Source organism: Kitasatospora sp. NPDC051853, from assembly GCF_044452665.1.
Lineage (GTDB): Bacteria > Actinomycetota > Actinomycetes > Streptomycetales > Streptomycetaceae > Kitasatospora.
Map to the genome: position 1 here is coordinate 1 of NZ_JBITBY010000015.1, position 49,054 is coordinate 49,054.

32 protein-coding genes are annotated in these 49,054 nt (G+C 75.4%); 22 read left to right on the forward strand and 10 right to left on the reverse strand.

Features of this window, described 5'->3' with window-relative positions; all coding sequences use genetic code 11:
• Positions 1-85: 85 nt before the first annotated feature.
• Positions 86-490 carry an AAA family ATPase gene (locus tag ACIA8O_RS34005; RefSeq protein WP_396297879.1) on the reverse strand — a complete coding sequence of 135 codons (405 nt, stop codon included), beginning with the start codon at positions 488-490 and terminating at the stop codon, positions 86-88.
• Positions 491-900: 410 nt separating this feature from the next.
• Between ACIA8O_RS34005 and ACIA8O_RS34010 the strand changes: the two genes are divergently transcribed.
• Positions 901-1,761: a hypothetical protein gene (locus tag ACIA8O_RS34010; protein ID WP_396297880.1), complete on the forward strand. Its 861-nt coding sequence runs from the start codon at positions 901-903 to the stop codon at positions 1,759-1,761.
• A 68-nt stretch (positions 1,762-1,829) separates the two neighbouring features.
• On the opposite strand, the gene ACIA8O_RS34015 is transcribed toward ACIA8O_RS34010, so the two are convergent.
• Together ACIA8O_RS34015 and ACIA8O_RS34020 are read right to left on the reverse strand one after the other, a co-directional pair.
• The gene (locus tag ACIA8O_RS34015; protein ID WP_396297881.1) at positions 1,830-2,690 is read right to left on the reverse strand and encodes an ABC transporter permease; all 861 of its coding nucleotides are present in this window, start codon (positions 2,688-2,690) and stop codon (positions 1,830-1,832) included.
• Positions 2,687-3,628: an ABC transporter ATP-binding protein gene (locus ACIA8O_RS34020; protein WP_396297882.1), complete on the reverse strand. Its 942-nt coding sequence runs from the start codon at positions 3,626-3,628 to the stop codon at positions 2,687-2,689. The genes ACIA8O_RS34015 and ACIA8O_RS34020 overlap by 4 nt, the downstream gene beginning before the upstream one ends.
• Positions 3,629-3,893: 265 nt before the next feature.
• Here ACIA8O_RS34020 and ACIA8O_RS34025 point away from each other — a divergent pair, with 265 nt between their 5' ends.
• The 8 genes from ACIA8O_RS34025 to ACIA8O_RS34060 all read left to right on the forward strand — a co-directional run bounded on the left by ACIA8O_RS34025 (position 3,894) and on the right by ACIA8O_RS34060 (position 18,134).
• Positions 3,894-4,058, forward strand: coding sequence for a hypothetical protein (locus tag ACIA8O_RS34025; RefSeq protein WP_396297883.1), 165 nt, complete (start codon positions 3,894-3,896; stop codon positions 4,056-4,058).
• 125 nt (positions 4,059-4,183) lie between these two features.
• Positions 4,184-5,452 (forward strand): cytochrome P450, encoded by a 1,269-nt coding sequence (locus ACIA8O_RS34030; RefSeq protein ID WP_396297884.1) that lies wholly within the window; start codon positions 4,184-4,186, stop codon positions 5,450-5,452.
• On the forward strand, positions 5,449-6,300 hold the full coding sequence (locus ACIA8O_RS34035; protein WP_396297885.1) for a hypothetical protein: 852 nt from the start codon (positions 5,449-5,451) through the stop codon (positions 6,298-6,300). Before ACIA8O_RS34030 ends, ACIA8O_RS34035 begins: the two co-directional genes overlap by 4 nt.
• Positions 6,297-8,756 (forward strand): ATP-binding cassette domain-containing protein, encoded by a 2,460-nt coding sequence (locus tag ACIA8O_RS34040; RefSeq protein WP_396297886.1) that lies wholly within the window; start codon positions 6,297-6,299, stop codon positions 8,754-8,756. Before ACIA8O_RS34035 ends, ACIA8O_RS34040 begins: the two co-directional genes overlap by 4 nt.
• Positions 8,753-10,915, forward strand: coding sequence for an ATP-binding cassette domain-containing protein (locus ACIA8O_RS34045; RefSeq protein WP_396297887.1), 2,163 nt, complete (start codon positions 8,753-8,755; stop codon positions 10,913-10,915). The genes ACIA8O_RS34040 and ACIA8O_RS34045 overlap by 4 nt, the downstream gene beginning before the upstream one ends.
• Before the next feature lies 1 nt (position 10,916).
• A complete protein-coding gene (locus ACIA8O_RS34050; RefSeq protein ID WP_396297888.1) occupies positions 10,917-14,252 on the forward strand; it encodes a DUF4135 domain-containing protein in 3,336 nt (1,111 codons plus the stop codon).
• Between the two features lie 34 nt (positions 14,253-14,286).
• Positions 14,287-16,572: a TOMM precursor leader peptide-binding protein gene (locus tag ACIA8O_RS34055; protein ID WP_396297889.1), complete on the forward strand. Its 2,286-nt coding sequence runs from the start codon at positions 14,287-14,289 to the stop codon at positions 16,570-16,572.
• A gap of 71 nt (positions 16,573-16,643) precedes the next feature.
• Entirely contained in the window at positions 16,644-18,134 is a 1,491-nt protein-coding gene (locus ACIA8O_RS34060; protein WP_396297890.1) for a SagB family peptide dehydrogenase, read from the forward strand.
• Positions 18,135-18,277: 143 nt separating this feature from the next.
• Here the strand turns inward: ACIA8O_RS34060 and ACIA8O_RS34065 are convergent, their stop codons facing one another.
• The 3 genes from ACIA8O_RS34065 to ACIA8O_RS34075 form a co-directional block, all read right to left on the reverse strand.
• Positions 18,278-18,949 carry a response regulator gene (locus ACIA8O_RS34065; protein WP_396297891.1) on the reverse strand — a complete coding sequence of 224 codons (672 nt, stop codon included), beginning with the start codon at positions 18,947-18,949 and terminating at the stop codon, positions 18,278-18,280.
• A gap of 109 nt (positions 18,950-19,058) precedes the next feature.
• Positions 19,059-19,292: a hypothetical protein gene (locus ACIA8O_RS34070; protein ID WP_396297892.1), complete on the reverse strand. Its 234-nt coding sequence runs from the start codon at positions 19,290-19,292 to the stop codon at positions 19,059-19,061.
• A 274-nt stretch (positions 19,293-19,566) separates the two neighbouring features.
• Positions 19,567-19,887 (reverse strand): hypothetical protein, encoded by a 321-nt coding sequence (locus tag ACIA8O_RS34075; protein WP_396297893.1) that lies wholly within the window; start codon positions 19,885-19,887, stop codon positions 19,567-19,569.
• A gap of 265 nt (positions 19,888-20,152) precedes the next feature.
• On the opposite strand from ACIA8O_RS34075, the gene ACIA8O_RS34080 reads away from it, so the two are divergent.
• Positions 20,153-21,157, forward strand: a complete 1,005-nt coding sequence (locus tag ACIA8O_RS34080) for a LuxR C-terminal-related transcriptional regulator (protein WP_396297894.1) — start codon at positions 20,153-20,155, stop codon at positions 21,155-21,157.
• A gap of 41 nt (positions 21,158-21,198) precedes the next feature.
• Here the strand turns inward: ACIA8O_RS34080 and ACIA8O_RS34085 are convergent, their stop codons facing one another.
• Both ACIA8O_RS34085 and ACIA8O_RS34090 read right to left on the reverse strand, forming a co-directional pair.
• On the reverse strand, positions 21,199-21,744 hold the full coding sequence (locus ACIA8O_RS34085) for a dihydrofolate reductase family protein (protein ID WP_396297895.1): 546 nt from the start codon (positions 21,742-21,744) through the stop codon (positions 21,199-21,201).
• Positions 21,745-21,854: 110 nt separating this feature from the next.
• Complete coding sequence (locus tag ACIA8O_RS34090; RefSeq protein ID WP_396297896.1) at positions 21,855-22,841, reverse strand: DUF5937 family protein; 987 nt, start codon at positions 22,839-22,841, stop codon at positions 21,855-21,857.
• Positions 22,842-22,965: 124 nt separating this feature from the next.
• Here ACIA8O_RS34090 and ACIA8O_RS34095 point away from each other — a divergent pair, with 124 nt between their 5' ends.
• Positions 22,966-24,207, forward strand: a complete 1,242-nt coding sequence (locus tag ACIA8O_RS34095; protein WP_396297897.1) for an MFS transporter — start codon at positions 22,966-22,968, stop codon at positions 24,205-24,207.
• A 99-nt stretch (positions 24,208-24,306) separates the two neighbouring features.
• Here ACIA8O_RS34095 and ACIA8O_RS34100 read toward each other — a convergent pair whose 3' ends face one another.
• Positions 24,307-25,815 carry an MFS transporter gene (locus ACIA8O_RS34100; RefSeq protein ID WP_396297898.1) on the reverse strand — a complete coding sequence of 503 codons (1,509 nt, stop codon included), beginning with the start codon at positions 25,813-25,815 and terminating at the stop codon, positions 24,307-24,309.
• Positions 25,816-25,921: 106 nt separating this feature from the next.
• Between ACIA8O_RS34100 and ACIA8O_RS34105 the strand changes: the two genes are divergently transcribed.
• The 9 genes from ACIA8O_RS34105 to ACIA8O_RS34145 all read left to right on the forward strand — a co-directional run bounded on the left by ACIA8O_RS34105 (position 25,922) and on the right by ACIA8O_RS34145 (position 47,319).
• Positions 25,922-26,890, forward strand: coding sequence for a helix-turn-helix transcriptional regulator (locus ACIA8O_RS34105; protein ID WP_396297899.1), 969 nt, complete (start codon positions 25,922-25,924; stop codon positions 26,888-26,890).
• 170 nt (positions 26,891-27,060) lie between these two features.
• Positions 27,061-28,431: an MFS transporter gene (locus ACIA8O_RS34110; protein WP_396297900.1), complete on the forward strand. Its 1,371-nt coding sequence runs from the start codon at positions 27,061-27,063 to the stop codon at positions 28,429-28,431.
• Between the two features lie 159 nt (positions 28,432-28,590).
• The gene (locus ACIA8O_RS34115) at positions 28,591-28,788 is read left to right on the forward strand and encodes an MbtH family protein (RefSeq protein WP_396297901.1); all 198 of its coding nucleotides are present in this window, start codon (positions 28,591-28,593) and stop codon (positions 28,786-28,788) included.
• 19 nt (positions 28,789-28,807) lie between these two features.
• On the forward strand, positions 28,808-32,362 hold the full coding sequence (locus ACIA8O_RS34120; protein WP_396297902.1) for an amino acid adenylation domain-containing protein: 3,555 nt from the start codon (positions 28,808-28,810) through the stop codon (positions 32,360-32,362).
• Positions 32,363-32,372: 10 nt separating this feature from the next.
• A complete protein-coding gene (locus ACIA8O_RS34125) occupies positions 32,373-33,422 on the forward strand; it encodes a MupA/Atu3671 family FMN-dependent luciferase-like monooxygenase (protein ID WP_396297903.1) in 1,050 nt (349 codons plus the stop codon).
• A 3-nt stretch (positions 33,423-33,425) separates the two neighbouring features.
• Positions 33,426-38,060: an amino acid adenylation domain-containing protein gene (locus ACIA8O_RS34130; protein WP_396297904.1), complete on the forward strand. Its 4,635-nt coding sequence runs from the start codon at positions 33,426-33,428 to the stop codon at positions 38,058-38,060.
• Entirely contained in the window at positions 38,057-42,025 is a 3,969-nt protein-coding gene (locus ACIA8O_RS34135; RefSeq protein WP_396297905.1) for an amino acid adenylation domain-containing protein, read from the forward strand. Before ACIA8O_RS34130 ends, ACIA8O_RS34135 begins: the two co-directional genes overlap by 4 nt.
• A gap of 3 nt (positions 42,026-42,028) precedes the next feature.
• The gene (locus tag ACIA8O_RS34140; RefSeq protein WP_396297906.1) at positions 42,029-45,301 is read left to right on the forward strand and encodes an amino acid adenylation domain-containing protein; all 3,273 of its coding nucleotides are present in this window, start codon (positions 42,029-42,031) and stop codon (positions 45,299-45,301) included.
• A complete protein-coding gene (locus ACIA8O_RS34145; protein WP_396297907.1) occupies positions 45,298-47,319 on the forward strand; it encodes a beta-ketoacyl synthase N-terminal-like domain-containing protein in 2,022 nt (673 codons plus the stop codon). Before ACIA8O_RS34140 ends, ACIA8O_RS34145 begins: the two co-directional genes overlap by 4 nt.
• 109 nt (positions 47,320-47,428) lie before the next feature.
• On the opposite strand, the gene ACIA8O_RS34150 is transcribed toward ACIA8O_RS34145, so the two are convergent.
• Entirely contained in the window at positions 47,429-47,995 is a 567-nt protein-coding gene (locus ACIA8O_RS34150) for a heme-binding protein (RefSeq protein WP_396297908.1), read from the reverse strand.
• Positions 47,996-48,254: 259 nt separating this feature from the next.
• Here ACIA8O_RS34150 and ACIA8O_RS34155 point away from each other — a divergent pair, with 259 nt between their 5' ends.
• Positions 48,255-48,488, forward strand: coding sequence for a hypothetical protein (locus ACIA8O_RS34155; protein WP_396297909.1), 234 nt, complete (start codon positions 48,255-48,257; stop codon positions 48,486-48,488).
• Positions 48,489-48,617: 129 nt separating this feature from the next.
• Positions 48,618-48,896: a hypothetical protein gene (locus tag ACIA8O_RS34160; RefSeq protein WP_396297910.1), complete on the forward strand. Its 279-nt coding sequence runs from the start codon at positions 48,618-48,620 to the stop codon at positions 48,894-48,896.
• The last annotated feature ends 158 nt before the right edge of the window (positions 48,897-49,054 follow it).

Here is a 49,054-nt window from a genome sequence, read left to right on the forward strand (position 1 = left end):
GGCTGGACAGCGTCCACGGCCTCGGCCGAGACGGTCACGTCTGTCATCAGGTGCTTCTCCTTGATCGGGAGTTACACCGTTCTTTTTACAGACCCCGGCTCTCAGCGCTTCGCCCTCCTGGCAGCGAAAGAGCGCGCCAGGTCGTCGCCCAGGCGGCGCGCTCCTCCGCGGAGGCGCTGCCCGCCCAGGCGGGGAACAGGTGCAGGGCGAGCTCCCCGAGCGAGCGCTCGATGTGGGCGGACGACGCGGCGGTGATCCACCACACCACGGTGTGGTCGCGAAGGTGGCGGTGGGCGTGGGCGAGTGCCAGGGTGCTCTTTCCCACGCCACCCAGACCGTGGATGACGGTGGCGCCCGAAGCCCGCTGCTCCGGGCCTTCCCCGGAGGTGCCGTGCAGGTGGTCCAACGCGTCCGCGCGCCCGAGGAACAGCGGGAGCGGCGGCAGGTTGGTGAGGCCGGGCGGGGCCTGGACGTCGCGGGCCGAGTTCATCAGCTCGGCCGAAAGGACGGTGACGGATCCGTGGATCGATCCGGTGAGCGCGGTCCCGATGGTGTGGGCAGCGACGGATCTGGCTCCACTCGCCTCAAACGAGTTGTGGATCACCGTATGCCCCCGCAGGTGCGGGTCCGGTCCGCCGGCCAAGTCCTGTGCGTGCTCAACTCCACCCCCTGCGCCGGGCCGAGTGGGCCCGGCTTGCAGCGTACGCGCTCCGGCCGAATGGCTGGAGTCGAATGGGCAGGACCCGACCGGACTGAGCGCCGCAGACTGCGGACTGACGGGCGGTCAGGGCGAGGTTCACCCGTGCGGGCGGCGACGGGAGTGGGCGGGGGTGGATAGCTTCGTGGGCGAAGCGTGGGTGGCGAGCAGGGCTGCCCACGATCCTGTCGAGGGAGAGGCCCGTGCGGGTTCCCGTGGTGGTGGCTGCTGCTGTGGTGGTGGCGGCTGCGCTCGTTCCGGTGCGTGCGGCGGCGGCGGAGGGGCCGCCGTTCGTGCGTGATCTGGCGGTGTCGGTGCAGGCGCCGGAGCCGTCGGCGCCGGGGGAGGTGGCGCCGTTCACGGTGGTGGTGTGCAACCAGGGGAGTGAGGCGCCGCAGGAGGATGCGGTGCTGGTGGTGAACGGGCCGCCGGGGGAGGGGATGGAGCTGACGTCGGAGAGCTTCGGGGTGGTGGACGGGGGGTGGAACTGGATCAAGTTCGAGCTGGGGAAGGGGCTCTACCCGCACGACTGCGCGCACGTGAAGCTGCGGGCCAGGACGCTGGCCGGGATGGACGGGTCGAGGACCTTCGACGGCGGTACGGCGGAGGTGGGTTGGGCGGCGGACCAGGACCAGGCGGACAACCTGGCGACCTGGAGTTCGGTGATCACCGCTCCGGTGACGGGGGCGTTCCTGGCGCTGTCGAAGCAGCCGTTGCCGACCGTGCCGGGCGGGACGGCGGAGTTCCAGGTGGAGGAGAGCAACCTCGGCCCGTCGGTGGACTACCCGTGGCGGGGCCGGGTGGTGGCCCAACTGCCGCCGGGGTCGGCCTTCGTGTCGACGGGTGACGGGAGCCAGTGCGGGATCTCGGTGGACGGGACGACCGCGGTCTGTCCGAACGACGTCGTCGGCAACACCTGGCGGTCGGCCAAGCGTGACTTCACGGTGAAGGTCGGGGAGGGCTGCGAGCCGGGGAGCACGGTGCGGGCGGTGGTCACCTACGAGGCGCCGGCCAACCCGCCGCCGCACCGGTTCGTGCTGAACGTGGACATTCCGGTGAAGTAGGGGGGGCGCTGAAGGCGGGCCCGGTCGAGGCGGGCTCGCCCAGCAGCGGCAGCGGGGTTGACGGCGGGTCAGCCGTGGCGGGGTTCCCAGCGGAAGAGGCGGCGGGCGAGGACGGTGGCGCCGGCGGTCCAGGCGGCGGCGATCAGCAGGGACGTGGCGGCGTGCTGCCAGCCGTGCACCAGGTCGAGTTCGGGGAGGGCGGCGCCGGTCCAGGACTCGTGGCCGAAGCCGCGGCCGAACCAGGCGGTGCGCAGGGTCTCGACCACGGGGGCCAGCGGGAGGTTGTGGGCGGGGTCCTGGAGCCAGCTGGGCATGGAGCTGAGCGGGGCGACCACGCCGCTGGCGAACATGCAGATCAGCAGGACGGGGGTGGCGACCATCGGGGCGGACTCGGCGCTGGGGGTGAGGCCGGAGAGGGCCACCGCCAGGATCGCGAAGAGCAGGAACCCGAGGGTCAGGGTGAGCAGGAAGAGCAGCGGGTCGGCCGGCAGCGGGGCGCCGAACCAGAGGACCGCGGTGCCGCCGAGCACCAGGACCTGGAGCAGGACCACGGCGGCGGCCGCGCCGAACTGCCCGGCGAAGATGGCGGTCGGCGGGACCTCGGTGCCGCGCAGGCGCTTGAGCACCAGGTCGTCGCGGCGGGCCACGATGCCGTTCAGCAGGTTGATGAAGGTGGTGACCAGGGCGAAGCCGATGAAGCCGATGGTGCTGTAGGCGGCCGCGTTCACCCCGCCGATCTCGCGCTCGCGGAGCGGGGCGGCGATCACCAGGTTGAGCAGCACCGGCAGCAGGAAGCCGATGAAGGTGGAGCGCCGGTTGCGCCAGAACACCCGCCAGGAGAGCAGGAACTGGCCGCGGGCGTAGGCGGGCCAGGTGAGCTCGCGGACGGCGGGGGCGGAGCGGGTCAGGGGAGTGGTCAGGGCGCTCATCGGGTCTCCGCCTTGTCGTGGGCCAGCTGCAGGAAGACGTCCTCCAGGGAGGCGTTGCGCGCCTCGATGCCGTCGAGTTCGATGCCGAGGTCGGCGGCCCAGGCGTGCAGGGCGGCCAGGGCGGGGGCGGTCCTGGCGACGGTGTAGAGCACGGCGCCCTCGTCGAGGGTCGGCGATTCGCCCAGGACGGTGGGGAGTTGGGAGGGCAGCAGGCCGGCCGGGAGCGGGAAGGTGACCCGGGTGCCCTGGCCGGAGAGCACCTCGTCGACGGTGCCGACGGAGGCGATGCGGCCGCGGTCCATGATGGCCACCCGGTCGGCCAACTGCTGGGCCTCCTCCAGGTAGTGGGTGGTGAGCAGGACGGTGGTGCCGGCCGCGCGGAGCTCCTTGACCAGGCGCCAGGTGGTGCGGCGGGCCTCCGGGTCCATGCCGGTGGTGGGCTCGTCCAGGAAGAGCAGCTCCGGGGTGTTCAGTACGGCGAGTGCGAGGTCGAGCCTGCGCCGTTCGCCGCCGGAGAGTTGGGAGACCCGGATGCCGGCCCGTTCGGTGAGGGCGACCCGGCCGAGCACCTCGGCGGTGGGCCGGGCGCCGGAGATGAAGGTGCGCCAGGAGTCCACGGTCTCCTTGACGGTCAACTCCTTGAAGAAGCCGCCCTCCTGCAGCATCACGCCGGTGCGCCTGCGCACCTGCGCGCCCTGCGCGTAGGGGTCGAGGCCGAGGACCCGGACGGTGCCGGCGTTGGGAGCGCGGTACCCCTCCAGGACCTCCATGGTGGTGGTCTTGCCGGCGCCGTTGGTCCCCAGCAGGGCGAACAGCTCGCCCCGCGCGACGGTGAAGGAGACGCCCCGTACGGCCTCGTAGTCCCCGTAGCTGCTGCGCAGGCCGTGTACTTCCACGGCCGCCTCCCCGGTAATTCCCGGGCCTGTGGTGAGTGTCATGGGTCATAGGGTGAACCGGGTCGCCCCTATAAGGCAAGTGCACGACATAACCGCAGGTCAGAGGGTATGCAAAATGTCATGGGTACAGGTGTGGCATTTTCGACCGGTGGGTTTCTTACATCCCCTACTGATGGTCGGGCGGCGGCCGGGTGCATAGTTTCCTCATCGCCGAGAACGAGCCGGAGAAAAAGACCGGAAAGCGAATCGGCGGAAAGGGTGACCGGCCCCGACGGGGCAGGCCCCGCGACCCGAGAAGGAGCTTCACATGGCTGAGAACACCACCCCCGCGAACGACCAGTTCGACATCGAGATCGAGGAGCTGGACAGCGTCAACGCCGGCGTCTCCGTCTCCTCCCTGGCCTGCGCGGCCTGCCCGGTCTCGAGCTTCAGCTCGATCTCCAACGCCGCCGCCGAGGTTGCGGGCGAGTAATTCGGGACCTGTGCCGCGGTGAGTCCGCCCTCGGGCGGAGTCACCGCGGCACCCTCGTCTCTCCCCACCACCCCATCCGCAGACACGAATTGACCGACGAACAGCAGTGAAGGAGACGCCGGGTCATGGAGAACCTCCGGCAAGAGCTGACGCGGTTCATCCAGGACCCCGCCGCTCAGCAGGACCCGTCCGCGCTCTACCGTCGACTGCTGGCCGAGGCGCCGGTGCTGGACCTCGGACGGGTGCACGTGGTCTCGGGGTACCAGGAGATCGTCAGCGTACTGATGCACCCCGGAACGGCGGTCGACCCGACCACCGTCGGTCTGCCGAGCGCCGGTTCGACCGCGCTGGCGCGGATCGTGAACCGGATGCTCCCGATGCGCGACGGCGCCGACCACACCCGGTTGAAGCGCCTCGCCACCACCGCCTTCTCCGCCCGCCGTCTGGAGCAGATGCGCGAGCGGATCGAGAGCACGGCCGCCCGGATGCTCGAACCCCTGCTCGCGGCAGGTGAGTTCGACGTGGTCGCGGACCTCGCCGTCCCGCTGCCGGTGGCCGTCTCCTGCGCCATCCTGGACATCCCCGACTCCGAGCAGGAGCGGGTGGTCGGCTGGGCCGGCCTGGTCGCCCGCTCGCTGCTGGACGACTTCGGCGGCAAGGACGTCCAGGCGGACGCCGCGAGGATCGCCGAACTGGACGCGGAGTTCGAGGAGTTCCGCACCTACGTCGAGGAGCTGTGCGCCGCGCGGGCCGCCGCTCCCGGCGACGACCTGATCAGCCGTCTCACCGTCGCCCGCGCCGAGGGCAAGCTCGACGACGAGGACCTGCTCGCCTTCGTGGTGATGCTGCTCGCCAACGGGCTGGAGACGCTCACCTCCGGACTGGCCCTGGCCGTCTGGCAGGTGCTGAAGTCCCCCGAACTCGCCGAACTGATCCGGAACCGGCCCGAGCGGGCCGAAGCGGTGTTCGACGAGGCCCAGCGGCTCGGCAGCCCCGTGCGCGCCAGCGCGCGCGCCCTCACCCACGACGTCACCCTCGGCGACACGGTGATCCCGGCCGGCCGGGTCGCCCTGCTGCTCTACGCGGCCGCCAACCGGGACCCGCGCCGCTTCGCCGCCCCGGACGCCTTCGACCCGGACCGGGCCGAGACCCGCCACCTGGCCTTCGGCCACGGTCCGCACCACTGCCTGGGCGCGCCGCTCTCCCTGATGGCCGGTGCCGCCGTGCTGCGCGGCCTGGCCGAGGCGGGGCGCACCCGGGAGCTGAGCACCCCGCTGACGGAGGAGACCGTGCGCTGGAGCACCCAGTTCGTCTTCGGCGGCATGCGTGAACTGCCGCTGGTCTGCTCGCCGGTGGCGCGCACGGCCGAGCTGACGGGGGCGGTGCGGTCATGAGCCTCACCACCACGGCGACCGCGGCCGAACGCACGGCGGAGAGCGGGAAGAACGAGAAGGGCGGGAAGGACGCAGGGGCCGTCACCGAGGAGAGCACCGCCGTCGCGGCCGCCCGGGCGGCCGCCGTCCTGGAACCCGGGCTGGACCGCCCGGTGGGACTGGTCGGTGCCCGGCTCCGGGCCGCCGCCGCGGCGCTGCTGCTGGTGGTCGGTGCCGGCGGTGGCTGGCTGGCCTTCGGCACCCTGCCGCACACCCTCGCGCTCCCCGCCCTGCTGGCGCACGGCGCGGCCCCGGAGACCGTCCGGGCCGAGCAGGCCGGTGCGCTGCTCGCCTACCAGGTGGGCCCCGGCGCCACCGTGACGCAGGGGCAGACGCTGGCGCTGCTGCGGACCGCGGCGGGTGAGGAGCTCGCCGTTCGGGCCCCGCAGGCCGGTACCGTCACCGCGCTGCTCTCCGCCCCCGGCTCCACGCTCGCCCCCGGGGCGGCCGTCGCCGCCCTGGACGCGGCGCAACTGCCGGACACCGTACGACTTTTCGCCACCTCGCTGCGGGACGCCGGGGAGCTCGTGCCCGGCCGGACGGTGCTGGTGCCGGTGCCCGGAGGGGGCACCGTGCAGGCCGTCATCACCGAGGTGGACCCGCTGCCGGTCCGTGCCGAGACGCTGGACGGGGCCTTCCCCGTCCCGCTGCCCGGGGTGCCGGCCGGCGCGGCCCCGGTCTGGACGGCCCGCGCCCAACTTCCGCCCGACACCACCCGGCTGCGCGGCCCGGTGCCGCTGACGGTCTCGGTCGACCTGGGTGCCCGGCACCCGTACGAGGCCGTGTTCGGGACGGGGGCCGGCCGGTGAGCCTCGACGTCCGGGAGACCGCGGCGCAGAACCCGGTCCCGACCCCGGCATCGGCCACGGCCGCGGAGAGCCCCCGGGGGACCGGGCCCGAGCCCGCCCGGGCGAAGCCCCGGGCGAGGAAGCCCCGCCGTTACCTGCGCACCCCCGTGGTGCCGCAGATGGAGGAGCAGGACTGCGGCGCGGCCTGCCTGGCCGTGGTGCTGGGCGCGCTCGGCCGCCGGGTGACGCTCCAGGAGGCCTCCCGCTCCTGCGGGGTGAGCCGGGACGGCGTCAGCGCGGCCGCGGTCGCCCGGGCGGCCGGCCGGTACGGCGTGCTCGCCAAGGGGCGCCGGATCGTCCGCACCGAAGAGAAGCTCCAGGGCCTGGAGGCCCTCCAGGTGCCGTCCATGGTCCTGGTCACCGGCCCGCACTTCGCGATCTACGAGGGCGTCAAGCGCGGCCGGGTGTACGTCAACGACCCGTCGATGGGCTCCTACTCGGCCACCCCGGCCGAGTTCTGGGACTCCTTCTCGGGGATCGCGGTCGGCTTCGAACCCGGCCCGGACTTCGAGCCGGGCGGTCAGCGCTTCCCGCTGCTGCGGGCCCTGGGCGGCCGGATGCGGGCCTTCGCGGCCCCGTTGGTGCTGGCGGTGCTGCTCTCCGTCGCGCTGGCGGTGCCCGGGGTGGTCGCGGCCTTCCTGCTGCGGGCCTACCTGCGCTCGGTGGTGCTGGGGGGCACGGAGTCCTGGGCGGTGCCGCTGGCGCTGGCCTCGGCCGCCGTGGCCGGCACCGTGGTGCTCGGCACCTGGCTCCAGCAGACGCTGGTCAACCGGGTGTTGGAGGCGATGGCGGCCCGGGCCTCGTCCGGCTTCCTGTGGCGGCTGATCCGGCTGCCCGGTTCCTTCTTCCACCGGCGCCAGCTGGGCGGCCTGGTGACCCGGGTCCAGATGAACGACGGCCTGGCGATGCTGCTCTCGCACCGGGTGGCCTCGGCCTCGGCCCACCTGGCCGCCGCCGCCGTCCACCTGGGGGCGCTGGCCTGGCTGGAGCCGCGGCTGGCGGTGGTGCCAGTGGTGGTCGCGGGGCTGGACCTGCTGGCCCTGCGGGTCGCCGACCGGCGGCGCGGCGGGCTGGTGCACCGGCTGCACGCCGAGCAGCACAAGCGCGACGGGGTGGCCTTCGCCGGGGTGTCGGCGATCGAGACGCTCAAGGCCGAGGGCGCGGAGGACTCCTTCTTCCGCTCCTGGGCGGGCTGGCAGGCCCGGGCCATGGAGACCGGACAGCGGGTCACCTCGGCGGTGATCGTGCCGCTCTCGCTGCCCGGCGCGCTGAACGCGGCGGCCACCGCCACCGTGGTGGTGGCCGGCACCTCGATGCTGATCGGCGGCTCGCTCTCGATCGGCACCCTGCTGGCCTTCCTGCTGCTGCTCAACGGATTCCTCGGCCCGGTCGGCCAGTTGGTCGGCACGGCCTCGGAGCTCACCATGGCCCGGGCGCAGAACGCGCTGCTGGAGGACGTGGAGAGCAGCGAGCCCGACCCGTACCTGACCCCGGTGCTGGACGCCCCCGCCGAGCCGGGCCCCCGCCTCACCGGCGAACTGGAGCTGCGCGACGTCGAGTTCGGCTACGACCCGAACCGGCCGCCGACCCTGGCGGGCATCTCGCTGCACATCCGCCCGGGGGAGTGGGTCGCGGTGGTCGGCGGCAGCGGCAGCGGCAAGTCCACGATGGCCCGGCTGGCGGCCGGGGTGCTGCGCCCCTGGTCCGGCCAGGTGCTGCTGGACGGCCGGCCCCGGGACGACTGGCACCGCTCCGTGGTGACAAGTCAGGTCGCCTACGTGGAGCAGCAGTTGAGGCTCTTCGAGGGGACCGTCCGGGAGAACCTGACGCTCTGGAACCCGGCCGCCGACGAGGACGCCCTGCGCCGCGCGCTGGCGGACGCCGAGGTCGCCGACCTGGTGGCCAGGCGCGGCGGCTTGGACGCCGGACGGATCGACGAGGACGCCCGCAACCTCTCCGGCGGCGAGCGCCAGCGGCTCGAACTGGCCCGCGCGCTCGCCCTCGAACCGGCCCTGCTGGTGCTGGACGAGGCCACCTCCGCGCTGGACGCGCACACCGAGGCGGCCGTCAACGAGCACCTGCGGCGGCGCGGCACCACCTGCCTGGTGCTGGCCCACCGGCTGAGCACCATCCAGGCCGCCGACCGGGTGGTCGTGCTGGCCGGCGGACGGATCGTCCAGCAGGGCACCCCCGCCGAACTCGCGGCCGTCCCCGGCCCCTACCGGACCCTGCTCACCGAGAAGGCCCGGCGTACCGGGGCCCATGAGCAGTCCGAAGCCACCGCGCTCACCGAGAAGGCCCGGCACACCGGGACCCATGAGCGACCCGAAGGCACCACGCCCACCGAGAAGGCCCGGCAGACCGGGACCCATGGGCGACCCACCGGATCCGAGATCCCGAAGGAGGAGAAGTCATGACCGCCACGGCCACCGCCGAAGCCAACCGGGCCGCGCTCGCCGCCACCGTCGGTGTGCTGCACCCCGGCCGTGGCGGACGACAGACCCGTCCGCAGAACCTCATCCACCCGGCCGAGCAGGCGCACGCCGTGCTCGTCGCGCTCGGGGCGCTCCCCGCAGACGCCGAACTCCCTTCCACCGTCCGCACCTCCCGCGACCCGCTGACCGCGCTGCTGCGGTCGGCCGGGCTGCGGTACCGGCCGGTGACCCTGCCGGCCGGTGCGGACGGCCACGGCGACCCGGCCGGTACGGCCGGGCCGATGGTCGGCTTCGCGGCCGAGGACGGCCGTCCGGTCGCCCTGGTGCCGCGGCCGGCCGGCGGTCACCGCCACCACGACCCGGCCGGGGCGCCCGCCCCGGTCGCGCTGCAGGAACGAGCGCTGCTGCTCTACCTGCCGCTTCCCGCAGGCGAGTTGGGACCGGCGGACCTGGCCCGGTTCGTCCTGCGGGTGCCCGGTGCGCGCCGTGACCTGGGACGGCTGACCGCAGCCGGCCTGGGGGCGGCGCTGCTGGGGCTGATCGTGCCGCTGAGCGCCGGTGTGCTGATGCCGGAGCTCATGGCGGCCGACCGGCATCCCGTCCGCTGGCTGGCCCTGCTGCTGGGGTCGGCCGTCCTGGCGGCCTGGCTGCTGGTGATCGTCCGGAACACCGCCGCCGTGCGGTTGACCGGGCGGGTGCAGAGCGCGTTGGAACCGGCCGTCTGGGACCGTCTGCTCGGTCACGACGCCCGGTTCTTCCGCGACTTCAGCACCGGAGACCTGGTCCACCGCGCCAATGCGGTGGCCCAGGCCCGGGCGGCGCTGTCCGAGGTCCTGGTCAGTGCCGTCCTGGGGGCGGTGTTCGCCACGTCGGGGCTCACGGTCCTGATGCTGGTGGACGCCTGGCTCGGCGGGCTGCTGCTGCTCGCCGTGCTGGCGGTGACCGGGCTGCTGCTGGTGCTCGGTCGCCGCCGCCAACGCCACGAGAGCGCCGTCTTCGAACTGCACGGCAAGCTGAACGGCGTCCTGTACGGGCTGCTGCTCGGCATCGACAAGATCCAGACGGCCGGCCGGGAGATCCAGGCCTTCGCCCGCTGGGCGGTGCCGTTCGCCGCCCAGAAGCGGGCCGACGCGGCCGCGCAACGGGCCGACGCGGCGGCCGCCGCACTCACCGCGGGGCTCCAACCGCTGCTGCTGGCGGTCCTGTTGGCGGGTGCGGTGCTCGACGGGAACACCCTGCCGGGCCACCTGATGGCCGCCGGCGTGGCGGCCGGCCAGGTCGCCGCGGCGCTCGGCCAGGTCACCCACGCGGCGGCCAGTGCGTACGGGATCGCCCCGGTGCTGGACCGGATCCGGCCGATCCTGGCCGAGGTCCAGGCCTCGGACGGGAAGCGGGAGTTGACCGACCCCGGCGAGCTGCGTGGGGCAGTCTCGCTGGACCGGGTCACCTTCCGCTACCCGGGCACGGCCGCGCCGGTGCTGCACGAGGTCTCGCTGCACGCCGGGCCCGGCGAGATGGTCGCGGTGGTCGGCCCGTCCGGGGCCGGCAAGTCCACTCTGGTGCGGCTGCTGCTCGGCTTCGAGACGCCCGAGTCCGGCACCGTCCGCTACGACGGGCAGGACCTGGCCGGGCTGGACGCCCGGCTGGTCCGCCGACAGCTCGGCGCGGTGCTCCAGCACGGCCGGATGCTGCGCGGCTCGCTGCTGGAGAACCTGGCCGGCAGCGACCCGGACGTGACCGAGGACCGGATCTGGGAGGCCGCCGAACTGGCCGGGATCGCGGAGGAGTTGAGGGCCCTTCCGCTCGGCCTCGGCACCCGGGTGGGGGAGGACGCCGCAGGCTTCTCCGGGGGCCAGGTGCAGCGCCTGCTGCTGGCGCGCGCCCTGGTCCGGCGGCCCGCCGTCCTGCTGCTGGACGAGGCCACCTCCGCGCTGGACAACGCGACCCAGCTGCGGGTCGCCGAGGCCGTCGCGGGCCTGGACCGCACCCGGCTGGTGATCGCCCACCGGCTCAGCACCATCCGCACCGCCGACCGGATCCACGTCCTCTCCGGGGGCCGGGTCACGGCCTCCGGCACCTACGACGAACTACTAGGCCACGACCCGCTGTTCACCCGACTCGCCCGACTCCAGGAGATGTGAGATGCCGCTCGACCTGCAGACCTGGCTCCCCGTCGACGGTGCCTCCGCCCCGACCACCGACGCCGCCGCCCCCACCGATACCCACGAGGACACGCAGGGGGGCGGCCTGCTCCCCGGCCCCGCCCGCGGCGACGAACGGCTGCGCGCCGTGGTGGCCGCCGCCGCCTCCTTCCCCGAGCGGGCCGAGGCCCGTGCCGACGGCTCCACGCTCTTCGCCCCCGACCCGGACGAGGACCGTAGGGGCCGCACCGCCGCGGTGGACACCTGGCTGCGCCGGGCGGCCGGCGAGCGCGGCGGCGCCGGGGCACTGCTGGAGCACCTGGCCGAGACCGGCCGCCCGCTCGGCGACGGCTTGCGCCCGGTGGTGCTGGCCGACCCGGACCGGCTGCCCGACTGGGCGCTGGCGCTGGCCGTCTTCCTGCGCACCCTGCCGGTCTCCCCGGCCCCCGAGACCTCCGCCCCCGGCGCGCTGACCGCCGCCTTCGCCGCGGCCGCCGACGCCCTGCTGCCGCACGTGGGCGGCGCCGTGCTGGGCGTCCCGGTCACCGAGGCGGCCCGGGCCGACCTGGCCGGCACCCTGACGGCCCGTCTGGTCGAGGCCTGCAAGCTGGCCTTCTGCCACGAGCAGCAGACCGCCACCGGCCGCCCGCGGGCCACCGACTGGGACGAGGTCGGCGGCCTGGACACCTCCCAGGAGGGCTGGCTGGCCCGGCTGGAGCGGCTGCCCGGACTGGCCTTCCTGGTCGGCACCGTCTGCCGCCAGTGGCAGCACGTCCAGACCGAGATGTTCGCCCGGCTCGCCGCCGACCGCGCGCTGCTGGTCGAGCGGATGTGGGACGGCGAGGACCCCGGCGCGCTGGCCAAGGTGCGCGGCGAGGCCGGCGACCGGCACGCCGGCGGCCGCTCGGTCGCGCTGCTGCACTTCGAGACCGGCGCGGCCGTGGTCTACAAGCCCAAGGACATGCGGCACGTCGAGGCCTACCTGGAGCTCTCCCGCCGGCTGAACCGCGAGCTCTCGCTCGATCTGCCGCTGCGCACCGTGCTGATCCGCAGCGACCGGGGCGACGACGGCCACGCCGCATCGCTGACCGCCGACTGCGAGAGCGACTACGGCTGGGAGCAGCTCGTCCCGCACCGCCCGGTGGCGGACGAGGGCGGCTTCGGCCGGTTCTACCGGCGCCTCGGCATGACGATCCGTCTGGTCCAGCTACTGGAGGGCCGCGACCTGTGGGCCGACAACCTGCAGGCCGACGGCGAGTACCCGACGATGATCGACCTGGAGTGCCTGCTCTACCCGCGGGTGCAGACCCCGCCGAGCATCTCCACCGACCAGCACGGCCTGCTGGACGCACTGGAGTCCACCGTGGTGCGCACCGCCATGGCCTTCCAGCCGTGGACCCCGGCCAAGCACTCCGCCACCCTGGACATCGGCTGCCTGTCCCGGATCGGCAGCCTGGAGGTCACCCCCGGGGTGGCCGCGCTGCCGCTGCCGCCGTACCGCCCGGTCCGGGTGGACGAGGACGGCGCCACCGTCACCGCCGACCCGTGGCAGTACACCGAGGAGGTGACCGCGGGCTACCGCGAGATGCACCGGGCGCTGTACGCGCTGCGCGGTGAACTCGCGGACGCGGAGGGTCCGTTGGCCGGATTCCGGGGCATCTGGGTGCGCTACATCTGGCGGCACACCTGGGACGGCTACAAGATCATCCGGGCCTCCACCAGCCCGCTCGCCCTGGACAGCGGCGCGACCCGCGAGACGGTGATCGCCGGTGCCCTCCAGGGCGCCATCACCGCGCTGGCCGGCGACCCGGGCCGCGGTGACCTGCTGGAGGTGGTGCTCGCCGAGCTGGACTCCTTCCGTCAGCTGGACATCCCGTTCTTCCGCTCGCTGACCTCCTCCTCGTCCGCCTTCACCGCCGACGGCCGGGAGATCCCGGGCCACTTCCGCTCCACCGGCTGGCAGCGCCTCCAGGACCGGGTCGCCGAGCTGGACGACTTCGACCTGGAGGCCCACCTCGCGGTGCTCACCGGCTGCGTGGACTCGGCCCGCTCGGGCACCCTGCTGCCCGTCCCGGTGGTGCCCCGCTCGGTGCGGGCTCGCATCCCCGGCAACGCCGAACTGCTGGACCGCGCCGTGGAGATCGGCGACCAGCTGCTGGCCGACCAGGTCCGCGCGGACCGGCAGGGCGCCGGCTGGCTCGGCCAGAGCTGGTACCCCGGCAGCGGCCTGCGCCAGGTCGAGGTGCTCGGCCCGGACCTGGTCAGCGGCACCGCCGGTCTCGGCGTCCTGTTCGCCGAGCTCTGGGCCGCCACCGGCGAGCCGCGGTTCCACCGCGCCGCGTACACCACGATGGCCACCGCCGCCCGGCTGATCGACCCCGAGGCCCCGCGGGCCTTCGCCTTCGCCTCCGACAACCGGCTGGCCGGCGGCGCGCCCGTCCCCGGCGGCTTCTCCGGCCCCGGCGCGCTGATCCACGCGCTGGCCCGGGTCGGCACCCTGCTCGGCGAGCCCGAACTGGTCGCCTCCGCCCAGGCGTTGGTGCCCGGAGCGGTCGGCGTGGCCACCCCGGTCGCGGCCCGCCCGGGCCGCCCCGTCCGGCTGCCCAACCCGGACGCGCCGCTCGGCAGCGCCGGGCTGCTGCTCAACCTGCTCCGGCTGCGCCGGGTCACCGGCCCCGGCCACGCGCCCACCGACGACGGCATCCGCACGCTGGCCGCCGCGGCCCTGGAGCAGCTCGGCGCCGAACCGGCCGAGGGCGAAGGGGACCTCGACAACGGCTTCCTGGACCTGGTGCCCTCCGGCCCCGACTCGGTCGCCGCCGCGCTGGCCCGCACGGTGGCCGAGGCGCCCGGCCTGCTGGCCAACGCCGAGGCGGTCCGCGAGCGGCTGCGCGGCCACCGCTTCGCCACCGCCACCCGGGCCGGCCGGCTGGCCTGCCTGGACGCCGCCGTGGCACTCGGCTCCGGCATCGTCGACCCGGCCGAACTCTCCGCCCTCACCCCGCCGGTGAGCGCCCGCCAGATCGCCGGACGCTCCACCCGCGACCTGGTCGCCACCGCCGGCGAGGCGCTCAGCGCCGCCGAGGCCGGGCTGTTGCACACCGTCCCGGACCCGCTGGACTCGCTGCTGCCGGGCCCGTTCTACGACGGCCGGGAGGCCGCCGCCCTGCTGGTCGGCGAGCTGATCGCCCGTCGTGAGGCCACCGGCAGCTGGTACCCGGACCGGGCCTCCTCGGACCGGATCAACGTCAGCGCGCTGGACGGCTCGGCCGCCGTGGCCCTGCTGCTGCTCCGGCTGCTCGACCCGGCCACCGCCCCGCTCGCCACCCTCCGCTGACCAGCCGACCGCGTACGAGATCCGAGGGACCGTCATGTCCGACATTGCGTCCGACACCGTCGCGGCCGACGCCGCGATCGGCTTCAAGCACCACTACACCCCGTACGTCGTGGACGGCGAGGCCGTCTACCTGGTCTCCGAGCGCGGCGTCTCGGTGGTGGACGGCGGCCTGGCCCAGGCCCTCGCCCCCCTGCTGGACGGCACCCGCACCGCGGGGCAGATCGGCGAGGCGCTGCGCGGCACCGTCCCCGCCGACAAGGTCCGCACCGCCGTGGAGCGGCTGCGCGAGCGCGGCTACCTGGCCGACACCGGGCGGGTCCAGGACCCGGCCGGGGCCGCCTACTTCGAGATGGCCGGCCTGGACGGCGCGGCCGCCGACGCCGCGCTGCGCTCGGCCCGGGCCCGGGTCGAGGTCTACGGCGAGCTGGACCCGGAGCCCTTCCTGGCCGCCCTGGCCGAGGCCGGGGTGACGGTGGACCAGGACGCCGAGTTCACCGTCGCCCTGACCGAGGACTACCTGCACCCCGGCCTGGCCGAGCGGGACCGCGAGGCGCGGGAGACCGGCCGCCCGTGGCTGCTGGCCCGCCCGGTCGGCTCGATCCTCTGGGTCGGCCCGGTCTTCGTCCCCGGCCCGGCGGAGCAGGAGGGCACCACCGGCTGCTGGGAGTGCCTCTCGCACCGGCTCTCCGCCAACCGCCAGTCGCTCAGCTACCTCCAGCACCGCCTGGGCCAGGACACCCCGATCTCCACGGCCGGGGCCCACCTCCCCGCCACCCTCGGCACCGGCGTCCAACTGGCCGCCCTGGAGGCCGCCAAGTGGCTGGCCGGGGTCCGCCCGGCCGAGCCGGTGGTGCTCACCCTGGACACCGTGCTGCTGGAGACCGAGCGGCACCGGCTGATCCGCCGCCCGCAGTGCGCGGCCTGCGGTGACGAGGGGCTGGTCGCCAAGCGGCAGTCCGAGCCGGTCCGGTTCGAGAGCCGGCCGAAGGCCTTCACCGCCGACGGCGGCCACCGGTCCGCCTCGCCGGAGGACATGCTCGAGAAGTACCGGCCCCAACTCTCGCCGGTCAGCGGCGTGGTGACCTCGCTGGTGCCGGCCGGGCGGACGCCCACCGGGCTGCGGGTCTACATCTCCGGCCAGAACCTCTCCCGCCGCAGCGGCGACCTCAAGCAGCTGCGCACCGGCCTGCGGTCGGTGAGCTGCGGCAAGGGCCGCACCGACGTGCAGGCCCGGGCCAGCGCGCTCGGCGAGGCGATGGAGCGCTACTCCGGCGTCTTCCAGGGCGACGAGGCCCGCCGCCGGGCCAGCTACGCCGAGCTCGGCGACGCGGCGATCCACCCGGCGAGCTCGCTGCTCTACAGCGAGCGGCAGTACGCCGAGCGGGAGAGCTGGAACGACCAACCCTCGATGTTCAACACCATCCCCGAACGGTTCCGCGAGGACGACCAGTTGGAGTGGTCGCCGGCCTGGTCGCTGACCGAGCGGCGGACCCGCTGGCTGCCCACCATGTCGCTGTACTACGGCTACCGGCACCGCGACGGCTTCTTCGCGGCCGGCGACTCCAACGGCTGCGCGGCCGGCACCTCCTTCGAGGACGCCACCCTGCAGGGCTTCCTGGAGCTGGTGGAGCGGGACGCGGTGGCGCTCTGGTGGTACAACCGGGTGCAGCGCCCGGCCGTCGACCTGGACGCCTTCGGTGACCCGTACATCGGCCAACTCAAGGAGATCTACCGGGGGTTGAACCGGGAGATCTGGGCGCTCGACCTGACCTCCGACTTCGGCATCCCGGTGGTCGGGGCGTTCTCCCGGCGGACCGACAAGCCGGCCGAGGACATCCTGATCGCCTTCGGGGCCCACCTGGACCCGCACATCGCGCTCACCCGGGCGCTCACCGAGATGAACCAGTTCCTCGGCCCGGTGGCCGGGGACGAGAACGGCCACGTCAGCTACGCGGGCGCCGACCGCGAGCAGAAGCAGTGGTGGCTCACCGCCACCGTGGCCAACCAGCCCTACCTGCTGCCCGACCCGGCCGCCGAGGCGGCCGGCCCGGACCGCTGGGAGCCGCTGGCCGGCGCCGACCTGGCCGAGGACCTGGCCCTGGTCCAACGCCTGGTCGAGGAACGGGGGATGGAGTTCCTGGTGCTCGACCAGACCCGCCCGGACATCGGCCTCCCGGTGGCCAAGGTGATCGTCCCCGGCATGCGGCACTTCTGGGCGAGGTTCGCGCCCGGCCGGCTGTACGACGTGCCGGTGGCGCTGGGCTGGCTCGACGCGCCCACCCCGGAGGAGGACCTCAACCCGATCCCGATCTTCATCTGACCCACCCGCCCGGCCGCCGCCCGCACCCGTGGCGAGGCGGCGGCGGGCCCAGCCCGGAAAGAGGTTCAACCATGACCGTGACCGAACAGCTCCCACCCGACCTCGCCGCCGAGGGCGGGGCGCCGCGGACCCTGCTGCGGCTGCGCCCCGAGGTGGAGGTCACCGCCCAGGGCGACGACCTGGAGCTCAGCCACCCGTGGGGCCGGCAGCGCGTGCACGCGCTCGGCGCCGAGACCGTCCAGCGGCTCGCCGCACTCACCCGGGACCACCTCGACGTCGGTGAACTCGCCGACGGCGGAAGGCTCTACCACCTGCTGAGCCGGTTCCCCTACCTGGTCTCCACCACCCTCGCCGACCCGCTCGGCGAGCCGATGGCGACCGCCGTCCCGATCGCCCGGGCGGCCGGACTGCCCGGCCTGGTCCGGGCCCCCGCCTCGGTGGTGCTGTCCCGCTTCGCGTACCTGCGGCGGCTGCCGGAGGAGCACGCCGGGGCCTGCGTGCTGGAGTCGCCGATGGCGCCGTTCCGCCTGACGCTGCACCAGCCCGCGGCGGGCGCCTTCGTGGCGGCCGTCACCGCCAACCGCTCGGTGGCCGAGGCGGCCCTGCTGGCCGGGATCAGCCAGCCGGCCGGGCAGGCGCTGGCCGGACTGCTGGCAGGTGCCGGCTTCCTGGACGACGGCGCGACCGGCGAGCCGCCGCTCTGGGACTTCCACGACCTGCTGTTCCACGCCCGCAGCCGCCCGGGGCGGCACGACTACCCGAGCGGCGGCGTCTTCGCCCACCCCGAGGTGGAGCAGCTCCCGGCGATCCCGGGCGTCGGCGCCCGGGAGGACGGCACCGGGATCGACCTGCCGGTGCCGGACTGGGACGAGGTGCTGGCCCGCGACCCGGCGCTCAGCGAGGTGCTGGAGGGCCGCCGGTCCGTCCGCAGTTACGCCGAAACCCCGGTCACCCTGGCCCAGTTGGGCGAACTGCTGTACCGGGTGGCCCGGGTCCGCCGGATCATCCCGGGCGATCCGTCCGACCCGCACGGCTACGACATCGTGGACCGGCCCTACCCGGCCGGCGGCTCGACCGGCGAGCTGGAGGTCTACCTCTCGGTGGTGCGCTGCGACGGACTGGTGCCGGGCGTCTACCGCTACGACGCGGCGGCCCACCGGCTGCGGCCGCGGCCGTTCTCCGGCCCGGCCGACGAGGCGGCCTTCCGCGAGCTGATGACGGCGGCCTGGCGGGCCACCGGCTGCACGGTGGACCCGCAGGTGCTGCTCACCGTCACCTCGCGGTTCGGCCGGCTCTCCTGGAAGTACAGCCAGATCGCCTACGCGCTGACCCTCAAGCACGTGGGCGTGGTCTACCAGACGCTGTACCTGGTGGCGACCGCGATGGGCCTGGCCCCCTGCGGCCTCGGTTCGGGCGACACCGACGCGGCGGCCCGGGCGCTCGGCCTGGACTGGACGGCGGAGTCCTCGGTCGGCGAGTTCCTGATCGGCAGCCGCCCGGCGGACGTGCCGCGCACGGCGCACGGCTTCCACGACATCGTGGCCACCTCGCGCGACAACTGACACCCGGTCATATTTTTTTTGCCGCAGTGCCCGGACATGCCGATGCCCCGCCGTGGAGTGGCGGGGCATCGGCATGTCCGTGGGTTTTTCCGGGCGTGGGCCAGGACGGCGGCCGGAGTGTCGGCCCGGGCGTCGGACGGGTTCTAGAGCCAGCCGTTCTCGCGGGCGATCCGGATCGCGTCGCAGCGGTTGCGGCCGTGGGTCTTGGCGATGGCGGCCGAGACGTAGTTGCGCACCGTGCCGGGGGAGAGCGACAGGGCGGCGGCGACCTCCGAGATGGTCGCCCCCTCGGCCACGTGGCCCAGCACCGTCAGTTCGCGCGGGGTGAGCGGGACGGCGGCCGGCCGGACCACCTCGGCGAGCAGCCGGGGGTCGTAGACCCTTCCGCCCCGGGCGAGTTCGCGGACGGCGGAGATCAGCGCGCCCGGGGGCACGTCCTTGAGCAGGATGCCGGCCACCCCGTCGGCGACCGCCCGCTGGAGGTCGGAGGAGCGCGGCACCGCGATCAGGAGCAGGACGGCGGTCTCCGGGGAGCGGTCGCGGATCAGGGCGGCGGTGGCGGGTCCGCCCGGCCCCGGCAGGTCCAGGTCCAGGACCGCGACGGTCGGCCCGGTCCTGGCGGCCTCGGCGGCGGCCTCCTCGGCGGTGTTCGCCTCGGCGACCACGGCGAGGTCGGCCTCCCGGTCGAGCAGGGCTCCCAGTCCCGAGCGGAACAGGTGGTGCCCGTCGGCGAGCAGGACGTTCACGTTGGTGGTCCCGGGGGTGGTGCCCGGGGCCGAACGGTACGGCGGTTGGTCCAGAAGAGGGGTGATCATCCGGCTACCTCGGTGACGGGGAGTGTCGGGAGAACAGGCGGACCGACGAACGGTCAGGCGGTGCGACGGGTACGGCTGGTGGTGCTGGTGCGCTGCTCAGGGGTTCGGCTCACCCCCAGCCCCAGGTGCCCTGGGTGCCGGTGGGGATCGGGGACGGGACGGCGCTCGAGGCGGGGGCGGGCTCGCCGGTGGTGACGTTGTCGGCCGTGTCGCCGGGGGCACCGTCGGCCGTCATGACGGTGGCGGCGGCCGGGGTGCTGTCGGCCAGCTGGAGGGCGGCCGTGCCGGTCAGGATGCTGAAACCCAGGGCGACAATCGTGAGGAAACGGACCTTCTGCGTCATGGGTGTGCCCAACCTCTCGCGTTCGACTTGAACCCCGGGCTGCTTCCGGAGATCGAAGGGGTGCGGCCGACGTTCCCACCGGGCCCCCTGGGGGGCTGCTGTCCCGGTTTCCGGTCCGTCGTTCTTGCCGACACCATGAGATTGGCCGCCCGGGGTGGTCCCTGTCAGCATCCGGAGCTGGCACCAGAGTGCCGTGACACCCTGAGGCCAGCTCGGGTGATTTGGTGCCACGGCGGTGACGGTGGGCCTGACCTGCGGGAACGCCCGATCGGGGTCAGGGCAGGCTGGGAAGCTCGTGGAGGCCGAGCGCGAGCCGGGAGTCGGCCTCGCAGTGCAGAAGGTGCCAGCCGTCCAGCACGCTGCCCGGGGTGGTCAGTTGCTGCCAGGCCTCGCGCAGCCCGTCCTCGGCGGCCAGCAGACCGCCGGCCACCACGAAGACCACCGCGTCCACCGACTGCGCCGACACCCGGATCCGCGCGTGGCTGAGCCGGGCCGGGCCCCGGAAGCCGCGCTCCAGGCCGTCCCGTACGTCCGGTGCCGCCGGAAGGCGGGCGGCGGACCCGCTCGTCCCCAGCTGGGCGCGAATGGCGTACACGGAACACAGCCTGATGCACCGTCGGCCGTACGACCGGCAGTTGGTGGTGGCATTTCCCCGCCTGGCACCAACATGTCGCGGTCCGCGGCGCCGTCGTCTTCACGGTTCATCCATCGGATCGCCGCGATTGTCCGGAAGACTGTTCTAAGTTCCGTCAGGTGACGCTACGCTGACCGCCTGTCAGTACGGCTAGCGGGCACGCCGGTCCGATGTCCGGTCCCACGGGGGAGGGTTTGATGTGTTCCGACCTTCTGGCGACGGAACGTTGACCGAGTTTCGGCCGATCGGGCTCGACCCGTTCGGCGAAGCCGTGTACCGGACGATGCTGCTCCACCCGGAACTGGACACCCAGGGCATCGCCGCCCGGTTGGAGGCCCCCGAGGCCGACGTCAAGGCGGCCCTCGACCACCTGGCGGACCTGGCGCTCACCAGACCCACCGGCGCCGAGGACCGCTGGCGGGCCGTCAACCCGGAGCTCGGCCTGGCCACCCTGCTGGCCCTCCAGGAGGCCGAGGCGGCCCGCCGCCAGCAGGAGATCGAGCGCAGCCGGGCCACCATGGCCGGCCTGATCGCCGAGTACGCGAGCGTCCGCACTCCCACCAGCCAGACCGGCGTCGAGCTGATCTCCGACCTCGCCGAGGTCCGCGGCCGGCTCGTCCAACTCGCCTCCGACGCCACCGCGGAGGTGCTCGCGCTGGCCCCCGGCGGCCCGCAGCCGCCGCAGGTCATGGAGGCCAGCCGCGTGCTCGACCAGGAGACCCTGGAACGCGGCGTCCGGATGCGCACCATCTACCAGGACAGCGTCCGCAACGATCCGGCCACCGTGCAGTACGCGCGCTGGCTGCACGGGCTGGGCGGGGCCGTGCGCACCACCCCCACCCTGCCGCTGCGGATGATCCTGGTCGACAACGCCACCGCCATCGTCCCGATCGACCCGGAGGACCCGCGCAAGGGCGCCGTGCTGCTGCACAGCCCCGGGGTGATCGCCGCGCTGCGCGCGCTCTTCGAGCAACTCTGGGACCAGGCAAGGGTGCTGGGCGAGACCGTGCAGCGCGACCCGCACGGCCTCACCGCCCAGGAGCGCGAACTCCTCCGCCTGCTCGCGGAGGGCCTCACCGACGAACGGGCCGGGCAGCGGCTCGGCGTCTCGCTGCGCACCGTCCGCCGCATGATGGCCGACCTGATGGTCCGGGTGGACGCCCGCAGCCGCTTCCAGGCCGGCATCCAGGTCGCCGCCCTCGGCTGGCTCGGCGAGCCCACCTCCCGCTGAGCCACCGGCTACTGAACCTCCGGCCGCCGAACCCCCGGCCTCTAGGCCGGGGCGTGCCGGGTGAGGACGGTGCGGCCGTCGAAGGTGCGGGCCTCCAGCAGGGTGAGCGGGGTCCGGCCGGGCGCGACGGGGAAGGTCCGGCGGCCGCCGCGGAGCAGCACCGGGTGGGTGACCACCTGGTGCTCGTCGACGAGACCCCGCTCGGCGAGGACGGAGCCGCCGAACAGCACCAGGTCGTGCCCGGCCGCCTTCAGGGCGGCGAGCTCGGCGGCCGGATCGGCGGAGATCACCCGGGCACCGTGCCCGGCCTCGCCGAGGGTGCGGGAGACCACCACCTTGGCGGCCTTCCGCCAGACCGGCGCGAAGGCCAGGTCGTGCGGGTCGTCCGAGTACCGTTCGGCGTTCGGCCAGAAGCCGGCCATCATCTCCCAGACCTTGCGCCCGTACAGGAAGACCGTGCCCTCCGGGGTCAGCGCCTGCGAGTGCGCGGAGAGTTCGGGCCCCATCGCGGGCCAGTCGAAGGCCCCGTCGGGGCCCTCCATGTAGCCGTCGAGGGACTGGTGCACCAGGTGGACGAGCTTGCCCATGACGGGCTCCCTTCGGTGGTGTCTGCGAACTGCCTTCGCCCTTCTGTCGGTGCGGCCGGGCGGTTCTCGACACGGCCGGAGGACTTTCTCCGGAGATTTCTTCCGGACCGTCAGGCCGGGGCCGGTGCGCCGCCGTCGAGGAGGGCCTCGCCGAGTGGGGTGCGCAGGTAGAGCACGGTGCGTCCGGTGCGGTGGGAGGCGGTGAGGCCGGCGGCGCGCAGGGTGGTGAGGTGGTGCGAGACGGTGGGGGCCGGCATGCCGGTGCGGGTGGCCAGTTCGGTGGTGGAGGCGGGGGAGCCCAGCTCGGCCAGCAGCCGGGCGCGGGAGCGGCCGAGCAGGGCGGCGAGGTGCTCGGGGGTGTGCGCGGGCGTGCTCTCCCAGAGGGCGGCGGCGCCGCGCGGCGGGTAGATCAGACCGGGCTGGTGCGGCGGGTTGCTCTGCGAGTAGACCCCGGGCCAGAGGAAGGCGGTGGGGACCAGCACCAGCCCCCGCCCGCTGCTCAGGGTGCGGGTGGCCTCGAAGCGCGGGTGGCCGATCCGCAGGGTGTCGTCGGCCCAGCTCACCTTGGGGTGCAGCCCGGCGAACAGCTCGGCGGCCCCGCCGCGCGCCATCAGCCGTGCGCGGTACAGGACTTCCCCCTCGACCAGCCGCTGGATCCGGCTCCAGTGCGGCTGCACGGCCACCGCCCAGTAGGCCCTGATCTGCTCGGCCAGTCGGGACAGTCCGGCCGCCGGGCGCCGGTGCAGGGCGGCCACCGGCGGCGGGAGCGGGCCGCCGATCCGGTCCAGGTCGCGCCGGACGGCGGCCGCCGGGGTGGCCAGCAGGGTGGCCAACTCCTCGTCCAGGGTGGGTGATCCGGTCTCCGGTACGGGGGTGAGGAAGTCCGGCACGTAGAGGGTGGGGATCGGCACCAGGGCCAGCAGCAGGGAGAGGTCGGTGCCGGCCAGGGCGGCGCGGGTGGTGCGGGCCCAGCCGAGGTGGATGCCGTGGGCACCGGGGTCCTGGAGCGCCTCCAGGCTGGTGACCACCTCCAGCAGCGGGGAGTGGCCGAAGCGGGTGCGGGCCAGGTCCTGGGCGGAGAACTCCAACGTGAGCACGCACTGCCTCCCGGGACGATTCGAGCAGGATGAAATCCATGGGCGGCGCCGCCCGTCGGCGGCAGGCTCTCACCGAGGCCGGGGGCGAGTCCAGCGGACCGGCCCGGGCAGCGGGGAGCGGCACGTGTGGAGCAGGGTGCGGGAACGGGCGGGGCTGCCGAGGACGGACGGGAACGGGCGGCTGGCCGGTGCCGCCGTGATCGACAGTCTGGGCAGCGGCCTCGTGCTGGCCTTCGTCCTGGTCTACTTCGCCCGGACCACGGAGCTCTCGCTCCCGGTGATCGGCGGGGCGATCACCCTGGCCCGGCTGCTGGCGGCCCCGGCCGCGGTGGTCGTCGGCCGGCTGATCGACCGGTACGGGGCCCGGGCGGTGGCCCTGGCCGGGAACCTGGTCTCGGCCCTCGGCTACGCGGGCTTCCTGGCGGGCCGTCAGTTCTGGCAGCTCGTGCTGGTGGTCTGGCTGACCCAGCTGGGCGCGGTGATGTACTGGACCGCGAGCAGCGGCCTGGTGGTGCTGGCGGTGGCGGAGGACGGGCCGGAACGCACCCGCTGGTTCGCGCTGCTGCACATGCTGCGCAACGCCGGGATGAGCGTCGGCGGGGCGCTCGGCGCGCTGCTGGTCGGCGTCGGCGGCACGGCCGGGCTGCGGGCGGTGGTGCTGGTGAACGTGGTCAGCTACCTGGTGGCGGCCCGGCTGCTGCACGCCTGGCGCCCGGCCGGGGAGACCGCCGCACCGGGCCCGCGACCCGGCGGCGGCTACGCGGTGGTGCTGCGGGACCGGCGGTACCTGCTCTTCGTGCTGGGCAACCTGGGCTTCGTGTTCGCCGCGCTGGTGCTGAACGTACTGCTCGCCGTGCACCTCACCGAGGGACTCCACCTGGGCGCCTGGATCGCCGGAGCGCTGCTGGTGCTCAACGGCGTGCAGGTGACGGCCACTCAGACGGCGGTGAGCCGGTGGCTGGAGCGGTACCGGCCGGAGCGGGTGGTCGCGGCGGCCTGCCTGGTGAACGCGGCCGCGTTCACGCTCTTCGCGGTGCTCGGGGCCGTCCCGGGGTGGGCGGTCGGGGCCGGGCTGGTGGTCGCGATGCTCGCCTACACCTTCGCCGAGACCGCGGCCACGCCGGTGGTCAACGCACTGAGCGTCTCGCTCGCGCCGGAGCACCTGCGCGGCCGGTACCTGGCGGTCTTCCAGCTCTCCTGGACCTTCGGGCAGACCGTCGCCCCCGCCCTGCTCACCTTCCTGCTGGCCCGCGGTGCCGCCCTTCCCTGGCTCTTCCTGGCCGCCGTCAGCCTCCTCGTGGCCTCGCTCTGGCACACGGTGATGCCCTCAGGGGTGCGGGGAACCGCGCGTAGCGGAAGTCGATGACCCGTGTGCCGGGTACGGAGCTTCACCTGCAAGTGAGTGTCCGTACCCGGCACACGGGTCTGTGTCTTCCGCCGCGCGCGGTTCCCCGCGCCCCCGGCCTCACCGTCCGGTGTGCCCCCGGCGGGGGAGGGCGAAGACGAGCGCGAAGACCAGCAGGAGGCCGGCCGCCACCCACCAGAGGGCGTGCTGGAAGGCGTCCACGAAGACCGGCCCCATCGCCGTGGTGGCCGGGTCGGCGGCGTCGACCACCGTGAAGAAGGCCACCGAGGAGAGCCCGAGGCCGAGCGCGAAGCCCAACTGCTGGGTGGTGTTGACGATTCCGGAGGCCGAGCCGGAGTGCTCGCGCGGTACCTCGGAGAGCACCAGATCGGTCAGCGGGGCCACGATCAGCCCCATCCCGAGGCCCATGAGCACCAGCGGCAGCGCCATCTGCCAAGGGGCGACGGCCAGTCCGTACCGGTCGGCCTCGGCCAGGTAGACCAGGGTGCCGGCCGCCATCACCAGGGCGCCCGCCTGGAGCACCTTGCGGCCGAACCGGGGCACCAGCACCTGGACCGAGATCCCGGCCGCCACCGAGACCGCGAGGGAGAACGGCACCCCGCTCAGACCGGCCTTCAACGCGCTCCAGCCGAGGCCGAGTTGCAGGTAGAGGGTCCAGACCAGGAAGAAGATGCCGGTGGCCAGTCCGAAGCAGAGCTGGACCCCGATCCCGCCCGCGAAGCTGCGCACCCGGAACAGCGCCAGCTCCACCAGCGGCGAACCGTCCTTGCGGGTCTTGGCCCGCTCGTACACCACGAACAGCGCCAGCACCGGAAGGCTCAGACCCATCGAGACGAAGCCCCAGAGCGGCCAGCCGGCCTCCCGGCCGTGGGTGAGCGGGTAGAGCAGCATCAGCAGGCCGACGGCGCCGATCACCATGCCGACCAGGTCCAGCTTGAGCGCCTTCGGGGCGCGGGACTCGTCGACGTACTTCAGGCCCATCAGCAGACCGGCCACGCCGATCGGCAGGTTGACCAGGAAGATCGGCCGCCAGCCGAGGCCGAACAGGTCCCACTCCGTCAGCAGGGCGCCCAGCAGCGGGCCGAGCACCGCGCCCATGCCGACCATCGCGCCGAACAGCCCGAAGACCTTCCCCCGCTCCTCGGCCGGGAAGGAGACGTGGATGATCGAGAGCACCTGGGGCACCATCAGCGCGGCCGTGGCGCCCTGCAACACCCGGGCGGCGACCAGCACTTCGGGGCTCCAGGCCAGGCCGCAGAGGGCCGAGGCCAGGGTGAAGCCGGTGATGCCCAGCAGGAAGAGCCGCTTGCGGCCGTGGATGTCGCCCAGCCGTCCGCCGGTGATCAGGCCGACCGCGAAGGCCAGCGCGTACCCGGCGGTGATCCACTGGAGGGCGCCGAAGCCCGCGCCCAGGTCCTGCTGGATGCTCGGCATGGCGATGTTCACGATGGTGACGTCGACCAGGTCCATCAGGCTGGCCGTCATCACCACCGCGAGCGCCAGCCAGCGCCGCCGGTCGGCTGGAGGAGTGACGGGAGCGGCGGCGGGAGGGGCATCGGGAGAGGCGGCGGGAGGCGCCGCGAGGGCGGTGTCGGTCGCGGGTGGCATGGTGGGGACTCCTTCGGCAGGGACGCCGCGCGTCGGCTGGGAACGGTCCGAAGGTAGTGGCCATCTAGGTCAGATCCTGGCCGCTTCGTCCGCCATGCTGGATCCCATGACGGACACCCCGGCCAGGCTGCTGAGCCTGCTCTCCCTCCTCCAGACCCCGCGCGAGTGGCCCGGCAGCGAGCTGGCCGACCGGCTCCGGGTCAGTCCGCGCACCATCCGCCGCGACATCGAGCGGCTGCGCGATCTCGGCTACCCGGTGGAGGCCACCAAGGGCGCGATCGGCGGGTACCGGCTGGTGGCCGGGGCCGCGATGCCGCCGCTGCTGCTGGACGACGAGGAGGCGGTGGCCATCGCGGTCGGCCTGCGGGCCGCTGCCGGGCAGGCGGTGGAGGGCATCGAGGAGGCCTCGGTGCGCGCCCTGGCCAAGCTGGTCCAGGTGCTGCCCTCCCGGCTGCGGCACCGGGTCGGCTCGCTCAACGCGGCCACCGTGCCGATGGTCGGGGCCGGCCCCCGGGTCGACCCCGAGGTGCTCACCGTGCTGGCGGCGGCCGCCTCGGGCCGGGAGCGGCTGCGCTTCGGCTACCGGGCCGGGGACGGTGCCGAGACCAGGCGGCTGGTCGAGCCGCACCGGCTGGTGGCCGCCGGGCGGCGCTGGTACCTGGTCGCCTTCGACAACGAGCGGGACGACTGGCGGATCTTCCGGGTGGACCGGGTGAGCGCGCCGCAGCCCACCGGGGCCCGCTGCGCCCCCAGGGAGCTGCCCGCCGAGGACGCCGGCGAGTACGTCCGGGCCCGGCTGCACGCCCGCCCCCGCACCTACGAGGCGGTGGCCGTGCTGCACGCCCCGCCGGAGCGGGTCCGCGAGCGCCTCGGCATGGCGGAGGACGAGCTGACCGCACTGGACGGCGGCCGCACCCTGCTGCGCACCCGCTCCGACTCGCTGGAGTGGATCGGCATCCGACTGGCCACCCTGGGCTGCGAGTTCGAGGTGCGCGAGCCGGCCGAACTCGTCGACCACCTGCGCGAACTGGCCGCCCGCGCGCTCCGCGCGGCCGAGGCCTCCGGGCGCGGCTGACCACCGGGGAGGGGTCGCGCGATACCCGTCTCACGGTCCGTCAAATCCCTTGATAACTGACGGAATTGGGCCTTGATCACGTCAAGTTGCTGTGGCACGGTGTCTGGGCGGCGAGGTCACGGGCAATCCCCGGGGGTCGGTCGTTGGTCCGCTACGGAGGACGGAGCACCATGCAGAACGCGGGTTTCCTCAGCCGGTTCGACGGGATGGGCCGGTTCGGCATCGTCTGGTCGGGGCAGGTGGTCACCCTGGTCGGCAACGCCGTTCTGCGGTTCGCCTTCGTCGTCCAGGCCTGGACCTCCGGCGGGGAGGCCACCCGGGTGGTGCTGCTCTCCATCTGCGCGCTCCTGCCGCAGATGCTGCTCAGCCCGGTGGCCGGTGCCCTGGTGGACCGGGTCAGCAAGCGGACGGCGCTCCAACTCGCCGACCTGGGCGGCCTGGTGGTGGTGTCGGGCCTGACCGCCCTGTACTTCCTGGGTGACCTGCGGCTCTGGCAGGTCTACCCGACGGTGGCCCTGCTCGGCGCCGCCGCCGCGTTCCAGTACCCCGCGCTCGCCTCGGCGGTGCCGCTGCTGGTGGCGAAGGAGCAACTCCAGCGCGCCAACGGCCTGTTGGCCACGGCCAAGAGCGCCTCCGACGTGGTCGGCCCGGCGCTGGCCGCCGTGCTGGTGACCAGCGGGAGCCTCGGCCTGGTGCTCTGGGTGGACCTGGTGAGCTTCGCCCTGGCGCTGCTCACCGTCCGGCTGGTCCGGCTTCCCGCGGCGGTGGACGCCAAGGCCCCGGCCGGGCCGCGCCGCAGGCTCAGCGCGGACTCCGCCGAGGGGCTGCGCATCCTGTTCGGCCAACCCAGCCTGCGCGGGCTGATCCTGGTCTTCTTCTCGGTCAACCTGGTGATGGTCTTCGGCTTCGCGGTGGTGCAGCCGATGATCCTGGCCCGCACCGGCAACCAGCCGGGGGCGCTGGCGGCCGTGATGACCAGCATCGGCATCGGCGGCATCGCCGGCGGACTGCTGCTGGCGGCCTGGGGCGGCCCGAGGAACCGGGTCCGGGGGATGACCCTGGGCATCATCGGCATGTGCGTCAGCGCCCAGATCCTGATGGCCACCGCCCGCTGGGTGCCCGCCTGGTGCGCGGCGATCCTGGTCGGCGCCCTGCTGATGCCGATCGTCAACGGGACCATGCAGGCGATCATCCAGACCAAGGTCCCGAAGGACCGTCAGGGCCGGGTGTTCGGCGCGGTCCTGTTCGTCTCGCAGATCTCCTCCCCGCTGGCGATGGCCTTCTCGGGCCCGCTCGCCGACCGGGTCTTCGAACCGCAGGCCGCCGAGGGCGGCGGCCTGGTCGGCCTGGCCCGCCCGCTGGTCGGCACCGGGCCGGGCACCGGGATGGCCACCATGCTGCTGCTCGCCGGCGTCCTCGGCACGGCCGCCGCGCTCTGGGGCATGGCCAGCCGCAACGTCCGCGACATCGACCGCCTGCTCCCCGACCTCGACGCCGACGAGCCGTCCGGCACCGAGCGGCGCGAGAGCGCCGACGCCTGAACCCGCGCACCACCCGCCCCTTCCGACCGACCGTCGACCTCCTCCCCCGGCCCGGAGCCCCCGTCCGGCCGCGGGCGCCCCTGCCCGGCCACCCCTGCCCGGCCACCCCCAGGTCCACCCCACGTCCGCTCCGGCACGACCGACCCGGAAGGCTCCGCCATGACCACCAACCCGTTCGAGGACGAGTCCGGCCGCTACCTCGTGCTGGTCAACGACGAGGACCAGCACTCGCTGTGGCCCGAGGACATCGCGGTGCCCGGGGGGTGGCGGACGGCCCACGGCCCGGACGGCCGGGCCGCCTGCCTGGCCTACGTCGAGGCCAACTGGACCGGGCTCCGCCCCGGCCCCGTCTCCTGAGGTGGACGCGCGACCGAGCGTGAGACCGCTGCCGGGCACCGTGCACGGCCTGGGCACCGCGTACGACCCGGGCACCGTGCACGGCCTGTTCGAGGAGCAGGCCGCCCGCACCCCGCGGGCGATCGCCCTGGTGGCGGGCGAGGAGCGCATCAGCTACGCCCGGCTGAACGCCCGGGCCGACGAGCTGGCCGGGGTGCTGGCCGGGCGGGGGGTGGCCGGCGGGCTGGTCGGCATCCACCTGGAACGCGGCACCGGCCTGGTGGTCGCGGTGCTGGCCGCGCTCAAGGCCGGGGCGGGCTGTCTGATGCTCGACCCGGCCCACCCCGAGGAGCGGCTGCGCACCCTGGCGGCCGAGGCCGGGGTGGCCGCGGTGGTCGCGGCCACCGCCGAGCGGGCCGGCCGGATCGCCCCGGCCGCCCACCCGGTGGCCGTCACCGACCGGGCCGCACCGCTGCCGCGGGGCGCGGGCGGGGCCGGTCCGCGGAGCCTGGCCTGCGTGATGTTCACCTCCGGCTCGACCGGCCGCCCCAAGGGAGTGGCCGCCCCGCACGCCGCGGTCGTCCGGACGCTGGCCGGGCAGACGTACGCGCCGTTCACCGGGGGCACCGTCTGGCTGCAGTGCGCGCCGGTCTCCTGGGACGCCTTCGTGCTGGAGCTCTGGGGCGCGCTGCTGTTCGGCGGCACCTGCGTGCTGCACCCGGGCGGACGGCCCGACCCGGTGGTGATCGCCGGGCTGGTGGCCGAGCACCGGATCACCGCGATGTACCTCTCCAGCAGCCTCTTCGACGTGGTGGTGGACGACTGTCCGGCGGCCCTCGCGGGCGTGCGCCACCTGCTGGTCGGCGGCGAGGCGATGTCGCCCGCGCACGCCGCGCGGGCGCTGGAGCGCTTCCCCGGGCTGCGGCTCTCCAACGGCTACGGGCCGGTCGAGTCCATGGTCTTCGTGACCACCCGTCAGGTCACCGCCGAGGACGCGGCCGGGCCCTCGGTGCCGATCGGCCACCCGATCGCGGACCGGCGGGTGCACGTGCTGGACGCGCGGCTGCGGCCGGTGCCGGACGGCGTCCCCGGCGAGCTCTACGCGGGCGGCGCCGGACTGGCGGACGGCTACCTGGGCCGCCCCGGCGCGACCGCCGAACGCTTCGTCGCCGACCCGTACGGCCCGCCCGGTGCCCGGATGTACCGGACCGGCGACCTGGTGCGCCGCCGCCCCGACGGTGCGCTGGAGTACCTCGGCCGGGCCGACCGGCAGGTGAAGATCCGGGGCTTCCGGGTCGAGCCGGGCGAGGTCGAGGCCGTGCTCTCCCGGCACCCGGCGGTCGACCGGGCGGTGGTGGTGCCGCACCGGGACGCCACCGGTGAGCTCCGGCTGGCCGCCTACCTGACCGGCGCCGGCGTGGCGGCGGCGGAGGTGGCGGAGGTCAGGGCACTGGCCGGGCGCGAGCTGCCCGAGCACCTGGTGCCGGCCGCCTTCGTCCGGCTGGCGGCGCTGCCGCTGACCGCCAACGGCAAGCTGGACCGGGCCGCGCTGCCCGAGCCCCCCGCCGCCCGGACGGCGCTGCGCCCGGTGTCCCGCCCGCCGCGCGGGGAGGTGGAGGAGGCACTCTGCCGGCTCTTCGCCGAGGTGCTCGGGGTGGCGCGGGCCGGGGCCGAGGACGGCTTCTTCGACCTGGGCGGGGACTCGCTGAAGGCCGCCCGGCTGGTCGGCCGGGCGTACACCGAGCTGGGCGCCGGGTTCGGCGTGCGGGCCGTCTTCGAGACCCCCACCCCGGCCGGGCTGGCCCGGCTGGTGGACGGCATCCGGCCGCCGGACCGCCCGCCCGTGGTGGCGGCCCCCGGCGGCCCCGGGCTCTCCCCGGCGCAGCTGCGGCTCTGGCTGCTGGACCGGCTCGAAGCCGGCCCCGCCTACACCCTGCCGGTGCTGACCCGGCTGCACGGCCCGGTCGACCCGGAGCGGCTCCGGACGGCCCTGGTACGGCTCGCCGAGCGGCACGAGGTGCTGCGCACGGTCTTCCCCGCGCCCGGCGGCGAGCCGGTGCCACGTGTACTGGACACCGGACCGGGCCTGACGGTGCACCGGGTCACGGCCGCCGAACTGCCGGGGCTGGTCGCCCGGTCGGCCCGGCACCGGTTCGACCTGGCCACCGAACTCCCCGTGCGCGCCGAGCTGTTCAGCACCGGTCCGCAGGAGCACGCGCTGCTCCTGGTGCTGCACCACATCGCCGCCGACGGCTGGTCGCTGGCCCCGCTGCTGCGGGACCTCTCGGCCGCCTACGAGGGCCGCAGCGGGGAGCCGCTGCCGCTCCGGTACCCGGAGTACGCGGCCCGGCAGGCCGCCCGGCTCGGCGACCCGGCCGATCCGTCGAGCCTGGCGGCCGGTCAACTCTCCTACTGGAAGCGCCAGTTGTCAGGGCTGCCGAGAGAGGGCCTGCGGCTGCCCCGGCGGCCGGGCCGACCGGCGCTGCCCGGACCGGCCGCCGAGGCGGTCGAGCGCTCGGTCGATCCGGCCGGGCGGGCCGCGCTCGGCGCGCTGGCGGCCGGCCACCGGGCCACCCTGTTCATGGTGCTGCGGGCCGCCTTCGCCCTGGTGCTCGGCCGGGCCGGGGCGGGTGAACTCCCCACCGTGGGAGCCCCGGTGGCCGGGCGCGGCCGGGAGGGGGCGGAGGAGCTGGTCGGCTTCTTCGTCAACCTGCTGGTGCTGCGGGCCGACCTGACCGGCGACCCGACCGTGGGCGAGCTGCTGGCCCGGGTCCGGGAGACCGACCTGGCGGCCCACGACCACCAGGACGTGCCGTTCGAGCTGGTGGTCTCGGCACTCAACCCGCCGCGCTCGCCGGGCCGGCACCCGCTGGTGGACGCCGTGGTCGTGCTGCAGAACAACCTGCGCGGCGAGCTGGCGCTGCCCGGGGTGGCGGCGGAGACCGAGGTGCTGCGCACCGGCGCCGCCCGGTTCGAGCTGCTGCTGGAGGCCGCGGAGCGGCCGGACGGCGGGCTCGCGCTGGTGCTGGAGTACCGGAGCGAGGTCTTCGGCCGGGCGGTGGCGGAGTGGTTCGCCGACGCGCTGGTGGCGGCCCTCACGGCGATGGCCGCCGATCCCGGGGCCCGGCTCTCCGCACTGTCGCTGCCGGAACTCCCGCCCGGGGCCGTGCCGGTGGGCGCCTCCGCCTCCGAGGGTGAGGACGGGGACGGTGCGGTGGCCGGATCGGGCGGGCCCCCGCGCGGCGGGCTGGAGCGGCGGCTCGCCGAGGTCTGGGCCGAGGTGCTCGGGCTCGAACGGGTGGGCCGGCACGAGGACTTCTTCGCGCTCGGCGGCAACTCGCTGCGCGCGGTCCGCGCGGCCGCCCGGATCACCACCGCGGAGGGGCGGCCGGTCACCGCCGTCCAGCTGTTCGCCGCCCCGACCGTCGCCGGGCTGGCGGAGCACCTCGCCACGACGGCCGCCCCCCACCTTGACGGTCCGTCGGTCGGCGGCCCCGCCCCGGTCATCCCCCGCCTGCCGCGCATCCCCCGTGCCCGTCCCACCCCCAACCCTGTAACCCCCGTCCCCGCACCGACCGCCTCCGGTGAGGAGTGAGCCCCCGCCCATGGACCTCAGCGTGATGTTCTTCGGCGCCGACGACGCCGGAGCCGACACCGACCACGCCGCCACGTACCGGGACGTCCTGGCCGTCGCCCAGGAGGCCGACCGCCTCGGGCTGACCGCCGTCTGGACCCCCGAGCGGCACTTCCAGCGGGTCGGCCAGGTCTTCCCCAGCCCTCCGGTGCTGAGCGCGGCGATCGCGGCCACCACCGAGCGCATCCAGGTCCGGGCGGGCAGCGTGGTGCTGCCGCTGCACCACCCGTTGCGGGTGGCCGAGGACTGGGCGGTGGTGGACAACATCTCGGCCGGCCGGGTCGGCCTCTCGGTCGCCACCGGCTGGCACTCCACCGACTTCGTGCTGGCCCCCGGCCACTACGCGGACCGGCGGGAGCGTGCCCTGCGCGACATCCCGCTGCTGCGCCGGCTCTGGGCGGGGGAGGAGGTGGAGTTCACCGACGGCACCGGGAAGCCGGTCGCGGTCCGGCCCCAACCCCGGCCGCACTCCCCGCGGTTGCCGATCTGGATCACCAGCTCGGGGAACCCGGAGACCTGGGTCACGGCCGGCCGCCTGCGCACCAACGTGCTGGCCGCCACCATCGGCCAGACCCGGGAGGAGCTGGCCGAGAAGATCCGCCGCTACCGCGAGTCCTTCGCCGCCGCACCCGAACAGCTCGGCACCACCGGGCGCGGGACCGTGACGCTGATGGCGCACACCTACGTCGGCGAGGACGACGCCGAGGCCGTCCGGACGGCCGGCGCACCGCTCCGCCGCTACCTCAAGTCCTACGTGGCGCAGACCGCCGCGAACCGCACCGACGACGGCCGGGCCGCCGCCCTCACTCCCGAACAGACCGATCAGCTGGCCGAGTTCGCGCTCCGCCGGTACCTGAAGTGGGGCGGGCTGCTCGGCTCGCCCGACCGCTGCCGCCGCGTCCTGGCCGACCTGCGCGACCTGGGCTGCGACGAGGTGGCCTGCTTCGTCGACTTCGGCCTCGGCCGGGACGAGGTGCTGGCCGGGCTGCACCGGCTGGCCGCACTCCGGAAGGACGTCTGACGCATGAACAGTTCGATGGCCGCCCGCTTCGCCGCCCTCGGCAGCGGACAGCGGGTGAAGCTGCTCGCCCGGCTGGCCGAGGCCGGCCGGCTCGGCGAGATCCCGGACGTGGTGCCCAAACGCGACGAGCGGGACGGCCCGGTCCGGCTCAGCCCGGCCCAGGAGGACCTCTGGGTCTACGAGTCGCTCTATCCGGAGAGCGCCGCGCTCAACCTGTGCTGCGCCTACCACTTCGACACCCCGGTCCGGGCCGGGGACCTGGAGCGGGCGCTGACGATCGTGCAGGAGCAGCACGACGTCCTGCGGATGCGGATCTCCGGCGAGGCGGGCGACCTGCGGATCGACTTCCCGCCGGTGGAGCCCTTCGTGCTGGAGCGGGTGGACCTGCGCGACACCGGCCGCACCCTGGAGGAGTACCTCGCCGAGTTCAGCCGGGGCACCTTCGACCTGGGCCGGGACCGACTGGTCCAGGGCCGGCTGGTCACCGTGGACGAGCGCCGCACCACCCTGGTGCTGCGGCTGCACCACATCGCCACCGACTGGTGGTCCTTCGACGTGCTGCACACCGAGTTCACCGAGGCCTACCAGGCGGTCCGGGACGGCAGGCCGCTCGGCCGGACCCGTCCCGAGATCCAGTACGCCGACTTCGCCTCCTGGCAGCGGGAGTTGGAGAGCGCCGGGGTCTTCGAGGCCAGGCTCGGCTTCTGGCGGCGCTACCTGGGTGAGCCGCCGGCCCCGCTGACCGTCGGACGGGCCGGCCGGCCGCTCGCGCCGGGCGAGGGGCGGCCCGGTATCCGCCAAGTCCCGTTCCACGTCGGGACGGAGACCGAGGCGGTGCTCCGGGCCTTCGCCCGCGAGCACGGCGCCACCGTCTACCACGTGCTGATGAGCGCCTTCGCCGTGCTGGCCCACCGCCTCAGCGGCGAACGGGACCTGGTGCTCGGCACCCCGACCGCCAACCGCTCGGCCAAGGGCCTGGAGCGGGTGATCGGCTACGTGATGAACTCGGTTCCGACCCGCTGGCGGATCGGCCCGGACACCACCTTCGCCGAGCTGGTGGCCCGGTTCGCGGCCGACTTCCCCGCGGTGCTGGCCAACGCCGACCTGCCGGTCGGACGGATCGTCACCGCGCTGGACCCGGAACGGGTGCCGGGCCGGTCGCCGCTGTTCCAGTGGGTGTTCATGCACCTGCCCCGGCAGGAGAGCGTCCGGCGGCTGCGCGAGATCGCCGAACCCGAGCGGATCCACACCGGTGGCGAGCACGACGTGGTCGGCATCATGCGGGACGTCGAGGACGGCATCGCGGGCACCCTGGAGATCCGCACCGACCTCTACCCGCCGGAGCTGGTCCGGCACTGGGCGGACGCCTTCACCACCCTGCTCGCCGGACTGCTCGCCGATCCGGACGCCCCGGTCGACCGGATCGAGCTGCTGACCTCGCCCGAGCGGGCCGCCCTGCTCGCCGGGGAGGAGAGCACCGCCGAGCCCGCCTCACCGGCCTCACTGCTCGCCCGGCAGGCCGCCGCCACCCCGGACGCCCTCGCACTGGACGGCGACGTCCGGCTCGGCTACGCCGAGTGGAACGACCGGGTCGGCCGGCTCGCCGCCGCCCTGGCGGCCCGCGGCCTCGGGCCCGGGCAACTGGCCGCGCTGGCCCTGGGCCGCTCGGCCGCCACCCTGACCGCCCTGCTGGCGGTCCAGCGGGCCGGTGCCGCCTACCTGCCGGTCGACCCGGACCATCCGGCCGAGCGGATCTCCTTCCTGCTGGCCGACGCCGCGCCCGCGCTGCTGCTCACCGACCGGGCGACCGCGGCCACGCTGCCGCCCACCGAGGTCCCGGTGTTCCTGCTGGACGGCGAAGCGGGCGAGGGCGGCGCGGGCGGCGCGGACAGCCCGGACGGCGCGGGTGCTGCGGACCGGCGGCGGGCCGAGCCGCTCCCCGCCGACCCGGTGCGCCCCGACGGCCTCGGCTACGTCATCCACACCTCCGGCTCCACCGGCCGCCCCAAGGGCGTGCTGGTCGAGCACCGCGGCATCGCCGCCCTGGCCGAGGCGCTGACCGCCCGCTTCGGGCTCACCCCCGACGACCGGGTGCTCCACCTCGGCTCGCCGGGCTTCGACATCACCGTGATCGAGCTCTGCCTGGCCCTCGGCTCCGGCGCCACCCTGGTCGTCCCGCCACCCGGCCCGCTGGTCGGCGCCGAACTGGGCGCCTTCCTGACGGAGCGTCGGATCTCCTGCGCGATGGTCCCCCCGACGGTGCTGGGAGCCGTCCCGGCCGCCGGGTACCCGGAGCTGACCTCGCTCGGTCTCGGCGGCGAGGCCTGCCCGCCCGGCCTGGTCGCGGCCTGGGCCCGCCCCGGCCGCCGCCTCCTCAACCTCTACGGCCCGACCGAGGCGACCGCCGCGGTGACCGTCAGCGACCCGCTGGTGCCCGGCCCCGCCGCCCCGCCGATCGGCCGCGCCTTCCCCGGCGCCCGGGTGTACCTGCTGGACGAGCGGCTGCGCCCGGTGCCGGCCGGTGTCCCCGGTGAGCTCTACCTCGGCGGCGGGGCGGTCGCGCGGGGCTACCTGGGCCGCCCGGGCCTGACCGCCGAGCGCTTCGTCGCCGACCCGTACGGCGCCCCCGGCAGCCGGATGTACCGCACCGGGGACCTGGCGCTGCGCCGGGCCGACGGGCAGCTGGACTTCCTCGGCCGCGGCGACGACCAGGTCAAGCTGCGCGGCCTGCGGATCGAGCCCGGCGAGGCGGCGGCCGTGCTGGCCGCCCACCCCGCCGTGGCCCGGGCCGTGGTGGTGGAGCGGGACGGCCGGCTGGTCGGCTACCTGGTGCCGGAGCCCGGCGCCGTGTTCGACCCGGCCGGGCTCACCGCACACGCGGTGGCCACCCTCCCGGCCCATCTGGTGCCGTCCGTCCTGGTCCCGCTGGAGGCCCTGCCGGTCACCGTGCACGGCAAGCTGGACCGCTCCGCGCTGCCGGCCCCCGCCACCGGGCCGCGCGAGGACGGCCGGGCGGCCGACGGGGCGGCGGAGGAACTGCTCTGCGCGCTCTTCGCCGAGCTGCTCGGCGTCCCCGGCGCCGGGCCCGAGGACGGTTTCTTCGAGCTGGGCGGCGACTCCATCACGGCCATCCAGCTGGTCTCCCGGGCCCGGGCCACCGGTCTCGGCCTGAGCCCCCGTGACGTCTTCACCGCCCGCACCCCCGCCGCGCTCGCCCTGCTCGCCGGACCGGTCGCCACCGGCCCGGCCGAGGACCCGCAGGAGGGCACCCTGCCCGCCACCCCCGTCCTGCACTGGTGGCGGGAGCAGGGCGGCCGGCTGGAGACCTTCACCATGTCCGCCCTGTTCCCGGCCCCGGCCGGAGCGGAGGCGGCCCGGGTGGCGGCCGCGCTGCGGGCCCTGACGGCCCGTCACGGCATGCTGCGGATGCGGTTGGTGGCGGACGGCCGGATCGAGGTGCACGGGGCGGCACCCGAGCCCGCGCTCACCCGGGTGGAGGCCACGGCCCTGACCGGGCCGGAGCTGCGCGCCGACGCGGCGGAACGGGCCGCCGCCACCGCCCTGGACCCGCGCGAAGGGCGGGTGCTGGCCGCCACCTGGTACGACCGGGGGCCGGAGCGCGAGGGCCGTCTGCTGCTCACCGCACACCACTTCGCGGTGGACGGAGTCTCCTGGCGCGTCCTGGCCGACGAGCTGGCCGTGCTGCTGGCCGACCCGGCCGCCGAACTGCCCCCGCCCGGCACCTCCTTCCGCCGCTGGGCGCGGCTGCTGGCCGAGGGCGCCGAGGCCGCGGCCGCCGAACTCCCCTACTGGACCGAGGTGCTGAGCGGCGGCGGGGCGCCCGGGCGCCGCCCCGGCCGGGACCGGACGGTGCACCGGGCCGAGCTGTCGCCGGAACTCACCGCGCGGGTGCTGACCACCGTCCCCGCCGCCTTCCGCTGCGGGCCGGACGCGGTGCTGCTGACCGCCCTGCTGGCCGCCTCGCTGCGGCAGCGCGGCACGGGAACCTCCCTGTCGGCCGAGGTGGAGGGCCACGGCCGGGAGAGCGGGGCGCCGGACGTCGACCTCTCCGGCACGGTCGGCTGGTTCACCAGCCAGTACCCCGTGCGGTTGGACGCCGGTGCGGCCGGCGGCGCCGCCTTCTGGCGCGGCGGCCACGAGCCCGGCACCGCCCTCCAGTTGGTCAAGGACCAGCTGCGGGCCGTCCCCGACGGCGGCCTGGGCTACGGGCAGCTGCGCTACCTGAACCCGGAGACCGGGCCGGTGCTGGCCGCCCTGCCCGGGCCGGCGCTCCGCTTCAACTACCTGGGACGGACCGGGGTCTCCGGCACGGGCCCGGAGCTGCTGGACGCGGGGGACGGACTCCCGCTCGCCCACCCGGTCGAGCTGGACGCGGTGGCGGAGACCGGCCCGGACGGCCGCGAACGGCTGGTCGCCGCCTGGTCGTACGACCCCGCCCTGGCACCCGGGGTGCCGGAGCTGGCCGAGGGCTGGTTCGAGGCGCTCGCGGTCCTGGCCGCGCACGCGGACGGGCGGGGCGCGGGCGGGGCCAGCAGCTCCGACTTCCCGCTGGCCGGGCTGAGCCGGGACCAGATCGCCCTGCTGGAGGACGACTTCGACACCGAGGGGGAGTGGTGAACCGGATCGCCGACATCCTGCCCGTCACCCCGACCCAGGAGGGCATGCTCTACCAGGCCCTGCTGGAGCCGGACGGGCCGGACGCGTACCTGGTGCAGGCCCGCTTCGACCTGCCGGGTCCGGTGGTCGACCCGGGGGCGCTGCGGCGGGCCCTGGAGGCCCTGCTGGAGCGGCATCCGCACCTGCGCGGCTGCTTCCGGCACAAGGGCGTGGACCGCCCGGTGCTGCTGGTCCCGCAGCGGGTGACCGTCCCGTGGCGCGAGGTCGACCTCTCGGGGCGGCCGGACCCCTCCGGGGACGACGCCGGCGCGGCGGAGGCCGAGCTGGCCCGGCTGCTGGAGCGGGACCGGGCCGTCCGCTTCGACCTGGCCCGGCCGCCGTTGCTGCGCGCCCTGCTGGCCCGCCTGCCGGGCGGCGGTGCGGCGCTGGTGCTGACGGTCCACCACATCCTGGTGGACGGCTGGTCGATGCCGGTGCTGGCCGAGGAGCTGGCCGCGCTGTACGCGGGGGCGGAGCCGCCCCCGCCCGCCCCGTACAAGGAGTACCTGGCCTGGCTGCGCCGCCAGGACGAGGCGGCGGCGGACGAGGCGTGGCGGGAGGCGCTGAGCGGCGCCGAGCCGACCAGGGTCGCGCCCGCGATCCCCTCGGGGGCGCCGGCCGACGGTGCTCCACCCGGCGTGCTGGACGTCGAACTGCCGTCCGGGACGGGCGAGTCGCTCCGGGCCCGGGCCCGGGCGGCCGGGGTCACGCTCAACACCCTGACCCAGGTGGCCTGGGCCCTGGTGCTGGCCCGCAGCACCGGCGCCGAGGACGTGGTGTTCGGCGCGGTGGTCTCCGGCCGGCCGGCCGAACTGCCCGGCGTGGAACGGATGGTGGGCCTGTTCATCAACACCCTGCCGGTCCGGGTCCGGCTCCGGCCGGAGGAGTCGGTGGACGCCCTGGCGGCCCGGATCCAGCAGGAGCAGCTGCGGCTCGCCCCCCACCACCAGGTGCGGCTCGCCGAGGTGCAGCGGATGGCCGGGGCCGGTGAACTCTTCGACACCGTGCTGGCGTTCGAGAACTACCCGCGCCCCGAGGAGCCGGCCGAGGGCCCCCGGCTGACCGACGTCCGGGACGCCACCCACTACCCCGTGACGCTGGCCGTGGTGACCGGGGAACGGACCCTGCTCCGGCTGGCCCACCACCCCGACCGGATCGGCCGGGACGCGGCCGAGCGGCTGCTGGCCCGGCTGGTCCGAGCCCTGGAGCAGCTCGCGGAGGCCACCGGGACGGTCGGAGAGCTGGACGTCCTGCCCACGGCGGAGCGGGAGTTGCTCGCCTCCTTCCACGGGGCACCGCGTCCGGAGAGCGGGCTGAGCCTGCCGGAGCTGCTCGCCCGGCGGGCGGCCGAGACCCCCGACGCCCCGGCCCTGGTGGCCGGCCCGGTGGTGCTCAGCCGCGCCGAACTGGCCGACCGGACCGACGCCTTGGCGTCCCGGCTGGTGGCGGCCGGGGTACGGCCCGGCACACCGGTGGCACTGCTGCTGGAGCGCTCGCCCGAGCTGGTGGTGGCGCAGCTCGCGGTGGTCCGCGCCGGTGGCCACTACGTGCCGCTCGACCCGGCGCAGCCGCCCGCCCGGCTGGCCCGGCTGCTGGCCGGCACCGGCGCGCGGCTGCTGCTGGCCGGGCAGGCTCCCGCCCGGCTGCCGGAGGGCGTCCGCGTACTGGACCCCGCCGCCACCGCGGCGGAGGCACCCGACGTCGTCCTGCCGACGGTGGGTCAGGACACCGCCGCCTACGTGATGCACACCTCCGGCTCCACCGGCACCCCCAAGGGCGTGGTCACCACCCACCGCAACGTGGCCGAACTCGCCGCCGACTCCTGCTTCGACCCGGCCGCCCACCGCCGGGTGCTGCTGCACAGCCCGCAGGGCTTCGACGCCGCCACCTACGAGCTCTGGGTGCCGCTGCTGAACGGCGGCACCGTGGTGACGGCCCCGCCCGGGCGGCTCACCCCCGGGCTGCTGCGCGAGCTGATCGCCGAACACCGGCTCACCGCCCTCTGGTTGACGGCCGAGCTGTTCCGCACGGTGGCCGAGCTGGACCCGGGCGCCCTGGCCGGTCTGCGCGAGGTCTGGGCGGGCGGCGACGTGCTCGACCCCGAGGCCGTCCGGCTGGTCCGCGCCCACTGCCCGGACACCACGGTGGTGAACGGCTACGGGCCCACCGAGACCACCACCTTCGCCGCCACCCACCGGACCGGCCCCCGGGACGGCCCCGGTCCGCTGCCGATCGGCCGTCCGCTCGACAACTCCCGTGCCTACGTGCTGGATTCTCGGCTGTGCCCGGTGCCGGTCGGCGTGGTCGGCGAGCTCCACCTGGCCGGCACCGGCCTGGCCCGGGGCTACCTGGACCGGCCGGGCCCGACCGCCGAGCGCTTCGTCGCCGACCCGTACGGCCCGCCCGGCACCCGGATGTACCGCACGGGGGACCTGGCGCGCTGGACGCCCGACGGGGACCTGGAGTTCGCCGGCCGGGCCGACCGGCAGGTCAAGATCCGCGGCCACCGGATCGAACCCGCCGAGATCGAGGCCGTCCTCGCCGGTGCCCCGGGCGTCGAACGCGCCGTGGTGGTGCCCCAGCCCGACCCGGCCGGCGGCCGCCGCCTGGTCGCCTACCTGGTCCCGGCCGGAGGCGCGGCCGCCGCCGCGGGCGCGGTGCCCGCCGAGGGTGCGGCCCCCGCTGCGGGCGCGGTACCCGCCGAGGGTGCGGCGGACGGGGTCGATCCGGCAGCCGTCCGCCGTCATGCCGCCGAGCAGCTGCCCGCCCACCTCCTCCCCGCCGCCTACCTGGTGCTCCCCCGGCTCCCGCTCACCGCCCACGGCAAGCTCGACCGCGCCGCCCTCCCGCTCCCGGGCGTCACGGCCGCCGCCCCCGCCGCGCAAGCTCCCCGCACACCCCGCGAGCGGGTGATCTGCGACCTGTTCGCCCGCGTGCTCGGCCTGCCCGCGGTCGGCCCCGACACCGACTTCTTCGCGGCCGGCGGTCACTCCCTGCTGGCCATGCGCCTGTCGGCCGCCGTGGAGTCGGCCCTCGGCGTCCGGCTGCCGATCAGCCTGCTGTTCGAGGAGCCGACCCCCGGCGGCCTGGCCGACCGGCTGGACGGTGCGGGGCCGATCGCCGACGACAGCGCGGCCCCGCTGCTGACCCTGCGGTCCGGTGGCCACCGGACCCCGCTGGTCTGCCTGCACGCCGGGATGGGCTTCGGCTGGGCGTACACCGGGCTGCTGGGCCACCTGGCCCCCGGGCGCCCGATGTACACCGTCCAGTCGGCCGCCCTGCTCGGCTCCACCCGCCGCCCCGGCAGCATGCGCGAACTGGCTCTCGAATACCTGGAGTTGATCCGCAAGGTGCAGCCGGAGGGCCCGTACCTGCTGATCGGCCACTCCTTCGGCGGCCTGATGGCCTACGAGATCGCCGCCCTGCTCCGCGAGCTGGGCGAACCGGTCGGGCTGGTCGGCGCGCTGGACACCTTCCCGCTCGCCGCGACCGGCATCGAGCAGGAGGTGGCCCCGGAGTTCGTCGAGCAGGAGACCCTGCGCATCCTGCTGCGCAACGGCTCGCCCGGCTTCGTGCCGGGGGAGGGCCCGCTGACCCGGGCCGGGGCCTTCGCCGAAGTGCGCGGGGCCTACGGGCCGTTCGGCGGCTGGAGCGACCGGCGGCTGAACGCGCTGGTCGACATGCGCAGCCGGTACATCGAGCTCTCGCAGAGCTACCGCCCGCCCGCCTTCGACGGCGCGGTCGACCTGTTCTCGGCCACCGCCGAGCCGGACGGCCTGAGTTCGCGGACCAAGGCCGAGGCCTGGCTGACCGGAGCCGCCGAGGTCCGGGTGCACGACGTCGACTGCAACCACAGCGAGATCATCCGGCCCGGCCCGTCGGCCCAGGTCGCCGCCGTCCTCGCCCCGATCCTCAGGGAGTTCTGACCGATGCCGCCCGCCGAACCCCAACCACTCCCGCCGTCGGCCGAACCCCAGCCCCTCCCACCGCCCGAGGAGTACGAGTTCCCGGTCTCGCCGGCCCAGGCCCGGCTGCTGGTGCTGGACCGGATGCACCCCGGCAGCGCCCAGTACCACGTGCCGGCCGCCTTCCTGGTGGACGGCCCGTTCGACCTGCCCGCCTTCGGCAGGGCGCTGGACGCCCTGGTCGCCCGGCACGAGTCGCTGCGCACCTCGCTGCGCGCCGAGGGCGGCGAGTACCGGCAGGTGGTGGCCGAACGGGCCCGGGTCGAGATCGGGATCGGGCAGGTCGACTCCGTCGAGGAGGCCCGCCCGGTGCTGCTGGCCGAGGCCGCCCGGCCGTTCGACCTGGCGGACGGCCCGCTGCTGCGCTGCACCGTGTACACGGTGGCCGGCGGCGGCCACCTGGTGCTGCTGACGGTCCACCACGCGGTCTGCGACGGCTGGTCGCTCCAGCTGATGCTGGCCGAACTCGGCGCGCTGCACCGGGGCGAGGAGCTGGAGCCACTGCCGCTCCAGTACCCGGACTACGCCGCCTGGCAGCGGGAGCGGCAGGAGGGCGGGGGCTTCGACGCCTCGGTTGGCCACTGGCGCGAACTGCTGGCCGGTGCGCCCGCCACCCTGGAGCTGCCCACCGACCGGCCGCGCCCCGCCGTGCAGTCGGCCGGTGGCGGGGCCGAGCGCTTCGTGCTGACCGCCGCCGTCCGGGCCCGGCTGGCCGAGCTGGCCCGCCGCCGGGGCACCACCCCCTTCACCGTGCTGTTCGCCGCCTACCACGCCTTCCTGGCCCGGATCTCCGGCCGCCGCGACCTGGTGGTGGGCTTCCCGGTCTCCGGCCGGGACCTGCCCGAACTCCAGGGCATGGTGGGCATGTTGACCAACACCCTGGCGCTGCGCACCGAGCTGGACGAGCGCCGCTCCTTCCACCACCTGGTGGACGCGCTGCGGGACCGGCTGGACGCCTCCCGCCCGTACCAGGACGCGCCGTTCGGTGCCGTGGTGGACGCCGTCGCGCCCGAGCGGCAGCTCAGCCACGATCCGGTGGTGCAGGTGATGTTCGCCTACGACGACGACACCGAGCTCCGGCTCGACCTGCCCTGGGTGCGCACCGAGCGGCTCGAACTGCTGCTGCCGGACGCCAAGTTCGACCTGATGCTGTACGTCGAGCGGCTGGGCGAGGACCTGGTGGCCCGGTTCTTCCACCGGACCGACCTGTTCGACCGGGGGACGGTCCGGGCCTGGGCACGCAGCTTCCAGGAGCTGCTGGACGGCCTGCTGGACCGCCCCGACCGGCCGCTCGCCGAGGTCGGCCTGCTGCCCGCCGAGGACCGCCACCGCATCCTGCGCGGGTGGAACGCCACCGCCACCGCCACCACCGACCGCACGGTCCACGACCTGGTGGCCGAGCGCGCCGCCGAGCGTCCCGGGGCGCTCGCCCTGGTCGCCGAGGAGACCATCCTGACCTACCGTCAACTCCTCGACCGGGCCGACGCCCTGGCCGCACGGCTGCGCGCCGCCGGGGTCGGCGTCGGGGTGCCGGTCGGGCTCTGTCTGCCGCGCACCGCCGAGGTGGCCGTGGCCGCCCTCGCGGTGCTCCGGGCCGGCGGCGCCTACCTGCCGCTGGACCCCGAGCAGCCCCCGGCCCGGCTGGCCCACATGCTCACCGAGGCCGGCGCCGCCCTGGTGCTGGCCACCCCGGCGACCGCCGGCCGGGTCGCGGGCCCGGGCGTCCGGGTCGGCGTGCTCGGCGAGGGCGACGGGCCCGAACTCGCCCCCGCCGTCCGCCCGGTGGGCGAGCCGGGCCCGGGCGACCTCGCCTACGTGCTCTACACCTCGGGCTCCACCGGCACCCCCAAGGGCGTGGCCGTCGAGCACCGGGCCCTGACCAACCTGGCCGTCGGCGTCCGTCCGCAGTTCCCGGTGACGGCGGCCGACCGGGTGCTCCAGTACGTCTCCTTCGGCTTCGACGTGGCCGTCTCCGACCTCTTCTTCGCCTGGGTGGCCGGAGCCGAGCTGCACCTGGCCGGGGAGGACGAGCGGCTCGGCGAGCCGCTGTTCGCCCGGCTCCGGGACTCGCGCGCCAGCTACGCCTTCCTGCCGCCCTCGGCCGCCATGTCGCTGCCCTGCCCGCCCGGCGCGCTGCCCGAGCTCCGCACCCTGGCCATCGGCGGCGAGGCCTGCCCGCCCGAGCTGGTCGCCCGCTGGGCGGTCGGCGGCCGCCGCCTGGTGGACGCGTACGGGCCGAGCGAGAACACCGTCTACTCGACCACCGCCGTCCTGCGGCCCGGGGAGCCGGTGGTGATCGGCCGCCCGGTCGCCAACACCCGTGCCTACGTGCTGGATCCGCGGCTGCGCCCGGTGCCGGTCGGCGTGGTCGGCGAGATCTACCTGGCGGGCACCGGCCTGGCCCGGGGCTACCAGAGCCGGCCGGGCCTGACCGCCGAACGCTTCGTCGCCGACCCGTACGGCCCGCCCGGCAGCCGGATGTACCGCACGGGCGACCTGGGCCGCTTCGACGCCGAGGGCACCCTGAGCTACCTCGGCCGGGTGGACGGCCAGGTCAAGGTGCGCGGCTTCCGGGTCGAGCTCGGCGAGATCGAGACCGTGCTGGCCGCCCACCCGGAGGTCTCGCGGGCCGCCGCCACCGTCTTCGGCACCGGCACGGACCGGCGGCTGGCCGGCTACGCGGTGCCCGCCGACCCGGCGGCGGCCCCGGCCCTGGCCGGGCTGCGCGGCTGGCTGGCCGACCGCCTGCCCGGCTACATGGTGCCGGAGACCATCCAGCTGCTGCCGGAGCTGCCGCTCAACCGCTCCGGCAAGGTGGACCGCGGCCGGCTGCCCGAACCCTCCGGCGCCCGGCCCGAGCTGGACCGCCCCTACACCGCGCCGCGGAGCGCGACCGAGCTCGCGCTGGCCGGGCTCTGGTCCGCCGTCCTGGGCGTGGAGCGGATCGGGGTGCACGACAACTTCTTCGAGCTGGGCGGCAATTCGATCCGGCTGCTCGCCGTCCAGACCGCCCTGCGCGAGCGCGGCCACCCCGGCCTCGGCCTGGTGGAGCTCTTCCGCCACCCCGACATCGCCACCCTGGCCCGGCGGTTGGACGGCGCCGGAGCCGACGGGGCCGAGCAGGCCCGGTCGGCCGCCGCCGGCCACGGCCGGGCCCGGCGGGAGCGGCTGGCCGCCGCCCGCACCCGTACCGGCACCCGCACCACCAGCGACCACCCGAAGGGACACCAGGGATGACCAGCGACGCATCGACCGTGGCGATCGTGGGGATGGCCGGCCGCTTCCCCGGCGCCCGCGACCTCACCGAGTACTGGGCCAACCTGCGGGACGGCGTCTGCTCCATCACCGACTTCGACCGGGACCGGCTGCGCGCCGCCGGAGTCCCCGAGGAGGAGCTGTCCCACCCCGACTACGTCCCGGCCAAGGGCTTCCTGGCGGACGCCGACCGCTTCGACGCCGAGCTGTTCGGCTTCAACCGGGCCGAGGCCGCCGTCCTCGACCCGCAGCACCGGCTGCTGCTGGAGACGGCCTGGAACGCCCTGGAGGACGCCGGCCACGACCCGCTCCACCCGCCCGCCCGCACCGGCGTCTACGTCGGCGGCAGCCTCACCGAGCACCACCTGGCCGTCCAGACGGACCGGGCGCTCGCCGCCGGGTTCGGCGGCCTCCAGCTGCGGATCCTGACCGACCGCGAGTTCCTGGCCCCCTGGATCTCCTACCGGCTCGGCCTGGACGGCCCCAGCCTCACCGTGCAGACCGCCTGCTCCACCTCGCTGACCGCCGTCCACCTCGCGGTGCAGGCGCTGCTGCTCGGCGAGTGCGACGCCGCGCTGGCCGGCGGCGTCTCGGTGGACACCGTCGAACCGCGCGGCTACCGCTACCGGGCGGGCGACGTCCTCTCGCCCGACGGCCGCTGCCGCCCCTTCGACGAGCGCTCCGCCGGGACGGTCACCGGCAACGGCGTCGGCCTGGTCCTGCTCAAGCGCCTGGAGGACGCGCTGGCCGACGGCGATCCGGTGCACGCCGTGATCCGCGGCAGCGCCGTCACCAACGACGGGTCGGCCAAGGTCGGCTTCACCGCCCCGAGCGTGGACCGGCAGAGCGCCGCCGTGGTCGAGGCCTGGGCGGCGGCCGGCCTGGAGCCCTCGGACGCCGGCTACCTGGAGATGCACGGCACCGCCACCGAGCTCGGCGACCGGATCGAACTCGCCGCCGCCACGGCCGCGTTCGGCAAGGCGGGGGAGGGGGCCGGCTGCGGCATCGGTTCGGTCAAGTCCAACCTCGGCCACCTCGACGCGGCGTCCGGGGTGGCCGGTCTGATCAAGGTCGCGCTGATGCTCCGTCACCGCACCCTGGCCCCCACCGTCAACGTCTCCCGCCCGCACCCCGACCTGCTCGGCACCCCGTTCTCGCTGGTCACGGCGCCCGCCGCCTGGGAGGCCCCGGCCGAGGGTCCCCGGCTGGCCGGGCTGAACGGCACCGGCATCGGCGGCACCAACGTCCACCTGGTGCTGGCCGAGGCCCCCGAGGCGCCGCCGCAGCCCCCGCCCACCGGTGCCGTGGTGCTGCCGGTCTCCGCCCGCACCGCCGATCAACTCGCCGAGCTGGCAGGACGGTTGGCCGGTGCGGTGGACGGCCTGCCGCTGGCCGGGGTGGCCCGGACGCTGCGCACCGGCCGGGCCGCGCTGGACGTCCGGGCCCACGTGGTGGCCACCGACGGCCGGGAGGCGGCCGAGGCCTTCGCCGCACTGGCCGAGGGCCGGACCCCCGCCGCCACCGACCCCTCCGGCGAGGAGTGGGCCCGCGGCGGCCCGGTCGACTGGCCCGCCCTCCCGCCGGGCACCCGCCGGGTGCACCTGCCGGCCCTGCCCTTCGCGGGGGAGCCGCGCGGCGCCCGGTCGCTCTCCGCCCCGGCCGGGGACCTCCCCGTCGCGCAGGCCGCTCCCGCCGTGGCTGCCGCGGCCGCCGCGGCGGACCAGGAGCGGGTGGCCGCCCTGCTGGTGGCCACGCTCGGCCTGGACGGCCCGGAGGAGCTGGCGACCCAGACCTACTTCGGCGCCGGCGGGGACTCGCTCACCGCGGTCCAGCTGCTCGCCCGCCTCCGGGACGAGCTCGGCCTGGAGGTCCCGCTGGAGCTCTTCCTGGAGCAGCTGACCCTGCGTGAGCTGGCCTCCCGGATCGTGGCCGGCCCCGGGAACGACGACGAGGACGCCCTGCTCGCCTCCCTCCTCGACGAGTTCGAGGCGGAGGGCTGAGCAGGGCGTCCCGTGGGGGAGGGCGGCCACCGGCGCGCGGGGGTCTCCGCCGGTGGCCACCGGTCCTGGCGGGGCGCACCGGCCGTCAGGTGCCGGGGCGCCCGCCGGGTCACTTGCCGAGCGCGGCGACACCGGCCTGGGCGAACTTCTCGTCCAGGTCGCCGGACGGCGCACCGGCCACGCCGATGCCCGCGATCGGGGCGCCCTTGTCGGCGACGGGGGCGCCACCGCCGAGGAAGAGGGTGCCCGGGATGTCCTTCAGGTTCGGGGCCTGGGCGAGACGCTTGGCCAGCTCCGAGGTCGGGGCGTTCCAGGACACGGCGGTGAACGCCTTGCGCTCGGCCGACTCGTAGGACTGCGGGCCGGCGCCGTCGCCGCGCAGGGTGACCACGGTGTTGCCGTTGCGGTCGACGACCGCGACGGAGACCCGCTGGTTCTCCTTCTGCGCGGCGTCCAGCGCGGCCTGGGCGGCCTTGGTGGCGGCGGCGACGGTCAGGTGGGTGCTGGTGAAGGTGTCGTTCTTCTTGATGTCGGCGGCCGGCGCGGCCTGGGTGGTCTGGGCGGTGTCGCTCTTCGGCGCGGCGGTCGCGGAGAGCGCGCCGACGGTGCCGGCCCCGGCCACCGCGAGGACGGCGGCACCGGTCAGGACGCGGACCCGAACAGTCTTCTTCTGCATGCCACTTGCTCCACTCAGGATCTGGGGGGAACCACCGGCTCCCGCTCTCGTCATCGATCCTCGCCCCGGAACCGCCCCTTCCTCGTCGACGCCCCGGCCGACCAGGGGGTCATCCGATCGGTTGACCCCCCACCACCCACCCGGTCGGCCGGAGGACACGCCGCCGGGCGGGCGAGGGTACGCACCGTGCCCGTGCCGGGCGGATACTGCTAGAGGCCCTTGGGCCTCAGTGGCCCTTCGAACCAGCAGGGACGGAGCCATGCGCGAGAACCCCGAGAATCCCGAGTTCCCCGAGGACTACGACGACTTCGAGGCGGAGGCGGCGCCGGTCGTCCAGGAGGCGGTGGACGCCGAGCGCGACGTCGCCGACCACCTGGGGGACGACTACGAGCAGCTGCGGGAGCGCCGGGCGCTCGGCCACGAGGACGCGGACGACGCGGACGCGGCGGAGCAGAGCCGGGTGGTCGACCTGGACGAGGAGGAGTACCGCTGACGGCCCCCGGCCCGGGCGGTCGATGGGTGGACGTAATGGGTCAGAAGGTTAGAATCCGGGCATAACTGCCTGGCGTACGGATCGCCGCGCACACCGGCGGGGCGACCGTTCGCCGAACGGAGGTCGACGATGACCAAGCGATCCACGGGCTCGATGACCAAGCTCCGCACCGGCATGCAGGAGATGCTCCAGCGCCGGTCCATGACCGCAGATCCGGGCATGCGCCCGCCGATGACGGGCGGTGGCGGGGCGGCCGGCGGCTCGTCCGCCCCGCACTTCGGGGACGCCGTCTTCAGCCACGGCGGCCGCCGCGCCTTCGCGGCCCCGGCGATGGCCTCCGGCCCGGCGCACCACGCCGAGCTGCCCGGCCACCGGCACCGGGGAGCGGAGAAGCACTCGGCCCACTGAGGCGGCCCGTCGAGACGGCCCGCCGAGAAGGGCCACCGAGAAGGGCCGCCGAACCGGCCCCGAGGGGCGGCCCCCCGCCCCCCCGGGGGCCCCCCCCCGGCCCCGCCCCCCCCCCCCCGGGGCCCCCGGGGGGGGGGGGCCGCCCGGCCCCCCCCCCC

Coding starts and splice junctions, on each gene's coding strand:
- ACIA8O_RS34060 (WP_396297890.1), top strand. CDS start 16,644: ATGACCGTGACCGAACAGCTCCCACCCGACCTCGCCGCCGAGGGCGGG.
- ACIA8O_RS34105 (WP_396297899.1), top strand. CDS start 25,922: ATGACGGACACCCCGGCCAGGCTGCTGAGCCTGCTCTCCCTCCTCCAG.
- ACIA8O_RS34100 (WP_396297898.1), bottom strand. CDS start 25,815: ATGCCACCCGCGACCGACACCGCCCTCGCGGCGCCTCCCGCCGCCTCT.
- ACIA8O_RS34005 (WP_396297879.1), bottom strand. CDS start 490: ATGAACTCGGCCCGCGACGTCCAGGCCCCGCCCGGCCTCACCAACCTG.
- ACIA8O_RS34145 (WP_396297907.1), top strand. CDS start 45,298: ATGACCAGCGACGCATCGACCGTGGCGATCGTGGGGATGGCCGGCCGC.
- ACIA8O_RS34030 (WP_396297884.1), top strand. CDS start 4,184: ATGGAGAACCTCCGGCAAGAGCTGACGCGGTTCATCCAGGACCCCGCC.
- ACIA8O_RS34125 (WP_396297903.1), top strand. CDS start 32,373: ATGGACCTCAGCGTGATGTTCTTCGGCGCCGACGACGCCGGAGCCGAC.
- ACIA8O_RS34140 (WP_396297906.1), top strand. CDS start 42,029: ATGCCGCCCGCCGAACCCCAACCACTCCCGCCGTCGGCCGAACCCCAG.
- ACIA8O_RS34015 (WP_396297881.1), bottom strand. CDS start 2,690: ATGAGCGCCCTGACCACTCCCCTGACCCGCTCCGCCCCCGCCGTCCGC.
- ACIA8O_RS34110 (WP_396297900.1), top strand. CDS start 27,061: ATGCAGAACGCGGGTTTCCTCAGCCGGTTCGACGGGATGGGCCGGTTC.
- ACIA8O_RS34130 (WP_396297904.1), top strand. CDS start 33,426: ATGAACAGTTCGATGGCCGCCCGCTTCGCCGCCCTCGGCAGCGGACAG.
- ACIA8O_RS34115 (WP_396297901.1), top strand. CDS start 28,591: ATGACCACCAACCCGTTCGAGGACGAGTCCGGCCGCTACCTCGTGCTG.
- ACIA8O_RS34025 (WP_396297883.1), top strand. CDS start 3,894: ATGGCTGAGAACACCACCCCCGCGAACGACCAGTTCGACATCGAGATC.
- ACIA8O_RS34050 (WP_396297888.1), top strand. CDS start 10,917: ATGCCGCTCGACCTGCAGACCTGGCTCCCCGTCGACGGTGCCTCCGCC.
- ACIA8O_RS34020 (WP_396297882.1), bottom strand. CDS start 3,628: ATGACACTCACCACAGGCCCGGGAATTACCGGGGAGGCGGCCGTGGAA.
- ACIA8O_RS34070 (WP_396297892.1), bottom strand. CDS start 19,292: ATGACGCAGAAGGTCCGTTTCCTCACGATTGTCGCCCTGGGTTTCAGC.
- ACIA8O_RS34160 (WP_396297910.1), top strand. CDS start 48,618: ATGACCAAGCGATCCACGGGCTCGATGACCAAGCTCCGCACCGGCATG.
- ACIA8O_RS34085 (WP_396297895.1), bottom strand. CDS start 21,744: ATGGGCAAGCTCGTCCACCTGGTGCACCAGTCCCTCGACGGCTACATG.
- ACIA8O_RS34150 (WP_396297908.1), bottom strand. CDS start 47,995: ATGCAGAAGAAGACTGTTCGGGTCCGCGTCCTGACCGGTGCCGCCGTC.
- ACIA8O_RS34155 (WP_396297909.1), top strand. CDS start 48,255: ATGCGCGAGAACCCCGAGAATCCCGAGTTCCCCGAGGACTACGACGAC.
- ACIA8O_RS34045 (WP_396297887.1), top strand. CDS start 8,753: ATGACCGCCACGGCCACCGCCGAAGCCAACCGGGCCGCGCTCGCCGCC.
- ACIA8O_RS34035 (WP_396297885.1), top strand. CDS start 5,449: ATGAGCCTCACCACCACGGCGACCGCGGCCGAACGCACGGCGGAGAGC.
- ACIA8O_RS34055 (WP_396297889.1), top strand. CDS start 14,287: ATGTCCGACATTGCGTCCGACACCGTCGCGGCCGACGCCGCGATCGGC.
- ACIA8O_RS34065 (WP_396297891.1), bottom strand. CDS start 18,949: ATGATCACCCCTCTTCTGGACCAACCGCCGTACCGTTCGGCCCCGGGC.